This window comes from Pseudomonas sp. StFLB209 (genome assembly GCF_000829415.1).
Classification (GTDB): Bacteria; Pseudomonadota; Gammaproteobacteria; order Pseudomonadales; family Pseudomonadaceae; genus Aquipseudomonas.
On the sequence record NZ_AP014637.1, the window covers coordinates 1,757,856 to 1,814,089 of the forward strand.

54 protein-coding genes (2 of these 54 cut by a window edge) are annotated in these 56,234 nt (G+C 61.5%); 22 read left to right on the forward strand and 32 right to left on the reverse strand.

Annotation, left to right across the window (positions count from 1 at the left end):
• From PSCI_RS08165 to PSCI_RS29015, 5 genes are all read right to left on the reverse strand, one after another.
• Positions 1-339 carry the 5' end (the start) of an acetyl-CoA hydrolase/transferase C-terminal domain-containing protein gene (locus PSCI_RS08165; RefSeq protein ID WP_045485100.1) on the reverse strand. 1,590 nt of this gene lie to the left of the window's left edge, so the window shows 339 of its 1,929 coding nt (coding positions 1-339); the start codon lies at positions 337-339; the stop codon falls past the left edge of the window.
• 224 nt (positions 340-563) lie between these two features.
• On the reverse strand, positions 564-812 hold the full coding sequence (locus PSCI_RS08170) for a DUF6124 family protein (protein WP_045485101.1): 249 nt from the start codon (positions 810-812) through the stop codon (positions 564-566).
• A gap of 332 nt (positions 813-1,144) precedes the next feature.
• Positions 1,145-2,101 (reverse strand): PDR/VanB family oxidoreductase, encoded by a 957-nt coding sequence (locus PSCI_RS08175; RefSeq protein WP_045485103.1) that lies wholly within the window; start codon positions 2,099-2,101, stop codon positions 1,145-1,147.
• An 18-nt stretch (positions 2,102-2,119) separates the two neighbouring features.
• Complete coding sequence (locus PSCI_RS08180) at positions 2,120-3,178, reverse strand: aromatic ring-hydroxylating oxygenase subunit alpha (RefSeq protein WP_045485105.1); 1,059 nt, start codon at positions 3,176-3,178, stop codon at positions 2,120-2,122.
• 103 nt (positions 3,179-3,281) lie between these two features.
• Positions 3,282-3,476: a hypothetical protein gene (locus tag PSCI_RS29015; RefSeq protein ID WP_144403214.1), complete on the reverse strand. Its 195-nt coding sequence runs from the start codon at positions 3,474-3,476 to the stop codon at positions 3,282-3,284.
• 120 nt (positions 3,477-3,596) lie between these two features.
• Here PSCI_RS29015 and PSCI_RS08185 point away from each other — a divergent pair, with 120 nt between their 5' ends.
• The 5 genes from PSCI_RS08185 to PSCI_RS08205 all read left to right on the forward strand — a co-directional run bounded on the left by PSCI_RS08185 (position 3,597) and on the right by PSCI_RS08205 (position 10,534).
• On the forward strand, positions 3,597-4,904 hold the full coding sequence (locus PSCI_RS08185) for a CitMHS family transporter (protein ID WP_045485107.1): 1,308 nt from the start codon (positions 3,597-3,599) through the stop codon (positions 4,902-4,904).
• A gap of 75 nt (positions 4,905-4,979) precedes the next feature.
• Positions 4,980-5,726: a TerC family protein gene (locus PSCI_RS08190; RefSeq protein WP_045485109.1), complete on the forward strand. Its 747-nt coding sequence runs from the start codon at positions 4,980-4,982 to the stop codon at positions 5,724-5,726.
• A gap of 242 nt (positions 5,727-5,968) precedes the next feature.
• Positions 5,969-7,642, forward strand: coding sequence for a Na/Pi cotransporter family protein (locus tag PSCI_RS08195; protein ID WP_045485110.1), 1,674 nt, complete (start codon positions 5,969-5,971; stop codon positions 7,640-7,642).
• Positions 7,643-7,845: 203 nt separating this feature from the next.
• On the forward strand, positions 7,846-9,231 hold the full coding sequence (locus PSCI_RS08200; protein ID WP_045485112.1) for a M16 family metallopeptidase: 1,386 nt from the start codon (positions 7,846-7,848) through the stop codon (positions 9,229-9,231).
• Between the two features lie 61 nt (positions 9,232-9,292).
• Entirely contained in the window at positions 9,293-10,534 is a 1,242-nt protein-coding gene (locus tag PSCI_RS08205; protein WP_045485113.1) for a DUF5924 family protein, read from the forward strand.
• 3 nt (positions 10,535-10,537) lie between these two features.
• Here the strand turns inward: PSCI_RS08205 and PSCI_RS08210 are convergent, their stop codons facing one another.
• From PSCI_RS08210 to PSCI_RS08235, 6 genes are all read right to left on the reverse strand, one after another.
• Entirely contained in the window at positions 10,538-11,779 is a 1,242-nt protein-coding gene (locus PSCI_RS08210) for a nucleoside recognition domain-containing protein (protein ID WP_045494033.1), read from the reverse strand.
• Positions 11,780-11,966: 187 nt separating this feature from the next.
• Positions 11,967-13,298 carry a glutamate/aspartate:proton symporter GltP gene (gltP, locus tag PSCI_RS08215; RefSeq protein WP_045485116.1) on the reverse strand — a complete coding sequence of 444 codons (1,332 nt, stop codon included), beginning with the start codon at positions 13,296-13,298 and terminating at the stop codon, positions 11,967-11,969.
• Between the two features lie 644 nt (positions 13,299-13,942).
• The gene (locus tag PSCI_RS08220; protein ID WP_045485118.1) at positions 13,943-14,407 is read right to left on the reverse strand and encodes an inhibitor of vertebrate lysozyme family protein; all 465 of its coding nucleotides are present in this window, start codon (positions 14,405-14,407) and stop codon (positions 13,943-13,945) included.
• Position 14,408: 1 nt separating this feature from the next.
• Positions 14,409-14,573 (reverse strand): DUF1328 domain-containing protein, encoded by a 165-nt coding sequence (locus PSCI_RS28500; protein WP_025257796.1) that lies wholly within the window; start codon positions 14,571-14,573, stop codon positions 14,409-14,411.
• A 36-nt stretch (positions 14,574-14,609) separates the two neighbouring features.
• Positions 14,610-14,915: a hypothetical protein gene (locus tag PSCI_RS08230; RefSeq protein ID WP_045485125.1), complete on the reverse strand. Its 306-nt coding sequence runs from the start codon at positions 14,913-14,915 to the stop codon at positions 14,610-14,612.
• A 207-nt stretch (positions 14,916-15,122) separates the two neighbouring features.
• Positions 15,123-15,968, reverse strand: coding sequence for a BON domain-containing protein (locus PSCI_RS08235; protein WP_045485128.1), 846 nt, complete (start codon positions 15,966-15,968; stop codon positions 15,123-15,125).
• Positions 15,969-16,182: 214 nt separating this feature from the next.
• Here PSCI_RS08235 and algB point away from each other — a divergent pair, with 214 nt between their 5' ends.
• On the forward strand, positions 16,183-17,529 hold the full coding sequence (gene algB, locus PSCI_RS08240) for a sigma-54-dependent response regulator transcription factor AlgB (protein ID WP_045485131.1): 1,347 nt from the start codon (positions 16,183-16,185) through the stop codon (positions 17,527-17,529).
• A gap of 18 nt (positions 17,530-17,547) precedes the next feature.
• Positions 17,548-19,335: a KinB sensor domain-containing domain gene (locus PSCI_RS08245; RefSeq protein ID WP_045485133.1), complete on the forward strand. Its 1,788-nt coding sequence runs from the start codon at positions 17,548-17,550 to the stop codon at positions 19,333-19,335.
• A 43-nt stretch (positions 19,336-19,378) separates the two neighbouring features.
• Here the strand turns inward: PSCI_RS08245 and PSCI_RS08250 are convergent, their stop codons facing one another.
• The 5 genes from PSCI_RS08250 to PSCI_RS08270 form a co-directional block, all read right to left on the reverse strand.
• Positions 19,379-20,158: an N-acetylmuramoyl-L-alanine amidase gene (locus PSCI_RS08250; protein WP_045485135.1), complete on the reverse strand. Its 780-nt coding sequence runs from the start codon at positions 20,156-20,158 to the stop codon at positions 19,379-19,381.
• A 79-nt stretch (positions 20,159-20,237) separates the two neighbouring features.
• Positions 20,238-22,394 (reverse strand): GGDEF domain-containing protein, encoded by a 2,157-nt coding sequence (locus PSCI_RS08255; protein ID WP_045485137.1) that lies wholly within the window; start codon positions 22,392-22,394, stop codon positions 20,238-20,240.
• A 15-nt stretch (positions 22,395-22,409) separates the two neighbouring features.
• Positions 22,410-23,276: an endonuclease/exonuclease/phosphatase family protein gene (locus PSCI_RS08260; protein WP_045494036.1), complete on the reverse strand. Its 867-nt coding sequence runs from the start codon at positions 23,274-23,276 to the stop codon at positions 22,410-22,412.
• A 10-nt stretch (positions 23,277-23,286) separates the two neighbouring features.
• The gene (locus tag PSCI_RS08265; RefSeq protein ID WP_045485139.1) at positions 23,287-23,931 is read right to left on the reverse strand and encodes a thiol:disulfide interchange protein DsbA/DsbL; all 645 of its coding nucleotides are present in this window, start codon (positions 23,929-23,931) and stop codon (positions 23,287-23,289) included.
• A 354-nt stretch (positions 23,932-24,285) separates the two neighbouring features.
• Positions 24,286-24,900, reverse strand: a complete 615-nt coding sequence (locus tag PSCI_RS08270) for a c-type cytochrome (RefSeq protein ID WP_045485141.1) — start codon at positions 24,898-24,900, stop codon at positions 24,286-24,288.
• A gap of 535 nt (positions 24,901-25,435) precedes the next feature.
• Between PSCI_RS08270 and yihA the strand changes: the two genes are divergently transcribed.
• On the forward strand, positions 25,436-26,077 hold the full coding sequence (yihA, locus tag PSCI_RS08275) for a ribosome biogenesis GTP-binding protein YihA/YsxC (protein ID WP_045485143.1): 642 nt from the start codon (positions 25,436-25,438) through the stop codon (positions 26,075-26,077).
• A gap of 313 nt (positions 26,078-26,390) precedes the next feature.
• On the opposite strand, the gene polA is transcribed toward yihA, so the two are convergent.
• A complete protein-coding gene (gene polA / locus PSCI_RS08280; protein WP_045485145.1) occupies positions 26,391-29,165 on the reverse strand; it encodes a DNA polymerase I in 2,775 nt (924 codons plus the stop codon).
• A gap of 74 nt (positions 29,166-29,239) precedes the next feature.
• Here polA and PSCI_RS08285 point away from each other — a divergent pair, with 74 nt between their 5' ends.
• Both PSCI_RS08285 and PSCI_RS08290 read left to right on the forward strand, forming a co-directional pair.
• Positions 29,240-29,527, forward strand: a complete 288-nt coding sequence (locus tag PSCI_RS08285) for a DUF2782 domain-containing protein (protein WP_045485148.1) — start codon at positions 29,240-29,242, stop codon at positions 29,525-29,527.
• 42 nt (positions 29,528-29,569) lie between these two features.
• Entirely contained in the window at positions 29,570-30,520 is a 951-nt protein-coding gene (locus PSCI_RS08290) for a homoserine kinase (protein WP_045485150.1), read from the forward strand.
• Between the two features lie 125 nt (positions 30,521-30,645).
• On the opposite strand, the gene znuA is transcribed toward PSCI_RS08290, so the two are convergent.
• On the reverse strand, positions 30,646-31,650 hold the full coding sequence (gene znuA / locus PSCI_RS08295; protein ID WP_045494039.1) for a zinc ABC transporter substrate-binding protein ZnuA: 1,005 nt from the start codon (positions 31,648-31,650) through the stop codon (positions 30,646-30,648).
• 67 nt (positions 31,651-31,717) lie between these two features.
• On the opposite strand from znuA, the gene PSCI_RS08300 reads away from it, so the two are divergent.
• From PSCI_RS08300 to PSCI_RS08315, 4 genes are read left to right on the forward strand one after another with little or no spacing between them, the layout of a single operon-like run.
• On the forward strand, positions 31,718-32,200 hold the full coding sequence (locus PSCI_RS08300) for a Fur family transcriptional regulator (RefSeq protein WP_045485153.1): 483 nt from the start codon (positions 31,718-31,720) through the stop codon (positions 32,198-32,200).
• Positions 32,200-32,997, forward strand: coding sequence for a zinc ABC transporter ATP-binding protein ZnuC (gene znuC, locus PSCI_RS08305; RefSeq protein WP_045485155.1), 798 nt, complete (start codon positions 32,200-32,202; stop codon positions 32,995-32,997). The genes PSCI_RS08300 and znuC overlap by 1 nt, the downstream gene beginning before the upstream one ends.
• Positions 32,990-33,778 carry a zinc ABC transporter permease subunit ZnuB gene (gene znuB, locus PSCI_RS08310; protein WP_045485158.1) on the forward strand — a complete coding sequence of 263 codons (789 nt, stop codon included), beginning with the start codon at positions 32,990-32,992 and terminating at the stop codon, positions 33,776-33,778. The genes znuC and znuB overlap by 8 nt, the downstream gene beginning before the upstream one ends.
• A gap of 37 nt (positions 33,779-33,815) precedes the next feature.
• Positions 33,816-34,532: a PA5502 family lipoprotein gene (locus tag PSCI_RS08315; protein WP_045485161.1), complete on the forward strand. Its 717-nt coding sequence runs from the start codon at positions 33,816-33,818 to the stop codon at positions 34,530-34,532.
• Positions 34,533-34,695: 163 nt separating this feature from the next.
• Here the strand turns inward: PSCI_RS08315 and katE are convergent, their stop codons facing one another.
• On the reverse strand, positions 34,696-36,846 hold the full coding sequence (katE, locus tag PSCI_RS08320; protein WP_045485164.1) for a catalase HPII: 2,151 nt from the start codon (positions 36,844-36,846) through the stop codon (positions 34,696-34,698).
• Between the two features lie 311 nt (positions 36,847-37,157).
• On the opposite strand from katE, the gene PSCI_RS08325 reads away from it, so the two are divergent.
• From PSCI_RS08325 to PSCI_RS08335, 3 genes are read left to right on the forward strand one after another with little or no spacing between them, the layout of a single operon-like run.
• Positions 37,158-38,165 carry a methionine ABC transporter ATP-binding protein gene (locus tag PSCI_RS08325; protein WP_045485167.1) on the forward strand — a complete coding sequence of 336 codons (1,008 nt, stop codon included), beginning with the start codon at positions 37,158-37,160 and terminating at the stop codon, positions 38,163-38,165.
• The gene (locus PSCI_RS08330; protein WP_045485170.1) at positions 38,165-38,839 is read left to right on the forward strand and encodes a methionine ABC transporter permease; all 675 of its coding nucleotides are present in this window, start codon (positions 38,165-38,167) and stop codon (positions 38,837-38,839) included. The genes PSCI_RS08325 and PSCI_RS08330 overlap by 1 nt, the downstream gene beginning before the upstream one ends.
• Before the next feature lie 54 nt (positions 38,840-38,893).
• Positions 38,894-39,667, forward strand: coding sequence for a MetQ/NlpA family ABC transporter substrate-binding protein (locus tag PSCI_RS08335; RefSeq protein ID WP_045485173.1), 774 nt, complete (start codon positions 38,894-38,896; stop codon positions 39,665-39,667).
• A gap of 119 nt (positions 39,668-39,786) precedes the next feature.
• Here the strand turns inward: PSCI_RS08335 and PSCI_RS08340 are convergent, their stop codons facing one another.
• The 4 genes from PSCI_RS08340 to PSCI_RS08355 all read right to left on the reverse strand — a co-directional run bounded on the left by PSCI_RS08340 (position 39,787) and on the right by PSCI_RS08355 (position 42,749).
• Entirely contained in the window at positions 39,787-40,416 is a 630-nt protein-coding gene (locus tag PSCI_RS08340) for an SCO family protein (protein ID WP_045485176.1), read from the reverse strand.
• 102 nt (positions 40,417-40,518) lie between these two features.
• Positions 40,519-41,496, reverse strand: a complete 978-nt coding sequence (locus PSCI_RS08345) for a COX15/CtaA family protein (RefSeq protein ID WP_052483366.1) — start codon at positions 41,494-41,496, stop codon at positions 40,519-40,521.
• A gap of 12 nt (positions 41,497-41,508) precedes the next feature.
• Positions 41,509-42,042 (reverse strand): hypothetical protein, encoded by a 534-nt coding sequence (locus PSCI_RS08350; RefSeq protein WP_045485178.1) that lies wholly within the window; start codon positions 42,040-42,042, stop codon positions 41,509-41,511.
• Entirely contained in the window at positions 42,039-42,749 is a 711-nt protein-coding gene (locus PSCI_RS08355; protein WP_045485181.1) for an SURF1 family protein, read from the reverse strand. Before PSCI_RS08355 ends, PSCI_RS08350 begins: the two co-directional genes overlap by 4 nt.
• 68 nt (positions 42,750-42,817) lie before the next feature.
• Between PSCI_RS08355 and PSCI_RS08360 the strand changes: the two genes are divergently transcribed.
• The gene (locus PSCI_RS08360; protein WP_045485184.1) at positions 42,818-43,012 is read left to right on the forward strand and encodes a twin transmembrane helix small protein; all 195 of its coding nucleotides are present in this window, start codon (positions 42,818-42,820) and stop codon (positions 43,010-43,012) included.
• A gap of 70 nt (positions 43,013-43,082) precedes the next feature.
• Here the strand turns inward: PSCI_RS08360 and PSCI_RS08365 are convergent, their stop codons facing one another.
• The 4 genes from PSCI_RS08365 to coxB form a co-directional block, all read right to left on the reverse strand.
• On the reverse strand, positions 43,083-43,970 hold the full coding sequence (locus PSCI_RS08365; RefSeq protein ID WP_045485187.1) for a cytochrome c oxidase subunit 3: 888 nt from the start codon (positions 43,968-43,970) through the stop codon (positions 43,083-43,085).
• A gap of 13 nt (positions 43,971-43,983) precedes the next feature.
• Positions 43,984-44,541, reverse strand: coding sequence for a cytochrome c oxidase assembly protein (locus PSCI_RS08370; protein WP_173426681.1), 558 nt, complete (start codon positions 44,539-44,541; stop codon positions 43,984-43,986).
• Positions 44,538-46,061, reverse strand: a complete 1,524-nt coding sequence (ctaD, locus tag PSCI_RS08375; RefSeq protein WP_231906574.1) for a cytochrome c oxidase subunit I — start codon at positions 46,059-46,061, stop codon at positions 44,538-44,540. Before ctaD ends, PSCI_RS08370 begins: the two co-directional genes overlap by 4 nt.
• Positions 46,062-46,196: 135 nt before the next feature.
• The gene (gene coxB / locus PSCI_RS08380) at positions 46,197-47,321 is read right to left on the reverse strand and encodes a cytochrome c oxidase subunit II (protein ID WP_045485193.1); all 1,125 of its coding nucleotides are present in this window, start codon (positions 47,319-47,321) and stop codon (positions 46,197-46,199) included.
• Positions 47,322-47,776: 455 nt separating this feature from the next.
• Here coxB and PSCI_RS08385 point away from each other — a divergent pair, with 455 nt between their 5' ends.
• The gene (locus PSCI_RS08385) at positions 47,777-48,439 is read left to right on the forward strand and encodes a hypothetical protein (RefSeq protein WP_045485196.1); all 663 of its coding nucleotides are present in this window, start codon (positions 47,777-47,779) and stop codon (positions 48,437-48,439) included.
• 4 nt (positions 48,440-48,443) lie between these two features.
• Here the strand turns inward: PSCI_RS08385 and PSCI_RS08390 are convergent, their stop codons facing one another.
• The 3 genes from PSCI_RS08390 to PSCI_RS08400 form a co-directional block, all read right to left on the reverse strand.
• Positions 48,444-49,994, reverse strand: a complete 1,551-nt coding sequence (locus PSCI_RS08390) for a SulP family inorganic anion transporter (RefSeq protein ID WP_045485198.1) — start codon at positions 49,992-49,994, stop codon at positions 48,444-48,446.
• A gap of 194 nt (positions 49,995-50,188) precedes the next feature.
• On the reverse strand, positions 50,189-50,911 hold the full coding sequence (locus tag PSCI_RS08395; RefSeq protein ID WP_045485199.1) for a carbonic anhydrase: 723 nt from the start codon (positions 50,909-50,911) through the stop codon (positions 50,189-50,191).
• A 308-nt stretch (positions 50,912-51,219) separates the two neighbouring features.
• Complete coding sequence (locus tag PSCI_RS08400) at positions 51,220-52,278, reverse strand: PA0069 family radical SAM protein (protein ID WP_045485201.1); 1,059 nt, start codon at positions 52,276-52,278, stop codon at positions 51,220-51,222.
• Positions 52,279-52,475: 197 nt separating this feature from the next.
• Between PSCI_RS08400 and PSCI_RS08405 the strand changes: the two genes are divergently transcribed.
• Positions 52,476-52,736: a hypothetical protein gene (locus tag PSCI_RS08405; RefSeq protein WP_144403215.1), complete on the forward strand. Its 261-nt coding sequence runs from the start codon at positions 52,476-52,478 to the stop codon at positions 52,734-52,736.
• 87 nt (positions 52,737-52,823) lie between these two features.
• Here the strand turns inward: PSCI_RS08405 and PSCI_RS08410 are convergent, their stop codons facing one another.
• Both PSCI_RS08410 and prlC read right to left on the reverse strand, forming a co-directional pair.
• Positions 52,824-53,108, reverse strand: coding sequence for a YheV family putative zinc ribbon protein (locus PSCI_RS08410; RefSeq protein ID WP_045485205.1), 285 nt, complete (start codon positions 53,106-53,108; stop codon positions 52,824-52,826).
• Complete coding sequence (prlC, locus tag PSCI_RS08415; RefSeq protein ID WP_162484346.1) at positions 53,105-55,189, reverse strand: oligopeptidase A; 2,085 nt, start codon at positions 55,187-55,189, stop codon at positions 53,105-53,107. The genes PSCI_RS08410 and prlC overlap by 4 nt, the downstream gene beginning before the upstream one ends.
• Before the next feature lie 76 nt (positions 55,190-55,265).
• On the opposite strand from prlC, the gene PSCI_RS08420 reads away from it, so the two are divergent.
• Both PSCI_RS08420 and PSCI_RS08425 read left to right on the forward strand, forming a co-directional pair.
• The gene (locus tag PSCI_RS08420) at positions 55,266-55,811 is read left to right on the forward strand and encodes a gamma carbonic anhydrase family protein (protein ID WP_045485209.1); all 546 of its coding nucleotides are present in this window, start codon (positions 55,266-55,268) and stop codon (positions 55,809-55,811) included.
• A 30-nt stretch (positions 55,812-55,841) separates the two neighbouring features.
• Positions 55,842-56,234, forward strand: partial view of an HAD family hydrolase gene (locus PSCI_RS08425; RefSeq protein ID WP_045485211.1) — the 5' portion only. Its footprint extends 264 nt past the window's final position; 393 of the gene's 657 nt are visible here — the first part of the coding sequence; its start codon is at positions 55,842-55,844; the stop codon falls past the right edge of the window.

Genomic DNA, 56,234 nt, shown 5'->3' on the forward strand with positions numbered 1-56,234 from the left:
GCCGGGCTGCATGAAAAACTGCTCGACACGGATATTGGCCGGCAGCCGGTCACGGCGCAGGTCGGCCAGATAGTCCAGCTCCGGGTAATCACCGAACACCCGCTCCAGAAAGGGTTCGAGAAAGCGCGCCTGCAAGCCTTCGCCCGGCGTGGGCCGGCCCAGGCTCAGGGCGGTATAGATCGTCAGTTGCCGCTCGGGCAGGTCACGGATGCGCGCATACAGCGCATTGACGAAGCGATTGGGTTTGCCCAGGCCCAGCGGCATGCCCAGATGAATGTGCGCAGGCAAGGTGGCCAGCACATGGTCGATCGCGCTTTCGATGGAGCAGGACTGCGGCATCCGGGCTCTCCTGACAGAACGGGGGATGCAGCTTGGACTTCGCAGATCGGGTAATTGCTGCATGACCTGCGCCAAACCCCGTCTGTGGGAGCTAGCTTGCTAGCGAAGACGGCAGCACATCACAACAGATGTAGTGTTTTTACTGGCCTCTTCGCGAGCAAGCTCGCTCCCACCGGGGACATAAAGCACTTAACTGAACAGTACCGGGATATAGCCTGAACCTGTCAGGCCGGCAGTTGCTCCTCGGCCTGCACCGGCCATTGATCGAGCACCTGGTCCAGAGTCAGATGCGCCTGGGTAATCAGGTGCATCGAGGCCATGGCCAGATGGCGCGCCGGGCCTTGCAAGGCATCGGCGGTCTCGAAGGCGGTGGCGGTGGCGCAACGCAACAGCTCGACCGCATGGGCCACGCGGCATTCGAGGTGGGTCAGGGTTGAGGGGGTATCAGGTGGATCGGGAATCAATTTATCCATGGCGAACTCACTTATCTGAGCCACCGGATATCCGCTGCTAAACGAACAAGGGTGGCAGCTTTGACGCGGGTTAGCAGACCGGTGAGCTCGCAAAACCGGCGCACCCGAAGGTGCCCCACGCAAAGCCGCCATAAGCGGTACTGCGCGAGCAAGCTACAAACAGGCTGCTAAACCCGATCACTGATGTTCAGTGACGGACGCAGCCTAGTCGCGGGATTTTGCACGCGCAAGGGCTCGGGATTTTCTCGGAAATTTCCTTCAATAGAAAGAGAGGCGTCTTGCAATTACAGGTCGCCAACCGCCCGAAAATGCGCCCCGGCGCCCGCCCGCTGTTACAAATCCAGCACCAGCATCGCAGTCTTGGCACGCGAGCAGCAGGGCGTGAACTGGTTGTTCAGCGCCTGTTCTTCTTCGGTGAGGTACAGGTCGCGATGCTCCGGCACACCGTCGAGCACGCCGGTCAGGCAGGTGCCGCACACGCCTTGTTCGCACGACACCGCAATCTCGACACCATGACGCTCCAGCACCTGGACCACCGTCTGGTCCGCCGGGATCTCGAACTCCTGACCGCTGCTGGCGATCCTGACGCAAAAGCTGCCGTCGGCACTGGTGTCCACCGGTGCGGCGGCGAAGTATTCGCGGTGCAGGTTGGCCTCCTGCCAGCCCTGCTGGCGGGCGCTGTCGAGTACGTGCTGCATGAACCCACCCGGCCCGCACACGTACAGATGCACATCGGGCTGCGGCCCGGCCAGCACACTCAGGGCATCGAGCGCGGTAGCCGGCTCTTGATCGCTATGTAGAAACACCCGGTCAGCGAAACTTGAAGCGTGCAGGCGCTCGACAAACGCGGCGCGATCACGGGCGCGCACGCAGTAGTGCAGTTCAAAGTCGGCCCCGCTGCTCGCCAGTTGTTCGGCCATGCACAGAATCGGCGTGATACCGATGCCACCGGCAAACAGCAGGCTGCGCCGGGCATGTTCGGCCAGCGGGAACAGGTTGCGCGGCTCGCTGATGCGCAGCGCCATGCCGGCGCGCAGCAACTGGTGCATGGCCCTTGAGCCGCCTCGCGAGGCCGGGTCATCGAGTACACCAATAAGGTAGCGATGCTGCTCGGCGGGGTGGTTGCACAGCGAGTACTGGCGCAGCAGCCCGGATTCGCCGGGCACCTGCACCTCGATGTGCGCCCCGGCGCTGAAGGCCGGCAAGGGGCTGCGGTCGGCACGGGCCAGCTCGAAGCTGCAGATGCCCAGCGCTTCGTCGCGGCGGGAAATCACCATAACGTCGATCATGTGATTGGCTCCTGCAGCTTATTGGGCAGTGGCGATCAAGGCCGGGGCAGCGCTTTGTTCCTGAGCGATAATGCGCTCCAGAATCTTGCGCGACTGCACACCACCGGCGTCGATATTGAGCTTGAGCAGGTTGCGCGTCGGGTACTTGAGCAGGTTCTGTTGCTGGCGTTCGAGCATCTCCAGGTCTTCGCTGAAAATCTTGCCCTGGCCTTCGCGGATCGTGTCGGTCAGCGCCTGATCCTGCGGATTGAAGTTGCGTGCCATGCCCCAGAAGTACCAGATCGAGGTATCGCTCTCGGGGGTGATGAAGTCCACCACAATGCTGGATGCCTTGAACTGCGCGTCGGCGTGATAACCGCCGTTACCGGCATGGGCCACGCCCACCTCGATCAGCACATGGCTGGGCGGGGTGAAGCGGCAGATCTGCCAGCGGTCCACCGGCACATCGTCGGCCAGGTTGTTACCGCGCAGGGCCATGCGCCAGAACGGCGGGGCCATGATGTTTTCCATGTGCCGGGCGGTGATCACTTCATCACCCTGCACCTGAGTGACCGGCGCGGCTTCATCAATTTCTTTCTGGCCAATGCTGGAGGCGTGCACGTAGGTTTCGTGGGTCAGGTCCATCAGGTTGTCGATCATCAGCCGGTAATCGCAGCCGATATGAAACAACCCGCCGCCATAAGCCCACTGGTCACTGACCGCCCATTCCAGGTGAGGAATCAGCCCTGCATCGGCCTGCGTCTGATCACCGGGCCAGACCCAGATAAACCCGTAGCGCTCCACAGCCGCGAAAGTCTTGTTGCAAGGAAAGCCGCGCACCCGCTGGCCTGGCATCGCAGCCGTCTTGCCATCGGCGCCCATCACCAGGCCGTGATAGCCACAGACCAACTGGCCGTTCTCCACGTAACCCAGCGACAGCGGGGCACCGCGATGCGGACAAAAATCCTCGACCGCCACCACCTGGTTGTCCAGGCCGCGATAAAACACCATCTTCTCGCCACAGATCTGCCGACCCAGCGGCTTGTCGGCGATTTCGTCAGGGGTGCAAGCAACATACCAGGCGTTCATGGGGTACATGGTCAGGCTCTCCGGTCCGGATTTGTTTTTATTAGTGGATCCATTGAAATCCTGAGCCAGCTTTGAGTCAAGAATATATATCCGATAATCGCCCCAATTATCATCAATGGATCCATAGAGCCGATTGACGCGCAAAATCGACAAACGCCGAAGCACAGCGCAACGCTGAAAGGAAGTTGAAAGCTGGCTGAAAGCTTGGGGGATTAGGATCGCCTCCAGCACCGGCAAAAGACCGGTAAGCCAGGCCGACCGCACAGCCGTCGTCCGGACATTCAACAAGAATAACGGTGATTAACATGCTTGTTCCTACCTCCCTGTACACCTCCCTTGCGCCCCGACTCCAGACCACTGCTCGCTGAGCAGAACTGACTTTCATCTTTTCCGGTTTCCCTGACCGAAATACGTCTGGAGTATTGCCATGCTGACTTTCCTTGGCTTTGCCATGGTCATCGCCTTCATGTACCTGATCATGAGCAAGCGCATGACCGCGCTGATTGCCCTGATCATCGTCCCGATCATCTTTGCCCTGTTCGGTGGCTTCGGCCCGCAGATCGGCCCGATGATGCTCGCTGGTATCACCAAGCTGGCGCCCACCGGCGTCATGCTGATGTTCGCCATTCTCTACTTCGCCCTGATGATCGACTCGGGGCTGTTCGACCCGGCGGTGCGCAAGATCCTGAAAATGGTCAAGGGCGACCCGATGCGCATTTCCGTCGGCACCGCCGTACTGGCGCTGGTGGTTTCGCTGGACGGTGATGGCGCCACTACCTACATGATCTGCGTGGCCGCCATGCTGCCGCTTTACAGCCGTGTCGGCATGAGCCCACGGATCATGGCCGGCCTGATCATCCTCGCTGGCGGGATCATGAACATGACCCCATGGGGCGGCCCGACGGCTCGCGCAGCCAGTGCCCTGCATGTCGATGCCTCGGACATCTTCGTCCCGATGATCCCGGCCATGGCTGCCGGCGTGGTCTGCCTGCTGGCCATCTCTTACTTGTATGGCAAGCGCGAGCGGGCTCGTCTGGGCGTGCTGCAATTGCAGGGCGATGAAATCGATCACAGCGAAATCAGCGTGTCGCAATTCCCTGATGCCCGCCGTCCAAAACTGATCTGGTTCAACGGTGCCCTGACGTTCTGCCTGATGGTCACCCTGATCATGGGTCTGCTGCCGCTGCCAGTGCTGTTCATGGTGGCTTTCAGCATCGCGATGATCATCAACTACCCGAACCTGCAGGACCAGAAGGACCGCGTTTCGGCCCACGCCGGTAGCGTGTTGTCGGTAGTCGGCCTGATCTTCGCCGCCGGTATTTTCACCGGCATCCTGACCGGCACCGGCATGGTCGACGCCATGTCCAAGAGCCTGCTGGCGGTGATCCCTGAGGCCATGGGCCCTTACCTGGCGGTCATCACCGCGCTGGTGAGCATGCCGTTCACCTTCTTCATGTCCAATGACGCGTTCTACTACGGCGTCATGCCTGTGCTGGCCGAAGCCGCCTCGCACTACGGCATCAGCGCGGTAGAAATGGCCCGTGCTTCGATCGTTGGCCAGCCGGTGCACCTGCTCAGCCCACTGGTGCCTTCGACCTACCTGCTGGTTGCCCTGGCCGGTATCGATTTCGGTGACCACCAGCGCTTCACCCTCAAGTGGGCGATCCTGGTCTGCATGTGTATTCTGGTTGCCGCTGTCATGCTGGGTCTGTTCCCGCTGGTCAGCAGCGTCTGATTCAACCGCGTTTCAACCCCGAATCGCCGTCAGCTGTAGCTGGCGGCGATTTTTTATCGCCTGAGGAAACAACTGATGGAATGGCTACTCAACCCTGAAATATGGGTTGCTTTCTTGACCCTGACCGCCCTGGAAATCGTTCTGGGGATCGACAACATCATCATGATCTCGATCCTGGTCAGCCGCATGCCCAAAGCCATGCAAAAGCGCACCCGGCTGTTCGGCCTGGGCCTGGCCATGGTCACTCGCATCATGCTGCTGCTGTCGATCACCTGGATCATGCGCCTGACCACCGACCTGTTCAGCGTCTTCGGCCAGGGCATTTCCGGTCGTGACCTGATCCTGTTCTTCGGCGGCCTGTTCCTGCTGTGGAAAAGCTCCCAGGAAATCTTCCAGGGCATGGAAGGTGAAGAAGAGGCCGGCGACGAGCCCAAGGGCGCTGGCGGCATGTTCCTGGCAACCATCGTGCAGATCGCGATCATCGACATCGTGTTCTCGCTGGACTCGGTCATCACTGCGGTGGGCATGGTGTCCAACGTGCCGGTGATGGTCGCGGCGATCATCGTGGCGGTGCTGGTGATGATGCTCTGCTCCGGCGCCATCAGCGATTTCATCGACAAACATCCATCACTGAAGATGCTCGCCCTGTCGTTCCTGATGGTGGTCGGTACGGTGCTGATCGCCGAAGCCTTCGACATTCATGTGCCCAAAGGCTACGTGTACTTCGCCATGGCGTTCTCGCTGGCGGTTGAAGCGATCAACATCAAGATGCGCACCAGCCAGGCACGCAAGAAGGCCGAAGCGGCGCCAGCCGAAGCCTGAGGCTCGGCTAACCCGGCAGGAGCTGCTTCAGCCGCGAATTAGCCGCGAAGACCTTTCGCGGCTGAACCCTTCGCTGCTAAAGCAGCTCCTACCGGGCACAGGCCAGGGCGCCATTCATTACAGAATTGTTTCAATGCGTTGAGGCCTGTGCGATGCTGGCAGCACCGCACAAAGCGGTCTAAAGCTTTAGTAAAAACATTCCGCGTCGCTCGCTATTCACACCACCACAGGGGGCCTTGCATATGCTGACCCTGCTCGATCTATTGTCTGCCGTGGCCCTGCTGATCTGGGGCACGCACATTGTGCGTACCGGCATCCTGCGCGTATACGGCAGTCAGTTGCGCCGCGTGCTGGGCCATAACGTTGCACGTCGGCCGCTGGCCTTTCTCGCTGGCATCCTGGTCACCGCGCTGGTGCAGAGCAGCAACGCCACAGCCATGCTGGTGACATCCTTTGTCGGCCAGGGGCTGATGCGTCTGGCGCCGGCGCTGGCGATCATGCTGGGCGCCGATGTCGGCACCGCGCTGATGTCGCGGGTGTTGACCTTCGACCTGTCGTGGCTGTCGCCACTGCTGATCTTCCTCGGGGTGATCTTTTTTCTGTCGCGCAAGCAGACCCGCGCCGGCCAGTTGGGCAGGGTAGCCATCGGTCTGGGGCTGATCATCCTGGCGCTGCAACTGATCGTCAGCGCCGCCGCGCCGATCACCCAGGCCAGCGGAGTCAAGGTGCTGTTCGCCTCGCTGACCGGCGACTTCCTGCTCGATGCCCTGGTCGGTGCGCTGTTCGCGCTGATTTCCTATTCCAGCCTGGCGGCGGTGCTGCTGACCGCAACGCTGGCCGGTTCCGACATCATCAGCCTGCACGTGGCCATCGGTCTGGTGGTGGGGGCCAATATCGGCAGCGGTCTGCTGGCGTTCATGAGCACCAGCATGCAGAACGTACCCGGTCGCCAGGTGGCGCTGGGCAGCCTGCTATTCAAACTGCTGGGCCTGGTGCTGATCATCCCGGTGCTTGACCCGCTGGTGAACTGGCTCGACGAGCTGAGGCTCAAGCCACAGGAACTGGTGATCGGCTTTCATCTGGTCTACAACACCGCACGCTGCCTTTTGATGCTGCCCTTTGTCAGCCCCATGGCGCGCCTGTGCGCCAGCTTGCTGCAAGTGCCTGCCGAAACCGCAGGGCCGATCAAACCCAGGCATCTGGATCTGACCGCGCTGGCGACTCCCAGCCTGGCGCTGGCCAATGCGGTGCGTGAAACCCTGCGCATGGGCGACCTGCTGGAGAACATGCTGGGCGCCATGCAGGCCGTACTGCACGGCACCCAGACCGCTGTCACTCAGCAAGTGCGCAGCCTCAATGAGGATGTCGAGACCCTGTACAGCGGCATCAAGCTGTACCTGGCGCAGATGCCCCGAGAAGACCTGGGCGAACAGGACAATCGACGCTGGGCCGAAATCATTGAGCTGACCATCAACCTGGAGCTGGCCAGTGGCGTGATCGAGCGCATGCTGCGCAAGATCCAGCAGCAGAAAACCGCGCAGCAACGATCGTTTTCGGACGTCGGTCTGGAAGAGCTCACCGACCTGCACACCCAGTTGCAGGCCAATCTGCGTCTGGGCCTGTCGGTGTTTCTCAGCGGCGACCCGCATAGCGCCCGCCAGCTATTGAAGGAAAAACGCCAGTTCCGCGCTCTGGAACGGCGGCTGGCCCACGCCCATGTCAACCGTTTGCAACGCAAAGTGGTGCAAAGTATCGAGACCAGCTCGCTGCACCTGGAACTGATGGCTGACATGAAGCGCCTCAACTCGCTGTTCTGCAGCAGCGCCTACGCGGTACTGGAAACCGCCGACACGGGTGCACTGTCCAGCGACGGACCGGACGAGACGCCAGGCCAGGTAGGCGAACAATCGGTGTGAACCGAGCGGCGGCAGCGAAGTCTGTTTAGCAGGCCGTTGAAAAACGTAGGCGAGGCAGCCAGTGCAAGGCAAAAACAGGCGAAAAAGCGGAGTTTACGGGTTGTAAATGAGCATTTTGAGCCTGTTTTTAACGCAGCAATGGCAACGCAGGTAGTTTTTCAACAGCATGTCAATTCAACTGGCCCGCAAGGAAAAGCTGTCTCATGCGCTGCCTGCTGCTGATCTGGCTGTTGCTCTGTTCTCTTCCCAGCCTGGCCCTGGACCGTCTGCAAGCCCAGGGTTATCTGTTGCCCAACGGTTTGCAGGTGCTGCTCAAGCCCGGCTACGACAAGGGCCATGTGGCGATCCGGCTGATTGTCGGGGTGGGCTTTGATGACTTTGCCTGTGAGCACAAAGAACTGCCGCACCTGCTCGAACACTTGATGTTCAGCGGCATCGATGACAGCGGCGAAGGCGGTCTGGAGTCGCGCATGCAGGCGCTCGGTGGCGAGTGGAACGCCTTTACCAGCAACGCCGACACCACCTTTGTGATCGAGGCACCGGCGCGTAACCAGCGCAAGGTACTCGACCTGCTCATGCAGGTGCTGACCCACACCGAGCTGACCCAGAGCCGCCTGGACACGGTCAGGCGCATCGTTGCCCATGAAGACGGCGGCCACGCCTCGCGCCTGCAACGGCTGCTCGACCGGCGTGAGGCGGGCAGCAACGCCAGCAGCCAGGTGGCGAGCGAACTGGGCCTGAAGTGCGCCGACAGTCCGGACGTCGAGGCGGTCAGCCTGGAGCAGCTCGAAGATGCCCTGGCGACCTGGTACGCACCCAACAACATGACCCTGATCATGGTCGGTGACCTGGACAAGCTGCTGCCCGGCTACCTGGAACGGGTCTATGGCCGCCTGGCCGCCACCGAACCTGCCGAACACCCGACCCTGGACAGCGCGAAACAAGTGGCTGAACAACGCCGGGTACTGACCCGCGGGGTACTGGGCGAAAGTGCCCGGCTGCACCTGATCTTTCCCGAGCCCTTGCTGGATGAACAACACGATGAAACCTGGGAGCTGGTCCGGTCTTATCTGGAGTGGTCGCTGTACTCAGAACTGCGCCTGCAACAGGGGTTGTCCTACGGCCCTTCGGTCAGCCGCGAGGTGTTCAGCGACACCGGGCTGATGAGCCTGGACGCCGATGTCGAGCGCAGCGACCTGTTGCAAGCCGAACAGACCCTGCATGCGCTGCTTGAACGCTTGCAGCGTGACGGCCTGCAAGCTGCAACCTTCGAGCGCCTCAAACAAGCCGCCGTGTCCCGGCAGGCCTGGGCCGTGCAAGGCAACAGCGCGCTGGCCGACTATTACTGGGGCGCGCTCAACGATTACGAGAATGGCCGCTTTGCCGACCCGGCCAAGCGCATTCAGGCGGTCACCCTGGAGGGCGCCAACCGGGCCTTGCGTCAGTTACTCGAACAACCGGGCTACATCCGCATCGAGAAACCGCTGTTCAGTTACGACGATCTGTATTGGCTGGTCCTGGCTGCCGGAGTGCTGATGATCCTGCTGCTGGTCGGCGGGCTGCGTTATCGCCGTCAGCAACGGCTGTAGCGCTGCGCACTGCATTGCTATGCTTGGCGACTTTTTTCCACCCCTGCTGAAGTGAAGCCCAATGCCCCACTGGAATGTCCTCGTCACCCGCATCCTCGATCTGATGCGCCGCTATCCGGGCATCATTGCGGCGGGCGGATTCATCTCCGGGATCGTCAGCTTCATCATGGTCGACCGTCAGGCCGGGCTGGCCAGCTGGATCGCCGTGGTGATGATGCTCAGCTGGCTGTGGCTGATGGTCGAGAACAGCGTGGTGGGGTTGTTGCACCGAAAGTTCGGCAAGGAAATTCCGCAAGGATTGCTGCGTTACGGCACCCAGCTGATCCATCAGGAAAGCCTGTTCTTCGTCCTGCCGTTCTTTTTCATCACCACCACCTGGAACAGCGGCCAGGCGTTGTTCACGGCGCTGCTCGGTGCGGCCGGGCTGATCTCCATCGTCGACCCGCTGTACTACCGCTGGCTGGCACCGCGCCGCTGGCTGTTCCTGGCCTTGCATACCCTGACCCTGTTCGCCGCGATGCTCACCGCGCTGCCGATCATTCTCAACCTGACCACCACCGAGAGCTACAAACTGGCGCTCGGCACCGCGATTGTGCTGTCGATTCCCAGCCTGGCATCGAGCTTTCCGATCCGCACCTGGCGCAGTGGGGTGATGCTGGTGACCGTGATCCTGGCCGTGGGCAGCGCTGGCTGGCTGCTGCGCTCCTGGGTGCCACCGGCCACGCTGTGGCTGACCGAAGTGGCGGTGAGTACCGAGTTCGACAACAAAAGTCGCACACCGGGTGAAAGCATCCGCCAGATCAGCGCCGCTCAACTGCGCCGTGACGGCCTGTATGCCTACACCGCAATCAATGCCCCACGCGGCCTGCAAGAGCGCATTTACCATGTGTGGCGGCGCAACGGTGAAGAAGTGGACCGCATTGCCCTGAATATCAACGGCGGGCGCAAGGAGGGCTATCGCGCCTGGACCCACAAGCGCAATTTCCCGCAGGACGTGGCGGGCCGCTGGCAGGTTCGGGTGCTGACCGAGGACGGGCAGATGATCGGCGTACTGCGTTTTGAAGTGACCGACGCCGATCAACCGACCGTGACCCAGCCAAAAGGCCGGATCATCCAGCTCAAACCCGGTGGCGATGACGACGCTGCGCCTGCGGCATCCGAGCCCGGTGTTGCGGCGCCAGAACCGCAAACGGAGCCAGAGCCAGCACCGGAGCCAGCAGCAGAGCAACCGCCCGCCGCGACGCCTGAATCACAGCCGGCCCCGGAGCCGTCATCAGAGTCTGGACCTGCTGCGACGCCTTGATACTTAGCTGGCGGTGGCGCCAAAGAACCAGTAGCAGACCATGATCGCTGCCACCACGCCCGAAAACTCGGCCAGCAGCGCACAGCCCACGGCATGCCGGGCGCGCTGGATGCCGACCGCGCCGAAGTACACCGCCAGCACATAGAAGGTGGTTTCGGTGCTGCCCTGAATGGTCGCCGCCGCCAGCGCGGCAAAGCTGTCGACGCCCTGGTTCTGCATGGTTTCGATCAACAGCGCCCGCGCCGCGCTGCCGGAGAACGGTTTGACCAGCGCAGTGGGCAGCGAGTCGACAAAACGGGTATCCCAGCCCAGCCACTCGACCACGTGGCGAATGCCTTCCAGGCCGAAGTCCAGGGCACCGGAGGCGCGCAATACGCCCACCGCACAGAGCATCGCCACCAGATACGGCAGCAGGTTTTTGGCCACATCGAAACCTTCCTTGGCCCCTTCGACGAAGGTTTCATACACCTTGACCTTGCGCAGCGCGCCGATCACCAGAAACAACATGATCAGGCCGAACAGCGTGAGGTTGCCGAGAATCGATGACAGCCCGGCCAGCGCCGCAGCCGACAGCGTACCGAGAAAGGCCATGAAACCACCGAGCAGCAATGCACCTGGAATCAGGTAGGCCAGCACCACCGGGTCCCACAGCCGCAGGCGCTGCATGAACGCCACCGACAGCAGCCCGACAATGGTCGAGACACTGGTCGCCAGCAGGATCGGCAGGAACACCAGGGTCGGGTCAGGTGCGCCTTGCTGGGCGCGGTACATGAAGATGGTCACCGGCAACAGGGTCAGTGACGAGGCGTTGAGCACCAGAAACAGGATCTGCGCGTTGCTGGCGGTGGTCTGGCTGGGGTTGAGTTCTTGGAGTGCCTTCATGGCCTTGAGGCCGATCGGGGTCGCGGCATTGTCCAGCCCCAGACCGTTGGCGGCGAAGTTGAGGGTAATCAGGCCCAGCGCCGGATGGCCCGGCGGCACCTCCGGCATCAGCCGGGTGAACAGTGGGCTGAGCACCTTGCCCAGCCAGTCGACGATCCCGGCCTTCTCGGCAATGCGCAGAAAACCCAGCCACAGGGTGAGGGTGCCGAACAGCAGAACCATGACCTCCACCGACAGCTTGGCCATGGCAAAGATGCTCTCGACCATGCTGGCAAAGATCCCGGCATTGCCGCCGATCAACCATTGCGCCAGCGCGGCGACCATCGCCACGACGAAAAAACCAAGCCACAGGCCATTGAGCATCGGATACATCCCCCTTCAGACGACGGGGATGATAACGGGGGAGGTGTGCCGGAGGGAAATTGACGGGACGATCGCGATCCCCGTAGGAGCGGCCGGGCGGCGATCCGCTTTAGCCGCGAAGACCGCGAAGACCGGAAATACCGGGAAGACCGGGAAGACCGCAAAGGCTTCCCGGCTAAAGCCGGTCCTACTCAGCCGCAGGCTTGCCGACCGGCACCGGCTCGTTGCTGCGCCAGTGTGGCAGCGACTCCCAGTAGGCCTTGCCTTTGGCATCGTCGTACATGCCTTCCCAACGGGCGATGACTAGCACCGCCAGGGCGTTGCCGATCACGTTCAGGGCGGTACGTGCCATGTCCATGATGCGGTCGACACCGGCGATGAATGCCAGACCTTCCAGCGGAATACCGACACTGCCCAGGGTCGCCAACAGGACCACGAACGACACGCCCGGCACACCGGCGATACCTTTGGAGGTGACCATCAGGGTCAGGACCAGCATCAGCTGTTGGCCGAGCGACAGGTCAATACCGTACAGCTGGGCAATGAAGATCGCCGCGATGCTCTGGTACAGGGTCGAACCGTCGAGGTTGAACGAGTAACCGGTCGGGACCACGAAGCTGCAGATGGCTTTCGGCGCACCGTAGGCTTCCATCTTGCTGATTACCCGCGGCAGGGCGGTCTCGGAGCTGGCGGTGGAGTAGGCCAGGATCAGCTCATCCTTGAAGATGCGGATGATCTTCATGATCGAGAAGCCGAACATGCGGGCGATCAGGCCCAGCACCACGAAGGCAAAGAAAGCGATGGCGACGTAAACCAGGATCACCAGCTTGGCCAGCGGCAGCAGCGAGGCGAAACCGAAATTGGCTACGGTGACCGCGATCAGGGCGAACACACCGATCGGCGCGTAGGCCATGATCATGTGGGTGACCTTGAACATGGTTTCCGAGACGCCCTGGAACATCTTCACCAGCGGCTCGCGCACTTCGTTTTGCAGGCTGGCCAGGCCCATGCCGAACATCACCGAGAAGAAGATGATCGGCAGCATGTCGCCACGGGCAATGGCGGCGAAGATGTTGGACGGAATCAGGTTGAGGATGGTGGCAATGAACGCATGGTCATGCTGCACCTCGGCGGCGGTGGTCTTGTACTTGGAGATGTCCACCGTACCGAGCGAGCTCATGTCGATGCCGGCCCCAGGCTGGAACAGGTTGGCCAGCACCAGGCCCACAACGATGGCGACCGTGGTCACGATCTCGAAGTAGATAATGGTCTTCAGGCCAATGCTGCCGAGCTTCTTGGCATCGCCCACACCGGCAATCCCGACGATCAGCGAGGCCACGACGATGGGCACCACGATCATCTTGATCAGGCGAATGAAGATGTCACCTGCCGGTTGCAGGACGTTGCTGATCCACCAGGCCTTCTCGGCACTGAAATGGTTGAGCAGCGCGCCGATGGCGATACCCAGAACCAGACCGATCAGAATCTGCCATGCCAGACTCAGTTTTGCCTTCTTCATGTCATTACCTTTGTGCGAAGTGGCTTGGATCAGCTTGGGAACCGCGTGCCCGCCCTGCCTCATCCGCGGCAGACCGAAGTCGTGGAAGAAAGCCCCGCACTGTCCACAGAAAGTCACCGCGAAAGAGCATCCGGGCTCAAAGCAAGCGAAAAAAAGGCGCAACTATTCAGACGGGGCCAAGGCACGTCTAATGCCATAACCGCCTAAGTCATGCAGAATCGGCATATGATAACGGCAGAAATGCCCTGTTAAATGCTGTTAATGACGCTGGGAAAATGGCCTGGAGGTTGCTGGGCCGGTGCTTTCAGCCTGGCAATAGGAAAAAATGTCGCATGACACAACCTGAAAAGATTTGAGGACATTTTCTGCAGCAGTTTACGGATGTACGGCGGAACTCTTCAGCTTTGACGCAAGCACAAATAAAAAGCGCCATGCGGGTTTCGACGTCTGCGTATCGTCGAAAACGGCATGGCGGCTTCACCTGACCCGGCCCTCAGCGGAGGTACTCCCTGTACCCCTAGGTCGCACCGATCCGATCAATCAGTGCATCCCGGCCCCCTGGTCATGCACGTACTTCCTCCAGGAAGCCGTGCAGCGTTGATAAAGAAACGGTTTGACCGTCAGCGGCTTTACCACCCGTTCAGTCAGTACCAGTTCGGATCCTTGAGCAGTTGTTCCTCAAGCAGCGTCTTCGTTCCCTTATCGGGATTACCCAGATAGCGTTGGGTGGCGTGGCTTTTTGGCGACTTGTCGTTCGGCAAGCCAGCCGGCACCGTAACCAGCAGGGCGTAGATGTCTTTGCCGTCCAGGCTGCCAGCCACGATCAGACGCTGGCTGCGGCAGCTCTCGGCAGTCTCGCACAGCACCCCCACCCGATAGGGATCACCGTCCTGGGTGGTGGCGGTCATTGGCTCGGCAACGCCTGACAGGTTCATGACCCACTCAGGCAAGCGTTCCTCTTTTTGCACGGCCTGGGTCCAGGCCTGGCGGTAATCGGAGGAACTGCTCAGCAATTCGTTAACACGCACCTGACCATCGTTGGCGGCCAGGGTGGCGGCGCTACCGCCCATTAACAGGGCGGCGGCCAGCAGATGAGTCAGGTTACGCATGTCAGCCTCTACCGCGACGGCCGAAGAAAAACGACACCACGAACATGACCAGGAACACGATGAACAGAATCTTCGCGATACCGGTTGCCGTACCCGCAATACCACCGAAGCCCAGTACGGCTGCAACGATAGCGATGATCAAGAATGTAATAGCCCAGCTCAACATAGTGATACTCCTTACTACTGTGGGAATCCGATCAGGTCAGAAGACCCAACGCGACTGTTGAGGCAGGCGCGCCAGACTGTCCTGAGAAACAACACGATCGACCTGCACCGGAGCGCGCGCCCAACCCTGGCTGTCCACGGTCGAGACCGATGTACGCGCCTGGCTCAGCGAGAGGCTTTGGGAAATCAGCGACTGACGCAGCGCAGCCGCTTCACGATTTTGCTCATGCAGTTGCCACTGTTGGGTGGCAAGCAACACCAGCAGGAGCACCAGGCTGGCGAAAAGACCTTGCTGTACCCGCAGGGGCGAAATACGCAATTGGGCAAGACGCTGGCTGTTCATGTGCTCAATCCCTCTACCGTTCTTGTCGACCGGATGTTCCGGCCTTTGTCGATAGGGATATTGCAGACCGCATGCCAGCTTTAAATCAAAAATAAAGGCTTATAAATCAACAACTTAAAAACATACAAAATTCTCTGTGGCGCGCAAGCTGCACGATCGACGCTGTGGCATCGTGCGTTCTGCACGAATGCCACATGCGTGTTGTGGTCAGCCAGTACTGCGCGCCATGACTTTCAAGGCGTCGGCATTGACGCCCTTTACCCCACGGATATTGCGAGCGATCTCAACCGCCAGCTCCTTTTCCGCAAAGTTGGCCACCATGCCATTGAGTGTCACCACGCCCTCCCTGGTATCGACCTTGATACCCAGGCCGTCGATGTTGCGGCTGTAGATAAGGCTGGACTTGACCTTGCTGGTAACCCAGGCGTCACTCATCTGCTCGGTGGTACTGAGCGCCTGTGGCTGGGTCTTGGCGGCAATCGAGTCAGCGGCACTGATGCTGATCAGGTTATTTACACTGGCCACGCCATCGGTATTGGTCGCCAGATTGCCGGCCAGCTCTTTGGCTTCAGGGCTTTGCGCCCGGCCCTTGAGCGTGACCACCCCCTGATCACTGGTCACGTCGATTTCCAGCCCTTGGGTGACGTTGCTCCACAACAGCTTGGATTTGATCGTCGCCACCAGTGTGGCGTCTTCGAAACGCTGGGCCAGGCCATTGCGGGCATCCGCCTCGGTAGCCACCGCCGGGTCGATCTGCAACTGGTTATCGACCTTGTCGATGCCTTCGACATCCAGTGCGATCCGTTCGGCCAGCTCCCGCTCGACTTCATTCTCGACCTTGCCAGACAACCGGGCGGTGCCTTTTTCGACCGCCACCTTGATATCGAACGCACTCAAGTGCCGGTTCAAGGCAAAAGCGGTCCAGATCGAGCCCTCCTGGCGCGCCTCGATCAACGGGCCGGTTTCGCCCTGGGCAGCGCTGGCCAGCAGTGGATGGGCACCCAGCACGGCGAGTGTCGCGGTGGCCAGGACGATGTTCTTCAGCGGATGCATGACGTTCTCCTTTGCAGGTCTGTCAGGCCGCCTGGCTCGGGTTAATGCTGCTACCAGGCGGTTTTCACGACAGCAGGACAGCCAAATCCGCCAGTTAGCCAAGGCCGAAGCAGATAGCTACCATGCTTGCCGCATAATCAATCAGAATTGACCATGCAACTTGCCCGATGATTCCGAGACTAACCAAGACTATTCACTTAGGAGCGTAGGAAAAATGGAAGCAGCCACTGAGAATCAGGGCCGTATTCTGCTTGTGGACGACGAGTCCGCGATCCTTCGCACCTTCCGGTATTGCCTGGAAGACGAGGGCTACAGCGTAGCCACGGCCAACAGCGCGGCACAGGCCGATGCCCTGATGCAGCGCCAGGTCTTTGATTTGTGTTTCCTGGATTTACGGTTGGGCGAAGACAACGGGCTGGATGTATTGGCACAGATGCGCGTGCAGGCGCCATGGATGCGTGTCGTGATCGTCACCGCGCACTCTGCCGTCGACACCGCCGTGGACGCGATTCGCGCCGGCGCGGCCGATTATCTGGTCAAACCGTGCAGCCCCGACCAATTGCGCCTGGCCACCGCCAAGCAGCTTGAAGTGCGTCAACTGTCGGCTCGCCTGGAGGCACTGGAAGGCGAGATCCGCAAGCCCAAAGACGGCCTGGACTCGCACAGCCCGGTGATGATGGGCATTCTGGAAACGGCGCGGCAGGTGGCGGTCACCGATGCCAACATCCTGATCCTGGGTGAGTCGGGCACCGGTAAAGGCGAGCTGGCCCGGGCCATTCACGGCTGGAGCAAGCGCGCCAAAAAGTCCTGCGTGACCATCAACTGCCCGTCGCTGACCGCAGAACTGATGGAAAGCGAGCTGTTCGGTCATAGCCGCGGGGCGTTCACCGGCGCCAGTGAAAGCACTCTGGGGCGGGTCAACCAGGCCGACGGCGGCACCTTGTTCCTCGACGAGATCGGTGATTTCCCGCTGACCTTGCAACCCAAGCTGTTGCGCTTCATTCAAGACAAGGAATACGAGCGGGTCGGCGACCCGGTCACCCGCCGCGCCGATGTACGAATTCTGGCGGCCACCAATCTCAATCTCGAAGACATGGTGCGCAGCGGCAAATTTCGTGAAGACCTGCTGTACCGCCTGAACGTCATCACCCTGACCTTGCCGGCCCTGCGTGAGCGTGGCGAAGACATCCTGACCCTGGCCGACCGCTTTCTGGCGCGCTTCGTCAAGGAATACGCCCGCCCGGCACGGGGCTTCAGCGAAGAAGCACGCAGTGCGCTGCTCAACTACCGCTGGCCCGGCAATATCCGCGAGCTGCGCAACGTGATCGAGCGCGCCAGCATCATCTGCCCGCAGGAGCGTGTTGAAGTCACCCACCTGGGCATGGGCGAGCAGCCGGTCAGCAATGCACCACGGGTCGGCGCCGCGATGAGCCTCGATGAACTGGAAAAGGCCCACATCGGAGCGGTACTGGCGACCAGTGACACACTGGACCAGGCGGCCAAGACGCTGGGTATCGATGCCTCGACGCTGTATCGCAAACGCAAGCAGTACAACCTGTAAGTCAGTAATTGGTGTCACATGAAGTTGGCAATGAAATTGCGCACACGCCTGTTTCTGAGTATCTCGGCCCTGATCACAGTGGCCCTGCTCGGGCTGGTTCTGGGTCTGGTCAGTGTCATGCAGATGGCACGGACTCAGGAGTCGATGATCCAGCACAACTTCGTGACTCTGGATCTGGGCCTCAAGCTGCGTCAGAACCTGGGCGATCAGTTGGTCATGATGCTCGACTCCGAACCCAACCCGCAGGCACTGGCGACGCTCCAGACCCAGTTCGAAGGGTTGCTGGCCCAAGGTGTCGAGCACGAGCGGCTGAGAACCGGCACCCACGGTTTTGAACAGACCCAGCAGTTCTATCAGCAATTCATCCAGGCCTACCGCAACAACAGCGAGGGCGGCCTGAGCATCCGCAAGAACCCTGAGCTGAGTGCCAGCTTCAACAACCTGCGCAATGACTTGCTGGGCGCCTATCGCAGCGCCCTGGACAACATCAACGCGGCCGAGCGTGATTCACGCGAGCGCGCGTACTGGATCGCCGGGCTGCTCAGCCTGGTTGCTCTGGCCGTGCTGTGCATCGGGTTTGTCACTGCGCATGGCATCGCCCGCCGCTTTGGTGCACCGATCGAAGCCCTGGCCAAGGCCGCCGACAAGATCGGCCAGGGCGATTTTGACGTCACCCTGCCTATTTCACCGGCAGCGGAGATGAACCTGCTGACCCGCCGCTTCGGCCTGATGGCCGAGGCGCTGCGCAAACACCAGGCCACCAATATCGACGAACTGCTGGCTGGCCAGCAACGCCTGCAAGCGGTGCTCGACAGCATTGACGACGGCCTGTTGATGATCGACCGCCAGGGCCAGCTTGAGCACCTCAATCCGGTCGCCCAGCGCCAGCTTGGCTGGGACGAAAGCCGCCTCGGTCAACGCCCCGGCGAAGCGCTGGCACGCCCGGAGCTGGACGAAGAAATTCTCCTCAACCTGCGCGGCGGCACGCTGGAGCGCGCCCCGGAAGATCTGTGCATCGAGATCGACGGCGAATCACGGCTGCTGACCTACAGCCTGACCCCGGTCAGCCATAGCGCCGGGCACATTCTCGGCGCGGTGATGGTCCTGCATGATGTGACCGAGCAGCGCGCCTTCGAGCGGGTGCGCAGCGAGTTCGTGCTGCGCGCCTCCCACGAACTGCGCACCCCGGTCACCGGCATGCACATGGCCTTCGGTCTTTTGCAAGAACGGGTGCATTTCGCCGAAGAAAGCCGCGAGACCGACCTGTTCAATACGGTCAAGGAAGAGATGCAGCGCCTGATGCAACTGATCAACGACCTGCTGAACTTCTCCCGCTACCAAAGCGGCCTGCAGAAACTCAAGCTGGCGCCGTGCGCCATCGATGACTTGCTCGAAGAGGCGCGCCAGCGCTTTATTGATCGCGCCCAGGAACAGAGCATCATTCTCCAGCTCGACCTGCAAGAAAATATCCCGCGCCTGCACGCCGACCAGTCACAACTGGAGCGGGTACTGGACAACCTGCTGGACAACGCCTTGCGCCACACCCCGGAAAACGGCCTGATCCGCCTGCAGGCCCGGCGTCATGGTGAACGGGCGATCATCAGTGTCGAAGACAGCGGCGAAGGCATTGCGTACGGCAATCAGGCGCGGATCTTCGAGCCGTTTGTCCAGGTCGGCCGCAAGAAGGGCGGCGCGGGCCTGGGGCTGGCCCTGTGCAAGGAAATCGTCCAGTTGCATGGTGGACGCATGGGCGTGTATTCACGGCCGGGCCAAGGCACCCAGTTCTATATGGCCTTGCCATTCTGACCGCCAGCCGGGTGCCGCCCGGCCGGTCCGACGGGGCCGTGCTTCAGCGCTGGCTGTTGAGCACCTGCAACATCGCCGCACTCTGCGCATCCGGTTCGCCGTCGAAACGTTGCGGGCGAAAGCGCATCTGGAAGGCGGCCAGTACATTGCGGGTTTCGGTGTCCAGCACGCCGGTCTGCGGAGTGCTGTAGCCGACTCTGGCCAACTGCTGCTGGAACCACAGGATGTCTGGCAGGCGCACGGCAAACAGTGCCTGCTGGCTGGCGACCAGACGCTCGTCAGGCCAGATACCCAAGCCTTCCTGGGCCAGCCGCTTCCAGGGGAACAATGGTCCCGGGTCGAGCTTACGCATCGGCGCAATATCGCTGTGGCCAATGATGTGCTTTGGCTCGATTCCGTTGCGCTTGACGATATCCTTGAGCAAGACAATCAGCGACTGGATCTGCGCTTCACTGTAGGGGTACCACAGCCGCCCGTTCGGGCCTTCGGTAAAGCCGGGGTTGACGATCTCAATGCCGATCGACGAGGAGTTGAGCCAGGTGCGTCCGTCCCACTGGCTGTCGCCGGCGTGCCAGGCGCGGGCATTTTCATCGACCAGTTTGAATATGGTGGCCCGGCTATCGTCGCCAATCAGGTAATGACTGCTGACCTGGCCGCTGGTCAGCAGTTGCAGCGAGCGCTCCTGAGACGCCGAGGTGTAGTGCAGGATGACGTACTGGATACGGTTATCGAAATTCTTCGAGGGGTGGCTGGTGTCCAGCCGGGGGCCGCTAGCGCAGGCACTGAGAACCAGAAGGGATACAACAGCGAAAAACAGCTTCATGACATCCAACTATTCAAAAATCATAACGGAACGGGCGCAGATCGCCCGATGATTGAAAACCGCCCGCCAGGTGAGCCACTCACCCTTGTTCAACCCGGTTGCGGCCGCTTTCCTTGGCCCGATACAGCGCCTGGTCAGCGCGCTTGAGCGCAGTGTCGCTGCGTTCAGCAGCGCGCAGATCGGTCACCCCAATCGACACCGTGATAGTCACCGGCTCGCCCTTGAAGTGGAACGGGCAACGCTCCACCGCCGCACGCAGCTCATCGAGCATCAACAGCCCGGTTTGCAGCTCAGTGGCCGGCATCAGCAAGACAAACTCCTCACCGCCAAAGCGGGCCAGGAAATCGGTGGTGCGCAGACGCCGGTGCAGCTCCTTGGCGACGATCTTGAGCACCTTGTCGCCGGCCAGATGCCCATAGCCGTCATTGATGCGCTTGAAGTGATCCAGATCCAGAATACCGATCAGCAGGCTATCGCGGTTCTGCTGCCAACGGGCGATTTCCCGCTCCAGACGCTCGCCCCACGCCGCCCGGTTGGGCAGGCCGGTCAGCGGGTCGAGCAGCGCCTTGCGCCGCTGCTCTTCCAGATTGGCACGCACGCCCAGCGCTTCCTGCTCCATGCTCGCCACCCGGCCAGCCAGGCTTTGCAGGCTTTCGGCGACTTCACGCTCGCGCTCGTCGCGCTTGCGCTGATAGTCATCCATGGCGCCGAGCATGCCTTCGAGGCGGCTTTCCAGCACCCGCTTGAGGCTGATCAGGTCCGATGCCTCCTGCACGCTGCTTTGCAGATCGTCGACCTGTTCGCGTAACTGGCTGTCGAAATCCCGCGCCGAACAATGGCTTTCCTGATACCCCTCGTTGACCGCCTGCAAGCCACTCTGGAACGACTCAAGACGCTGATTGAGCTGCTTGAGGTAGGTTTCGAATTCGTGCTGACCACTGTCGCTGACAGCCAGCATCAAGATTGCAAGATCGTCGAGAATCGGTAGCAGTTCGTACCAGTTCAACCCATGTTCGAGGCGATGGCGCATCGACTCGGCATGTGGCCGGTGGATTTCGGGCAGGTTGAGGTCTTCAAGCAGGCCCAGCAGGGTCTCTTCGATGTGTGCGGCCACCGAGCTGTAACTGGGCTCCGGTGAGGACGGCAAGCCGTATTCGCCGTCCGCCGCTTGCTCCTCGGCAGCTTCTTCGGGCTCGTCGGCCTCACGCTCGGCTTCGAGGGCTTTTGGCGTATCCGCAGCGGCCTGCGGCAATTGCTGGAACGGCACCGTCGGTACCGGGGCCAGCAACGCATCAACCTGTCCTAGCCCGTTCAACGGCGGGGCGCTGGCCGGGGTCTGCGGCTCGGCTTTGATTTCGCCTGAAGCCAGCGCCGGCACAGGCTCTACAACCGGCGCAGCGCTCGGCGCTTCGGGCGCCGGGGCGACTTCAGCCAGGGGCGCAGGCTCAATGGTGTTCTGAGGAGCAGGTTCAACGACAGCCGGTTCGGCAGAGACCGAATGGGCGGCAGGCGCTCCTGCTGGTGCAGAACTGACCGGCTTGGTTGGCTCAGGGTGAACGGCAACAGGTTCCTGCGGCGTAGCAGGACGCGGTTGTTCCTCGACCTCGGCAGCGTCATCGTCGTCGGCAACCGGTTCACCGGGCCGGGCCGCTGCAGACGGCGCCGCAACAGCGGCGGCGGCAGGCTCGCCAGGTTGCGGGTCATGGGTTTCATCGCGCGAACCGAACAGGCGCTCAAGCAAGCCGGGCCGGTGACCCTCGTCAGGTCGCTCAATGGCGTCGAGTGCCTTGCCTTGCAAACCGCTGAGTTCGCTGAGCAGCAGCGGCAGCTCACGGGCCTGGGTGGCTCGATCATCGAGGTTTTTGGCGAAGCGCTTGAGCGGCTTGCGCACCTCGCGTGGCAGCGGCAGGCTCTGCAACTGGGCGACCAGCGCGTTCAGCGCATCACCGATCTGCCCGACCCGCACTTCACGGCGCTGCTCGGAGTCGAGCACGGCCTTTTCCAGACGCGGGATCAACCCGGCCAGCCCGGCGTCCATGTCATCCTTGCGGACGATTTCGCGCATTTCCTTCATGCATTCGTCGACCGCCCGGTCGGTACCCTCCGCCGCCAGGCTGCTGCGCACCAGACCACGGCGCAACAGGTCGAGACGGGCCTGCCAGCGCTTCTCCAGACGGTCCTGCTGCTCGATGCCCTTGAGGTACTTCTCTTTCCAACGCTCGGCGTCGTCACTCATGTACGGGATTCACTGTCAGATTCCGCTAGGAACAGGTAAGGAGTCCCCGCACAGCGACGCTGGCAGACGGATCTCTACCGCCACGGGCAGATGATCGGAAATGGGCTGGGCCAGCACCTGAACCCGTTCCAGGGTCAGGGTCGGGCTCAGCAGAATATGGTCCAGGCAGCGCTGCGGGCGCCAACTGGGAAACGTCGCTTCGATTTGCGGTGCCAACAGACCCAGATCGCGCAACGGCGAGTGCTCAAGCAGGTCGGTGGCGTGGGTGTTCATGTCGCCCATCAGCACCTGATGGCGATAATTGCCGATCAGTTCGCGGATATAGGCCAGTTGCCGGGTGCGGGTGCGGGCACCGAGTGCCAGGTGCATCATCACCACCACCAGCGCGTCGTCACCTTCGCCGAAACGCATCAGAATCGCCCCTCGCCCGGCCGGGCCGGGCAACGGATGGTCCTCGATCGAGCCAGGCTTGAGACGGCTGAGCACCCCGTTGCTGTGCTGGGCCAGGCGCCCCAGGTTGCGATTGAGCTGCTGATACCAGTAGGGAAAAGCCCCCAGTTGTGCCAGATGCTCGACCTGGTTGATGTAGCCGGAGCGCAGACTGCCGCCATCGGCTTCCTGCAACGCCACCAGGTCGAAATCACCGATCAGCGCACCGATTTTTTGCAGGTTACCGGCCCGGCCGAAGTGCGGCAGCACATGCTGCCAACTGCGGGTCAGGTAATGGTGATAGCGCTGGGTGTTGATACCCACCTGGATATTGAAGCTCAACAGCCGCAGACGACCATTGTCCGGCAAGCCGCTGGCACTCAGGTGATGTTCATTGACCTGCGGGTCTCGCAGGCCGGCGACACGCTCGTTACCCTTGCCCCAGCGGCGCATGGCGGCGGGCTTACTGGCCGGCCTTGGCAGCTGCACGCTCTTTGGCGATCAGCTGGTCGGCGACCTGCAACGTGGCTTCCGGGCCACCGGAAGTACCCAGGTCAAAGCGGTATTTGCCATTGACGACCATGGTCGGTACGCCAGTGACCTGATACTGCTTGGCCAGCTCTTTGTACTTGGCGATCTTGCCTTTGACGGCGAACGATTTGAAGGTGCTGAGGAACTTGTCTTTGTCGACGCCTTGGGTGGCCAGGAATTCAGCCATGTCTTCAGGGTCGGTCAAGCGCTGGCGCTTGTTCTGGATGGCATCGAAGATGGCCGCGTGAACCTTGTGCTCGACGCCCATTTCTTCCAGGGTGATGAACAGTTGGCCATGAGCATCCCAAGGGCCACCGAACAGTGCCGGAATGCGCACGAAATGCACGTCGGCGGGCAGCTTGTCAGCCCATGGGTTGATGGTCGGTTCGAATGCATAGCAATGCGGGCAACCGTACCAGAACAGCTCAACGACTTCGATCTTGCCAGGCTCCGACACAGCCACCGGACTGCTCAGTTCGACATATTGTTTGCCTGCCTCGATCGGCTGGGCGGCCTGTGCGGTCATGCCGAACACACTGGCGGCTACCAGAGCGGCGCTGAGAATCAGGTTACGCATGCATTACTCCTGGGGTCATGAGGGTCGCTCGCGGCGATGTCTGTTTCGACCGCTCGTCGCGGCAGCGGTTCGTCCGTTTCAGCCTGAATCATCAATACATGATGATCGAGCACGGAAAAACGGAGTCTACTGCTTGTAAATGAGCATTCCGAGTCAATTTTCAATATGGCAACCGTCCCTCGGAACAGTTCGAGGGTGCCTGCCGCCGCAGCAACGAGTGTAACGTCGGTGATAACGGGAAAGGTTAGCTCAGGATTAACAACCGATCAGTCGAACGGCGCTGATGGCCGGCCACTGTGTTGGGCGGGGCAGGAGAGGGCAGCGCTTGCCCCCTCCCGGTAAAGATCAGACGGCTTAATGCAGGCCCTGAATATACTGGGCCAGCGCCTCGATGTCTTTGTTACTGAGTTTTGCGGCGATTGAGCGCATGACCATGCTGTCGCCATCGTTGACCCGCTCTTCTTCGCGAAAGGCGGTCAGTTGTTTCTTGATGTAGTCGGCATGCTGACCGCTCAGGCGAGGGTATCCGGCCGGGGCGTTGCCGGCGCCGTCAGGAGAATGACAACCGATGCAGGCCGGCATGCCGTCTTCGAGTTTGCCGCCACGGAACAAGGCTTCACCGCGAGCGACCAACGCGGGGTTGGCGGCACCGACACTGCCTTTCTGGCTGGCGTACCAGGCGGCAAGATCGGCCAGGTCCTGATCATTGAGGGGCACCAGCAGGCCGGTCATTTCCGGCACCGTGCGCTTGCCGCCCTTGATCTCCTGCAATTGCTTGAGCAGGTAGCGCTCGCCTTGGCCGGCGAGTTTGGGAAAGTTGCCTATCGGGCTGTTGCCATCCGGGCCATGGCAGGCGCCACACACCAGCGCTTTGCCTTGTCCGGCGGCAGCGTTGCCGGCCAGGTCGGCGGCCTGCGCCCCTGCGCAGACCCCCAGGGTCAGTAGCAGACTCACGAGCAATGTGTTCATCAGGTCATCCAGATCGGGCTATAGGTGAAACGTCAGGCAGCGACCGGCTCGCCCCTCCAGCGGATGAAGGTTGGCGACACCGACAACTGCGGTGCTTGCACATTTCCACGCGACGGCAACGATTTGAATGGCCACTGAAACAACCGTTACGTCCGGTTATTCAGCAAAAACCTTTCAGGTTGAAAGCGGACTGCGTTCTAATGCGCATCGGATCCTGCAAACAGCCGGCGACGGTTAGTACGCCGACCAGATCCTTTTCTCGCTTTAAGAGGGCGTCTACAAAATGGCTGCACTCGGCAATACTGCGTTGAAATCGACCTCAAAATGCTTATGTACTTATGTACACTGCGCTTTTTAGCCCGATTTCGCTTTGTCTTGCCTTCATTCGCCTATTTTATAAACGCCCTCCAAGTGCTCATTCACCTGAGCCAGGCGAAATCCACACAAAGTTTGCGGCATTATATACTCCATGCCGCACGACTGGAAACGACACCTCTTGCCGCACCCTTGCAGCAGGGCTTTTACCGGAAATCACATGCAACTCAAGAACCCCATCCTCGGCCTCTGCCAACAGGCCAAGTTCATGCTCAGCGCCGCCAAGGTCGATCAGTGCCCTGATGATGCGGGCTTCGAAGTCGCGTTCGCCGGCCGCTCCAACGCAGGCAAGTCCAGCGCCCTGAATACCCTGACCCACGCCAACCTGGCGCGTACCTCCAAGACGCCGGGGCGCACCCAGTTGCTGAACTTCTTCCGCCTGGACGATGACCGGCGGCTGGTCGACCTGCCCGGTTACGGTTACGCCAAGGTGCCGATCCCGCTCAAGCAGCACTGGCAGCGCCACCTGGAAGCCTACCTGGGCAGCCGCGAGAGCCTCAAGGGCGTGATACTGCTGATGGACGTGCGCCATCCAATGACCGACTTCGACATCATGATGCTCGACTGGACGGTGGCCAGCGGCATGCCGATGCATATCCTGCTGACCAAAGCCGACAAGCTGACCCACGGCGCGGCAAAAGGCACCTTGCTCAAGGTTCAGGCACAGATTCGCAAGAGTTGGGGCAATGACGTAACCATCCAGCTGTTCTCGGCGCCCAAACGCCAGGGCCTGGAAGAAGCCTACCGCGTGCTGGCCGGCTGGATGGAACTGGCCGACAAAGAGCCCGCCGCGCAGGCCTGAAACGCTGCGCCAGTCGGCGCGGCCGTTTTACAGGCAAAAAAAACCCCGGACTTCATATGGGGAGGGGGAAGTTCGGGGTTCAAGGTCCGGACCCCTCAGGGTGGGTTCCGGATATCTGCCAACACTTAACACAACATAGGAGCATGACTGGCCTTGCGAGCCAATCGTGAACTCTGACCCGGTGTTGGCCGATTAAGTTCCTGGCGTGAACAAATGTTCATGTTGGCGGCGGTGAACGCCGTTCGCGGCTAAAGCCGCTCCTACAGGCATCCGAGGGCACCGTAGGAGCTGCTTTAGCAGCGAAAGGCACGAATCAGTGCGCCTCGTCCCAGTTGTTGCCCACGCCGACATCCACTACCAGCGGCACATCCAGCGTTGCGGCGGTGCCCATGTGATCGCCAATCTCGGCGCGGATCTGCTCGACCAGATCCTCACGCACTTCGAGCACCAGTTCGTCGTGGACCTGCAGGATGACCCGGGCATCCAGCCCTGATTGATCCAGCCAGTTGCTCACCGCCACCATGGCTTTCTTGATGATGTCGGCAGCAGTGCCCTGCATCGGCGCGTTGATGGCCGTGCGTTCGGCGCCAGCGCGCTGTTGCTGGTTGCTGGAAAGAATTTCCGGCAGGTACAGGCGACGACCGAACAGGGTCTCGACATAGCCTTTCTCGGCGGCCTGCTCGCGGGTACGCTCCATGTAGTCACGCACGCCGGGGTAGCGGGCAAAATAGCGGTCGATATAGGCCTTGGCCTGCTTGCCATCGACGCCGATCTGGCGTGCCAGCCCTTGGGCGCCCATGCCGTAGATCAGGCCGAAGTTGATCGCCTTGGCGCTGCGGCGCTGGTCGTTGCTGACCTCGGCCAGCTCGACACCAAATACCTCGGCAGCGGTTGCCCGGTGCACGTCCAGGCCATTTTGAAAGGCATGCAGCAGGCCTTCATCCTTGGCCAGGTGGGCCATGATGCGCAGCTCGATCTGCGAATAGTCCGCCGCCAGCAGTTTGTAGCCCTTTGAGGCCACGAACGCCTGGCGAATACGGCGGCCTTCAGCGGTGCGCACCGGGATGTTCTGCAGGTTCGGCTCGCTGGACGAGAAGCGCCCGGTGGCGGCGCCGGCCTGGTTGTAGGAGGTGTGCACGCGCCCGGTACGCGGGTTGATCTGGCCAGGCAAGGTGTCGGTGTAGGTGCTTTTGAGCTTGCTGATCGTGCGGTAGTCCTGCAGCAGCTTTGGCAGTTCATGACCTTCATCGGCCAGCTTCTCCAAGACCTCGACTGCCGTCGATGGCTTACCGGTCGGGGTTTTGCCGCGCACGGGCAGTTCCAGCTTTTCGTAGAGGATCTTGCCCAGTTGGCCAGGCGAGCCCAGATTGAACGACTCGCCGGCCAGCACGTACGCCTGCTGCTCCAGCTCAGCCATCTTGTCGCCCAACTCGATGCTCTGGACGCCCAGCAGCGCCGCATCAACCCTCGCACCGTTGCGCTCCACCTGGGCCAGCACCGGCACCAGCGGCATCTCGATATCGCTCAGGACGCTGACCAGCCCCGCCTCGGCCTTGAGCTTTTCAATCAGCACCTGATGCAGGCGCAGGGTAATGTCAGCATCCTCGGCCGCATAAGGCCCGGCCTGTTCCAGCGGGATCTGGTCAAAGGTCAGCTGCTTCTTGCCCTTGCCGGCGATGTCTTCAAAACGGATGGTCTGCACGCCCAGGTGCCGGGCAGCCAGGCTGTCCATGTCATGCGAGGTCACCGAGTTGAGCACGTAGGATTCAAGCAGGGTGTCAAACGCCACGCCGCGTACGGTAATGCCGTTGGCCGGGTCACCGCCGATGGCGCAGTTGGCGAGGATGTTGATGTCGTACTTGGCGTTTTGCCCGACCTTGGCCTTGTTCGGGTCTTCGAGCAGTGGCTTGAGCGCCAGCAGCACCGTGTCGCGGTCCAGTTGCTCGGGCACGCCCATATACGAGTGGGTCAGCGGAATATAGGCCGCTTCACCGGCCTTGACCGCGAAAGACAAGCCGACCAGTTGCGCCTTCTGCGCGTCCAGCCCGGTGGTTTCGGTGTCGAAGGCAATCAGTTCGGCACTGTTGAGCTTTTCCAGCCAGGCATCGAAACGAGCCTGCTCCAGAATGGTTTCATAGGCCGCCGGGGCGGCGGGAGCGGCGGGCGGCGGCGCAACGGCGGGTTGCGCCGCTTGCTGGCCGGCACGCCGTGCACCGCGCTCGACCTCGCCGATCCAGCTCTTGAACTCCAGCTCGGTGTACAGCTCGATCAGCTTTTCGTGGTCCGGCTCACCGATGACCAGCTCATCGAGGCTGACGTCCAGCGGCACATCGCACTTGATGGTCGCCAGCTCGTAAGACAGCAAGGCCATGGCCTTGTGCTCTGCAAGCTTGGCGCCCAGGGTCTTGGCGCCGCGAATCGGCAACGCAGCCACGGCATCGAGGTTGGCGTACAGCTCGGCCAGACCGCCACCGATACCGACCAGCAGGCCGGTGGCGGTCTTTTCGCCGACCCCCGGGACACCGGGGATGTTATCGACCTTGTCGCCCATCAGCGCCAGGTAGTCGATGATGTGTTCAGGACCGACGCCGAATTTCTCTTTTACGCCAGCGACATCCAGCACGCTACCGGTCATGGTATTGACCAGCGTAACGTGCCCATCGACCAATTGAGCCATGTCTTTGTCGCCGGTAGAGATGATCACCGGCCGCTGCGCCGCCGCACTGCTGCGCGCCAGCGTGCCGATCACGTCGTCGGCCTCGACCCCTTCCACGCACAGCAGCGGGTAGCTCAACGCCTTGACGCAGGCATGTAACAGGTCGATCTGCACCCTCAGATCATCGGGCATGCTCGGCCGGTTGGCCTTGTATTCGGCGAACAGTTCATCGCGGAAAGTACCGCCCTTGGCGTCGAAAACCACGGCAAACGGGCTATCGGGGTATTGTTTGCGCAGGCTTTTGAGCATGTTCAGCACACCCTTGACCGCACCGGTGGGCAGACCCTTGGAGGTCGTCAGCGGCGGCAGGGCGTGGAAGGCGCGGTACAGATAGGACGAACCGTCCACCAGGACGAGGGGTGCTTGGCTCATGAGCAGATTCAACCTTTTCGGCGGGGTCGGCGCTAAAATGCGTGGACCATGGACAACAAAGGGGCAAGGTTATCATGCGCAAGATAAATCGCTTGGTGTTGACCGGCCTGTTACTGGTCAGCCCGCTGCTGGCGGTGGCCGCCGAGGACGCACCGTCGGCCGACCCTGAAGTCACGATCCGCACCGAAGGCGACAAGACCATTCAGGAATACCGCCAGAATGGCTTTCTCTATGCGATCAAGATCACGCCCAAGAACGGCAAGCCGTATTTCCTGGTGCGCGCGGATGGCACCAGCCCCAATTTCATTCGATCCGACCAACCCGACATGTTGATTCCGCAGTGGGAAATCTTCAGCTGGTAAACTCCCCGTCCACTATCACTATTTGAGCTGGCAGTCCCTGATATGTCCGTCTTTACCCCCCTGGCCCGGCCCGAGCTGGAAACCTTTCTCTGCGCCTACGGGCTCGGCCGCCTGCTTGACTATCAGGGCATTGCTGCCGGTAGCGAGAACACCAACTACTTCATCAGCCTGGAGCAGGGCGAGTTCGTCCTGACCCTGGTCGAGCGCGGTCCGGTGCAGGAGATGCCGTTTTTCATCGAACTGCTCGACGTACTGCACGCCGCCAACCTGCCGGTGCCCTATGCCATGCGCACCACCGACGGCCAGGCGCTGCGTGAGCTCAAAGGCAAGCCGGCGCTGCTGCAACCGCGCCTGGCCGGCAAGCACATCAAGCAACCCAATACCCAGCATTGCGTGGCAATCGGCCAATTGCAGGCACGCGTGCACCTGGCAACCCGCGACAAGGTGCTGGAGCGCAAGACCGACCGGGGCCTGAGCTGGATGCTGGATGAAGGGCGCAACTTCCTCTCGCACCTGAGTGCCGAACAGGCCGCGTTGCTGGACAAGACCCTGCAAGAGATCGACCAGCACTTCCAGGCCATTCTCGACCTGCCGCGCGCCAACCTGCACGCTGACCTGTTCCGTGACAACGCAATGTTCGAAGGCACCCACCTGACGGGGGTGATCGACTTCTACAACGCGTGTTCCGGGCCGATGCTGTATGACCTGGCGATTGCGTTGAACGACTGGTGCTCTGAGGAAGACGGCGCTCTTGACCCGCTGCGGGCCAAGGCTTTTTTGGGTGCCTACGCCGCGCTGCGCCCGTTCACCGCTGCCGAGGCCACGTTATGGCCGGTGATGCTGCGCATTGCCTGTGTGCGCTTCTGGCTGTCGCGGTTGATCGCTGCCGAGGCGTTTGCTGGCCAGGACGTGCTGATTCATGATCCGGCGGAGTTTGAAAAGCGTCTGGCGCAGCGTCAGGAAGTAAATCTGCCGTTGCCGTTTGCGCTGTAAAAGATCACTCGGTGCCGCGCGAACGCAGAACCTCGTAGGAGCCGCTTTAGCGGCGAAGCATCGCCAGGAAGCATTCGCGGCTGAAGCCGCTCCTACGTGTACCCACGCGTGCGCAGCGGACCCGGTCAGAGACTTTCCAGGCAGCCGACCAGATCGTTGGCGATTTTTTCCAGCAGCTGTTCGTAGCCATTGGCGGTGGCCGGGGTGTAGCCGCCCAAGGCGTCGAGTTCGGCCAGCTTGACCGGCAGGCCGGCGCTCAGGGTTTCGGCCAGTTTCGGCCGCAGTGGCGGCTCGCTGAAAACGCAGGTCTTGCCCGACTCCTTCAAGCGCTCACGCATCGCGGCAACGTGTCTGGCGCCGGGCTGTACTTCACTGGCGACACTGAATACGCCGGTGTGTTTGAGGCCGTAGGCCTGTTCGAAGTAGTCGTAGGCCTCGTGGAACACGAACCAGGGCTTGTCGCCAATCGTGCTGACCCGCGTCTTGATTCGTGCATCAAGGGCGTCCAGACGCTTGCTGAACGCCTGAGCGTTGCTGGCATAACGCGCCGCGTTGGCCGGGTCGGCAGTGCTGAGGTCGGCGGCCATTTTCGCTGCGATCACCCGGGCGTTGACCGTCGACAGCCACAGGTGCGAGTCGAGGCTGCCGGGGCGGTGGTCGTGGTCATGTTCTTCGTAGCCGGGGTCTGCATCATGGTCGCCATGATCGTGTGCAGCATGATCATGGCCGTCATGCGCATCGTGGTCATGATCGTCATGCGAGGCCTGATCTTCACCGAAGTGGCGCAGGCTCATGCCCGCCAGCCCCTGCACGGCAACGGCTGGACGGCTGCGGTTTTGCAGCACGCGGGGCAGAAAGCCTTCCATATCAGGACCGATCCAGTAGAGCAGGTCGACATCGGCGACCCGCCGTACGTCGGATGGGCGCAAGGCATAGTGGTGCGGTGAAGCACCGGGCGGCAGCAGCACTTCAGGGCTGCCAACGCCATCCTGGACCGCGGCGGCAATCAATTGCAGCGGTTTGATGCTGGTCAGGACCTTGATTTCAGCCGCGGCCGGGGCCGCCTGGGCAGGGATGGCAGCGGTCAAACCGGCAGCCAGAACGACGAAAAGCGTAAAAAGTCGACGCACGAGAAACACTCATATCGGGCAGGAACGGGTAACATAATAACGTCTCCAGCCAATATCGTCGCCGCCCATGCCTATTACACCTCTGGCCAGCCGCCCTCACGATCACTCTCACTGCGTGCATTCAGCCCTCAGCGAAGCCGATGCCCTGTGTGCCAGCAAAGGCTTGCGCCTTACCGCCTTGCGCCGCCGCGTGCTTGAACTGGTCTGGCAAAGCCACAAGCCGCTGGGTGCCTACGACATCCTCGGCGTACTCAGCGAAGCCGACGGCCGCCGTGCCGCACCGCCCACCGTGTATCGCGCGCTGGATTTTCTGCTGGAAAACGGCCTGGTGCACCGCATCGCCTCGCTCAACGCCTTCACCGGCTGCAATCATCCGGCGCATGCCCACCAGGGCCAGTTTCTGATCTGCCGCAAGTGCCACGCAGCCATCGAACTGCAACACCAGACCATCAGCGATGCGGTGATCAACGCGGCCAATGAAGTCGGCTTTGCCGCCGAAGGCCAGACCATCGAAATCGTCGGCGTGTGCGCCGGCTGCAAGGCGGCCTGATGAGCACCCCGCTGATCAGCCTGGAACAGGTGGCGGTCACCCTGTCCGGGCAGAACGTTCTGGACAATATCGGCCTGAGCGTCAGCGCCGGTGAGATCGTCACCCTGATCGGCCCCAACGGCGCCGGCAAGACCACGCTGGTGCGTGCCGTGCTCGGCCTGTTGAACCCGACCTCCGGGCGGGTCTGGCGCAAGCCGAAACTGCGCGTCGGCTACATGCCGCAAAAGCTCCATGTCGACCAGACCCTGCCACTGTCGGTGCTGCGCTTTCTGCGCCTGGTGCCGGGGGTCGACCGGGCCAAGGCCATGGCCGCGCTGGAAGAGGTCGGCGCCGGCAAGGTCATCGACAGCCCGTTGCAGGGCATTTCCGGTGGCGAGATGCAGCGTGTGCTGCTGGCCCGGGCGCTGCTGCGCGAGCCCGAGCTGCTGGTGCTCGACGAACCGGTACAGGGCGTCGATGTCGCGGGCCAGGCCGAGCTGTACAGCCTGATTACCCGGCTGCGCGACCGCCACGGTTGCGGCGTGCTGATGGTCTCTCATGATCTGCATCTGGTGATGAGCACCACCGATCAGGTGGTATGCCTGAACCGCCATGTGTGTTGCTCAGGGCACCCCGAGCAGGTCAGCACCGACCCGGCCTTTGTCGAGCTGTTCGGCCAGAATGCGCCGAGCCTGGCGATCTATCACCACCACCATGACCACGCCCACGACCTGCATGGCGAAGTGGTGAACGACGCCGAACCCCAACCCCTGCGCTTCAAACCTCATGTTCACGGAGACGGCTGCAAGCATGGCTGATTTTCTGTTGTATGCCCTGCTCGCCGGTATTGCTCTGGCTCTGGTAGCAGGCCCGCTAGGCTCATTCGTGGTCTGGCGGCGCATGGCCTATTTCGGCGACACGCTGTCCCACGCTGCATTGCTGGGTGTGGCTCTGGGGTTTCTGCTGGACATCAGCCCGACCGTGGCGGTCACCGTCGGCTGCCTGTTGCTGGCGATCCTGCTGGTGACCCTGCAACAGCGCCAGCCGCTGGCCTCCGACACCCTGCTGGGCATTCTGGCGCCCAGTACCCTGTCGCTGGGCCTGGTGGTACTGAGCTTCATGCACGAAGTACGGATCGACCTGATGGCCTATCTGTTCGGTGACCTGTTGGCGATCAGCCCCACCGACCTGGCCTGGATTCTCGGCGGCAGCGCATTGGTCATGGTGTTGATCCTGGCGCTGTGGCGGCCACTGCTGGCAGTGACCGTACACGAGGAACTGGCGCGGGTCGAAGGCCTGCCGGTCACCACTCTGCGCATGACCATGATGCTGTTGATTGCCGTGGTGATTGCCGTGGCAATGAAAATCGTCGGTGTGCTGCTGATTACTTCGCTGCTGATCATCCCGGCGGCTGCGGCACAGCGTCACGCCCGCTCGCCAGAGCAGATGGCGCTGGGCGCCAGCGTGCTGGGCGTGGTGGCGGTGGGTGGTGGGCTGTCGCTGTCATGGCTCAAGGATACCCCGGCCGGCCCCTCGATCGTGGTCTGTGCCTGCGCGCTGTTTCTGCTCAGCTTTGTTCTCCCCAAGCGGGCGGTGTAGACTTGCTCGTTTTTTGCGCAAATAGAGAACCGCAGAAATGAAGCTGCCCGCCTCCCGCTATCTGCTGCTTGCCGCATTCGCCCTGTTGCTGGGGGCCTGCCAGAGCGCGCCGCCACCTCAACCTGCCGAGCCCGAAGCCCGGCCGGACGGCTTTGCGCTGCTTGAGCAGAGCATCAAAGGCAACGAACTGGCGACCGCCGAAGACCAGTTGGCCACGCTGCAGGGCGCTGACGCTGCCGACCCGCGCCTGGACCCGCTGCAACGCCAGTTGGCCGAGGCCTACCTGAGCCGCAGCCAGATCAGCCTGCAAAAAGGTGACGTCAATGGTGCTGCCACGGCACTGAGCCGTGCCCGCGCATTGATGCCCAAGGCGCCGGCATTGACCAGCGGCGTCAACGGCGCCATTGCCGAAGCGCGCAAGGCCGAACTGGACCAGGCCGAAGCTGAACTGAAGGCTGCCGAAGCCAGGCGCATCGCCAAGCTCATCGACCCGAGCGTGCCGCATACCCGTATCCAGCTCGAAACCACCGATATCGCGCAAATGCGCCGGCAGCTCGATGCCATTGCCGCCGATATAGTGAGCTTCAACTGTGACGTGTTGATTCAGGTGCCGCGGACCGACGACTACCCATGGCTGGCCGATCTGGTCAGCAAGCGGGTCAACAAGCTCAACCCGAGCTTTGAACTGGACCTGCGTCGCCAGATCGAACGCAAGCAACCGGCCCAGATTATCCTCAGCCCCGCCGGGCTCTGAGCCCAACGGGTCCCGTCGAACACTCCATACCCGCAGGACCATTGCCGATCAGTCAAGACCGACTTAGTCCTGCGGGAGGAGCCGGTCGGCTCCTCCCACGAATACCGAGCCAGAGCCACTTATCGCTTAACTGATCGGCATTAGCTCTACAGACAGGTCTCAATCAAGCCGGTACCGCCTTGGCTTTCGGCTCACGCGCCCAGACCCGGTGCTGGGCAATCGCGTCAAAGAACGCCTCGGTGGACGAGCTGTCCGACACTTCCAGCAACCCGGCATCTTCATCCAGCCGCAACTGGCTCAGCAGCGTCTTGGCCTCGCCAGCGACGGCAATGGCCTTGAGGTGCTTGTAGGCTTCGAGGATGAAGTGCAGGGCAACGCCGTCCGTGCTCAATGCCTTGACCGAGTCCGCACCGCCCGGCACGAACACCGCATCGAACGCCACTGACGGCAGACCTTCAGCCGAAGCGTCGACTTGCAGGGTCTTGCCATCGGCGGTAGTCACCGGCGCAGAGGTCGGCCCCAGCACCTTGGTATGCGCGCCGCGGGCGCTCAGCGCAGCCTTGAGCTTTTCGACATCCTTGCCATTGACGCCATCGGCCACCAGCACCGCAACCTTGCGCGAAGCGATATCACCTGACAGCAGGTTGACCTGGCTCAGCGCCGGGGACTCTTTGATGGCCTGCTGGTACTCCTGTGCAGTACGAGTCTTGGGGGCAGGCAAACCGAGGTTTTTCGCTACCCGAGCAGCCAGGGTCAGGTCGATATTGGCGAGAATTTCATTGAGCACCCGCTCCCGGATAAACACCCGCTCGACCTTGCCCAACTCAAAGCTGTAGGCCGCAATGATGTGTTCTTTCTCGTGCTCGCTCATGCTGTTGAAAAACAGCGTGGCCTGGGAGAAGTGGTCGCTGAACGACTCGCTGCGCTCACGCACCTTGTGCGCCTCGATGCGTTCCTGATAGCTCTCGAACCCGCCATTCTCTGGACCGGCCGGGGTCTCGCGTGGCCACTCACCGTCAATCGAGTTGGGCTGATAGGAGGCGCGGCCCTTGTCGAGGGTGGTGCGATGCTGGGCATCACGCTGGTTGTTGTGGTTCGGCGCAACCGGGCGGTTGATCGGGATCTCGTGGAAGTTCGGCCCGCCCAGGCGGCTGATCTGGGTATCGGTGTAGGAGAACAACCGGCCCTGCAGCAGCGGGTCATTGGAAAAGTCGATGCCCGGCACGATATGCCCAGGGCAGAAGGCGACCTGCTCGGTCTCGGCAAAGAAATTGTCCGGGTTACGGTCCAGCACCATCTTGCCCAGCGGCGTGACCGGCACCAACTCTTCGGGAATGATCTTGGTCGGGTCGAGCAGGTCGAAGTCGAAGTTGTGCTCGTCGTCTTCAGCCACGATCTGCACGCCCAACTCCCACTCCGGGTAGTCGCCCGCTTCAATCGACTCCCAGAGGTCACGGCGGTGGAAGTCGGTGTCTTTACCGGCCAGCTTCTGCGCTTCGTCCCAGACCAGCGAGCACACGCCGTACTTGGGCTTCCAGTGAAATTTGACGAAGCTGGCCTTGCCTTCGGTGTTGATCAGGCGAAAGGTGTGCACGCCAAAGCCCTGGATGGTGCGCAGGCTTTTCGGGATGGCCCGGTCGGACATCGCCCAGATCACCGCATGGCTGGTCTCCGGCACCAGAGAAACAAAGTCCCAGAACGTGTCATGGGCCGAGCCGCCGGTAGGAATCTCGTTATGCGGCTCGGGTTTGACCGCATGCACGAAGTCCGGAAACTTGATCGCATCCTGAATGAAAAACACCGGCACGTTGTTGCCGACCAGATCGAAGTTGCCTTCATCGGTATAGAACTTCACGGCAAAGCCGCGTACATCGCGCACCGTATCACCGGAACCGCGTGGCCCCTGTACGGTAGAGAAGCGCACGAACACCGGGGTCTTCTTGCCGGGATCGCGCAGAAAACCGGCCTTCGACAGCGTGGCGTGGTCATCGTAACTCTGGAAGTAACCGTGAGCAGCGGTGCCACGGGCGTGGACAATGCGCTCCGGGATACGCTCATGGTCAAAATGCGTGATCTTCTCGCGCATGATGAAATCTTCGAGCAGCGTCGGCCCGCGCTTGCCGGCCTTGAGGCTGTTCTGGTTGTCAGCGATCTTCACCCCCTGGTTGGTACGCAACGCCTGGCCGGTGGCATCCGAGCGAAAGGCCTCCAGCGCATCGAGTTTGGCATTGCTGTTGCCGCGGTCCAGGGTATCGGTGCCGGCCAGCTCGCTTTTAGCGGCCGGGGTGGCAGGCACGTCTGTCTTCTTAGCCATCAGGTACTACTCCTCGTCAGTTCCGGCCCTGCCGGGCCTGTTGAATGAACATCACGGTATTGAAGGAGTGACCGAGGCTATAAAGCGACGTTCAGAGAATTTCACCGGCAATATCCCCGCCGGTCGCGTTATAGCCATTGCGCAGCCTGGCCGACAAATAAATGCTAAGCAGCTCGGCATAGACAGGCTAAAATGCGCGCCCGGCTTATCCAGCCCGGCTCGCCAGGCCAGTGTGCGCCCTGCCACTGCGCTGACTTTCAACGCGCTCCCACAAGGTTCGCCATAAAGGTTCGCCCCAAAAGGTTCGGTTAGTGATCGAGTTTCTTGACGTCCAGAAAACCTACCGCGTCGCCGGCAAGGACATCCCCGCCCTGCACCCCACCAGCCTGCGCATCGAAGCAGGCCAGGTCTACGGCCTGATCGGCCATTCCGGTGCAGGCAAAAGCACCTTGCTGCGCCTGATCAATCGCCTGGAAAATCCCACCGGCGGCCGTATTCTGGTCGACGGTGAAGACGTGACTGCACTGGACACCCACGATCTGCGGCGCTTTCGCCAGCAGGTCGGGATGATCTTCCAGCACTTCAACCTGCTGTCGTCCAAGACCGTGGCCGACAACGTCGGCATGCCGCTGAGCCTGGCCGGCACTATGTCCCGCGAGCAGATCGACCAGCGCGTTGCCGAGCTGCTGGAGCGGGTCGGCCTGAGCGCCCATGCGCAGAAATACCCGTCGCAGTTATCCGGTGGCCAGAAGCAGCGCGTTGGTATCGCCCGCGCCCTGGCAACCCGGCCCAAAATCCTGCTGTGTGACGAAGCCACCAGTGCCCTCGACCCACAGACCACCGCTCAGGTTCTGCAACTGCTGGCCGAGATCAATCGCGAGCTGAAACTGACCATCGTGCTGATCACCCACGAGATGGATGTGATCCGCCGGGTCTGTGACCAGGTCGCGGTGATGGACGCCGGGGTGATTGTCGAGCAGGGCAGGGTCGCCGACGTGTTCCTGCACCCGCAACATCCGACCACCCGGCGCTTCGTCCAGGAAGACGAGCAACTCGACGAGAACGAGCAGCGCGAAGACTTCGCCCATGTCCAGGGCCGCATCGTGCGCCTGACGTTTCAGGGTGAAGCCACCTACGCGCCACTGCTGGGCACCGTCGCCCGCGAAACCGGGGTCGACTACAGCATCCTGGCCGGGCGTATCGACCGCATCAAGGATATCCCTTACGGCCAGTTGACCCTGGCCATCACCGGCGGCGACGTGGACGCCGCCTTCGCCCGCTTCAGCGCCGCTGATGTCCATATGGAGGTCCTGCGCTGATGGACGCTTTCCTTGAACTGTTTTCCAACGTCGACTGGTACGAGATCTGGGTCGCCAGCGGCGATACCCTGATCATGCTCGGCGTGTCCCTGGCCTTTACTGTGCTGTTCGGCCTGCCGCTGGGCGTGCTGATGTTTCTCACCTCGCCGCGCCAGTTGCTGGAGAACAAGCCGCTGTACGCCACGGTCGGGCTGATCGTGAACATGCTGCGCGCCTTGCCGTTCATCATCCTGCTGATCGTGATGATGCCGCTGACCCAGATCATCACCGGCACCTCGCTGGGGATCCTCGGCACCCTGCCGCCGCTGATCGCCGGGGCCACACCGTTCTTTGCCCGGCTGGTGGAAACCGCGCTGCGCGAGGTCGACAAAGGCATCATCGAAGCCACCCAGGCGATGGGCGCCACCACCCGCCAGATCATCCTCAACGCGCTGCTGCCCGAGGCCCGTCCCGGCATCATCGCGGCGATCACCGTCACCGCCATTGCCTTGGTGTCGTTCACCGCCATGGCCGGTGCAGTGGGCGCCGGCGGCCTCGGCGACCTGGCGATCCGCTATGGTTACCAGCGCTTCCAGAATGATGTGATGTTTGTCACGGTGGTCTTGCTGCTGGTGCTGGTGCAGATCCTGCAAACCGTCGGCGACAGGCTGGTCGCGTTTTTTTCACACCGTTAATTGCATCCGTTGGCTGTGGCCCGCCGGACGCGGGCCGTTAAAAGGAGTTGTTGCATGAAAAAACTAGTCGTCGCATTCGCCGCCATGACCGCACTGTCGGCCCAGGCTGCCGAAACCCTGAGCATCGCCGCCACGGCCGTTCCGCAAGCCGAGTTGCTGGAGTTCGTCAAACCGACGCTGGCCAAAGAAGGCGTGGACCTGAAGATCAAGGTGTTCACCGACTATATCCAGCCGAACGTGCAAGTCGCCGAGAAGCGTCTGGACGCCAACTTCTTCCAGCACCAGCCGTATCTGGATGAGTTCAACAAGGGCAAGGGCACCAACCTGGTCAGCGTAGCCAAGATCCACGTTGAGCCGTTCGGTGCCTACTCCGAGAAGTTCAAGAAGCTTGAAGACCTGCCCAACGGCGCCACGGTAGCCCTGCCGAACGATGCCACCAACGAAGGTCGTGCCTTCCTGCTGCTGGCCAAGGCCGGTCTGATCACCCTGAAAGACCCGAGCAGCATCCTGGCGACTCCGAAAGACGTGGCCACTAACCCGAAAAACCTGAAGTTCCGTGAGCTGGAAGCAGCAACCCTGCCTCGCGTGCTGACCCAGGTCGATCTGGCGCTGATCAACACCAACTACGCGCTGGGCGCCAAACTGGACCCGACCAAGGATGCGCTGGTGATCGAAGGCGCTGAATCGCCTTACGCCAACCTGCTGGTGGCACGTCCGGACAACAAGGACTCCCAGGCACTGCAGAAGCTGGCCGCTGCCCTGACCAGCCCTGAAGTGAAGGCATTCATCGCCGAGAAGTACAAAGGCGCTGTGGTTCCAGCGTTCTGATAAACGCCTCATACCCCGGTAGGAGCTGCTTTAGCAGCGAAAGCTTCGCCGCTAAAGCGGCTCCTACGATGTCGGTGTTTGCTGCACGACAGCACGGTGCCAAAGCGGCGGGCTATCTCCTACGGTTTGAGCAGCACCGGCAGTTGCTCACTCAGCTTCTTGACATTCAGCGGGGCACGGATAAAGCCGCGCTGGCGGCCATCCGGGCCGAGCAGGGCGAGGTTGCCGCTGTGGTCGACGGTGTAGCCCGGTTTACTGGTGTCAGCCGGGATGAACGGAATACTCATGGCGCTGGACAGGGTCTTGAGGTCCGCCACCGAGGCGCGCAGGCCGATAAAGCTCTTGTCGAAATACTCCAGGTACTGCCTGAGTTGCTCAGGGGTATCACGCTCGGGGTCGACACTGACCAACACTACGCGCAGGCGGCCAGCCTGCTCTTCGGTCAAGCCGGCCTTGATCTGGCGCAGTTGCGCCAGCGTGGCGGGGCAGATATCCGGGCAATAGGTGTAGCCAAAAAACACCAGGGTCCACTTGTCTTTAAGCTGGTCGATCGACACCGGCTCGCCGTGCTGGTCAGTCATTTTCAGCGCCGGCACCGGGCGGCTTTGCGGCAACATGATGATCCCGGCGTCAACCAGTGCCGCCTGATCGGCACCCCCATGACCGGACAGCACGCGCTGTACGATCAGGCCGAGAATCACGGCCACGATGGCAACAGAGATGAAGACGGTTTTCTGGGTTCGGGTCATGGTCGATGGTCCATTGATTGCACTGTCCGGCCTGCCCGAAGCATGCACAGCAGGACGAAAACGCCAAGCCTAGACCCATGCGCCGCTCAGGCACAACCTTCATCAGTCACCAGCGGCCTGCCACAGACGGTAGTTGACCAGCGTCAGCCACAGCATCAGTAATGCGCCGCCGGCGCTGTGGGCCAGGGCCAGCCACACCGGAAATTGCAGCAGCACATTGCCCATACCGAGTCCCAGTTGCGCCAGCAACAGCAGCAGCAACACCGCCCCCAGCCCGCTCAACCCCGCCCGCACAAGCCGCCAGGCCAGGCCCAGCACTACCAGGCCAAGCAACAGCGCGCCCAATCGATGAGCGAGATGAATCGCAGTACGAGCCTCACCGTCCAGCATACCGCCCAGATAGTTCGGCCCCACTGGCAGGCTGAGGTCAAAGCCTGCGGCAAAGTCGTTTGGCGGCCACCATTGGCCCTGACAGGTCGGCAGGTCGGGGCAGACGTGGGCGGCATAATGAGTGCTGACCCAGCCGCCAAGACCTATCTGCAGCACCGCCAGCATCAGCGCCAACAGTGCCAGGCCGCGCAGTAAAACGCTGCTCCGGATAACCGGCGCAGCGACGCCGCTCAACCGCAGGGTCAGCACCAACAGCAGGCCCAGAATCGCCACGGCGCCGAGCAAATGCAGGGTCACCACTGGCGGCCACAGCCTGAGGGTGACGGTCCACATACCCAGCAACGCCTGGGCAATCACCAGCCCCAGCAATAGCAGCGGCAAACGCAAGCCTTGCCCACGCGCCCACGCCTGGAGCATCAGCAGGCCGATGCTCAGGCCGAGCAGGGCGGCGCCGTAGCGATGGATCATTTCGTACCAGCCTTTATCGGCCTCCAGTACGGCCTGAGGGAAACGGCTTTGCGCCAGTGCCTGCTGCAGCGCCCCGGACGGCACCGTGGCAAATCCATAACAACCCGGCCAGTCCGGGCAGCCAAGCCCGGCATGAGTCAAGCGGGTCCAGGCGCCCAGCAACAACACCAGCAGGGCCAGTAACGTCGCAAACAGCGCCAGGTGAAATCCGCGGTCAGCCATGACAGCCTCCAGTCAGCCGATATTCGACAGTTTCAGCAGGTGCCGCAGGTCGCGCAGAACATCCTGGCCACGCACCCCGGCGTCGTAGCGCAGCACCAGATTGCCGTGGGGGTCGACAATCCAGAGGCGAGGCCGCCCGTCAGACGGAGCCAGCGCGCGATACCGCTGTAGGTTCAAGGGCAAAAGACGTAGCTGCGGGTAATCCTCAAACCCCTCTGCGGGTCCGGCGCCCATGGCCAGCGCATGGCTGGCGCGTCCGGCCTCGCGGCCCAGCCCGGTATGGATCTGCCGGGCCAGGTAAACCAGTTGCCGACAATCCTCTGCACATGCGCCAGGAGTGGTGACCAGCAGTTGCCAGCGCGTCTCAGAGGCCTGCACGCCCAGATCGGCACGCAACTGGCCAGTGCCGAGCAATTGCCCGTGGTAGGTACGACTGTCCGGCAGCCAGAACTGCCAACGATACATGCCAGCGGCAAGCAGCATCGGCAGCAGGAAGCCAGCCAGCAGCAACAGCAACTGCCAGCGTCCCGACTGACGGGCGTTCATGATCGCCTCCGGGCGGCAACCGTGCAGCACAGGTACAGGTACAAACCGACCAGCGCAGCGGCCAGGCTGAACCACTGCACGGCATAGCCGCGGTGGCTGGCCGGCGCCTGATTGACCACAGGCCAGTCGGCCCGATACGCCGCCATGCCCGGCAGCAGGCGCAGCTCATGGGGGTAGCCGGCGCGGCCCAGTTCATTCCATAGCCGCTGCCCGTCGACCTGCGTCACCAGCCGTGGCCAGTCTGCGTTCAGCGCATCGGCCTGCAATTGAAAGCCCCGCCCCAGCGGCACATAGACCCAGGCCTGCAGACTCAGTGGCATTGGCGGGGTGCTGTAGGCCGGTGCGATGCGTCGATCCGGCCAGGGCAGCCAGCCACGATTGAGCAATACCCACAGGCCACTGCCCTCGTCCAGAAATGGCTGAAGCAACTCCACGCCGGCCCGGCCATCGCGACTGCTGTTGTCCAGCAACAGGCTGTGCCCGGCATCGAACCGACCGTGCAGCGCTACCCGGCGCCAGGCGGGGTCGGTTGCCTGCATCACCGCCTGCAACGGCGCGGGTGGCATGCCTTGGTGGCGTTGGTGAGCCGCCAGCAAGCCAGTCTTTTGCTCGGCACGCTGCAGTTGCCAAAGCCCCAGGCCAATCAGCAACGGCAGCAGCAGCATCAACGCCAGGGTGGGCAGTGGCTGCGCAACGAAGCGCCTCATCCGCTACCCCCATGGAGCCGCGGACCGGCTCCTATACTCCATTGCATGTGATTGCTCCTGGAGTGGTGATGCTCAAAGTTGCGATTGTCGTGTCACTGGCCGCGATGCTGGTCAGCCTGTTCAGCGGCCTGGTGTTTCTGACCCGCGACCAACAACCCTCGACCCGCCTGCTCAGCGCCCTGACCCTGCGGGTAATACTCGCGGTACTGAGCGTGGCGCTGATCACCTGGGGCTTTTATAGCGGCCAGATCGGCACCGGCTAACGACTGACCGTGCAGGAACAGCAGGCGGCGCTCGGCGTTGGCCGCCAAGGCTTCGCCGCTAAAGCTGCTCCTACAGGACGTAGACGAAGACAAACAGACCGATCCACACCACATCCACAAAATGCCAGTACCAACTGGCCGCCTCGAAGCCGAACTGGCGCTGGCTGTCGAAGTGCCCGCGCACAATGCGCAGCAGCATCACCAGCAGAATCAGGGTGCCAATGGTCACGTGGGCACCATGAAAGCCGGTAAGCAGAAAGAACGTCGCGCCGTAGATACCCGAGCCTAGGGTCAGGCCCAGCTCATGGTAGGCATGCAGGTACTCCAGCGCCTGGAACAACAGAAAAGCGCCGCCCAGCATCAGGGTTGCCGCCAGCCAGAGCTTCAGAGGCCGCCGGGCATCGCGTTTAAGGGCGTGATGCGCCAGGGTCAGGGTCACGCTGGAACTGACCAGCAGCACGGTATTGAGCAGCGGCAATTGCCACGGGTTAATGACCCCCGCAGGCGCCGGGTAGCGTTTCGGGTCGGGGGTGTCGAGCATCGGCCACTGGTAATGGAAATTGGGCCAGAGCATGTTGGAAATGCCATTGGTCCCTTCGCCCCCCAGCCATGGGCCGGACCAGTAGCGGATATAAAACAGCATGCCGAAGAAGGCGGCGAAGAACATCACCTCGGAAAAGATGAACCAGCCCATACCCCAGCGAAACGACCGGTCCAGCTGAGCGCTATACAGGCCGGCGCGGCTTTCGCGCACGACCGCGCCGAACCAGCCGTACATCATCCAGCCGATCAGCAGTGCGCCAACCAGCAAGATCCACGGCCCAGGGCTGTCGGGCTGGCCGGCCTTGTGGTCGTTGATCCAGCTACCCAGGCCGTACATGCTGATCAGCAGCGCCAGCGTGGCAATGATCGGCCACTTGCTCTGGGGCGGGACGTAGTAATGCTGTGGGTCGCTCATCAGTGTCTCCCGTTCAGCCGCCATCCTTGCCGACATGCGCCACCGGCGGCTGGCGGGCGGTGATGTCGAACAGCGTGTAGGCCAGGGTCAACTGCTGCACCTCGCCGGGCAGGTCACGGTCGATGATGAAGCGCACCGGCATTTCGATGCGCTCACCCGGCTGCAACACCTGCTGGGTAAAACAAAAGCACTCGGTCTTGTGAAACCAGGCCGCCGCCCGCCCCGGTGCCACGCTGGGCACTGCCTGGGCGGTCATGGGCCTGCTGTCGGGGTTGCTGGCGACGAAGATCATTTCGTTGACCGCGCCCGGATGAACGCGCAACTCACTGGCTTTGGGATAAAACGCCCAGTTCATCCCCGCCGCATTGCTGGAAACGAACAGCACCCGTACCAGACGCTGGTCATCGACCACTTGCTCGCCACGATACGGGCCGCCGGTCTTGCCATTGAGGCCGAAGGCCTGGCACATCAATTCGTAAAACGGCACCAGGGCAAAACCAAAGCCGAACATGACCACCACCAGCACCAGCAGGCGGCGCACCAGACGACGCGAAGAGCGGACAGTGTTCACTTGATCACCGGCGGGCTGCTGAAGGTGTGATAGGGCGCCGGGGACGGCACGCTCCATTCCAGGCCTTCTGCACCATCCCAGGGTTTGGCCGGGGCAGGGGCGCCGCCACGGATGGTCTTGATGACGATGAACAGAAACAGCAACTGGGTCACCCCGAAGGTAAAGGCCCCTATCGAAGAGATCATGTTGAAGTTGGCAAATTGCAGGTTGTAGTCCGGCACCCGGCGCGGCATACCGGCCAGGCCGACGAAATGCATGGGGAAGAACGCCAGGTTCATGCCCACGAAAGACATCCAGAAATGCAGCTTGCCCAGGGTTTCGTCGTACATATGCCCGGTCCACTTGGGCAGCCAGTAATAAGCCGAGGCAAAGATGCCAAAAATCGCCCCCGGCACCAGCACGTAATGAAAGTGCGCGACCACGAAATAGGTGTCCTGATACTGAAAATCCGCCGGGGCGATAGCCAGCATCAGGCCTGAAAAGCCGCCGATGGTGAACAGAATCACAAAGGCCACGGCAAACAGCATGGGCGTCTCGAAAGTCAGTGAGCCCTGCCACATGGTGCTGACCCAATTGAACACCTTCACCCCGGTTGGCACGGCTATCAGCATGGTGGCGTACATGAAGAACAATTCCCCCATCAGCGGCATCCCCACAACAAACATGTGATGCGCCCAGACCAGAAACGACAGCAGCGCGATTGAGGCTGTGGCGTAGACCATGGAGGTATAGCCGAACAACGGCTTGCGCGAAAACGCCGGGATGATCGAGCTGATCGCGCCGAAGGCCGGCAGGATCATGATGTACACCTCCGGATGACCGAAAAACCAGAACACATGCTGGAACAGCACCGGGTCGCCACCGCCAGCGGCATCGAAGAAGCTGGTGCCGAAGTGAATGTCCAGCAGCATCATGGTCACGCAACCGGCCAGCACCGGCATGACGGCGATCAGCAGAAAGGCCGTGATCAGCCAGGTCCAGACGAACAGCGGCATCTTCATCAGGGTCATGCCCGGCGCGCGCAGGTTGAGGATGGTGGCGATGACGTTGATCGCGCCCATGATCGAACTGATGCCCATCAGGTGGATGGCAAAAATGAAGAACGTCACGCTGGGCGGCGCGTAGGTGGTCGACAGCGGCGCGTAGAAGGTCCAGCCGAAATTGGGACCGCCACCGGGGCTGAACAGGGTCGAGACCAACAGCAGAAACGCAGCCGGCAACAGCCAGAAGCTGAAGTTGTTGAGCCGTGGCAAGGCCATGTCCGGCGCACCGATCATCAGCGGGATCATCCAGTTGGCCAGCCCGACAAAAGCCGGCATCACTGCGCCAAAGACCATCACCAGACCGTGCATGGTGGTCATCTGGTTGAAAAACTCCGGCTGGACGATCTGCAGGCCCGGCTGGAACAGCTCGGCGCGGATGACCATGGCAAAGGTGCCACCAAGCAGGAACATGCTGAAACTGAACCACAGGTACAGGGTGCCGATGTCCTTGTGGTTGGTGGTCAGCAGCCAGCGCATCAAGCCCTTGGCCGGGCCGTGGCTGTAGCCGTCAAGTACAGTGCTCAAAGCTTCTCTCCTGTAGGAGCAGCTTTAGCTGCGAAGCGTTCGCCGCTAAAGCGGATCGCCGCCCGGCGGCTCCTACGGTGCGTGGCATCATTGGCTGGCCTGCTTGAAGGCCAGCACCTCTTTAGGGGTCAGCATGTCGCCCTGGGCATTGCCCCAGGCATTGCGCTCGTACGTCACTACTGCGGCAATATCCACTTCCGACAGTTGCTTGCCGAACGCGGCCATGGCGGTGCCCGGTTTGCCGTTGAAGACAATATTCAGGTGCTCAGCCATCGGCCCAGTGGCAATTTTCGAGCCCTTGAGGGCCGGGAACGCCGGCGGCAATCCCTGGCCCTCAGCCTGATGACAGGCTACGCAGACCTTGTGATAGACCTCATCGCCTTTCTGGATCAGCTCCTCACGGGTCCACTGTTTGTCGGTCAGCGCCTTGACCCGCAGGCTTTCCTGCTTGCGCTCGGCAAGCCAACTCTGGAACTCGGCCTGGGGCCGGGCGTCGACCACCACGGGCATGAAGCCGTGGTCCTTGCCGCACAGCTCGGTGCATTGGCCGCGATAGATGCCGGGCTTGTCGATGCGCGTCCAGGCTTCGTGAATGAAGCCGGGAATGGCATCACGCTTGACGGCAAAGGCCGGCACCCACCAGGAGTGAATGACATCGGCGCCGGTAACCAGAAAGCGCACCTTCTGCCCCACCGGCAAGACCAGCGGCTGATCGACTTCCAGCAGGTAATGCGGGTTCTTGGCGTCGCGGTTGTTGATCTGCTCAGCGGAGGTGTTCAGGTTGCTGAAGAACTCGACGTCCTGGCCCAGGTATTTGTAATGCCACTTCCACTGATAACCGGTGATCTGGATATCGACCTGCGACTCGCTGGCGTCATACATGTCGATCAGCGTGCGGGTCGCCGGAATCGCCATCACCACCAGAATCAGCAGCGGCACTACGGTCCAGAGGACCTCGACCCGGGTGTTCTCATGAAAGTCTGCGGCCTGGCGGCCACGTGAGCGGCGATAGGCGAACACACTCCAGCCGATGGCGCCGAATACCACGACGCCGATCACCACGCAGATCCAGAAGATGGTCATGTGCAGCTGGTAGACCGCCTGGCTGACGCCCGTGACACCGGGCGCCATATTGGTGGTCCATGCCGCAAAAACCTGACCGCTGGTCGCCCACCACAAAAGGGCCATCCACATCCGGGGATGACACGTCATTGGGGTTTCCCTCATGGCACATACAACTGCGCAGACAGATACCTGCGGCCGGGGAGCGGCTAGCGGACTACGGACTCGGGTCGCTCAGGGCTTGTAAACCAAGCGTTACAGCCGCTTTATGCAGCCGTCGGCAAAGCACCTGGGACCATCAACCTGCTTCCTGAACAGCAGTATAGACACGCCGTTGCAGCCACGATGCGGGTGGTCAGAAAGGTCTGGATGACTGGCCGGTCTTTTTTTTGACCGTTCAGCCATATAAAAAACCATTTCTTATGCGAAAACGATCTTGGATCCCAATTTAATCGCGCTAATGTATGTCATCCCTGACGCGTAGGAAAATTCGTCAAACTTCGTTCAATCCAGCATTTGCAGGCAGCGAAGATCAATGCGGAAACGTTTTTTCTTTACTCGTTTTATAAACAGTAAATTAGTGTCCCAGGCCTTCAGGAGAATGAATGAACACTGCTGCATTGCGTGAGCAGATTAAGCGTGCCCAACAACACGAAGCCGATACAGGCCATCTGCTGCATCAACTTGAACAACAACTGCCGAGCCTTCACCCCGCCATCGCTCTGGACAAGGGCGATGCCCACACGGTATTGAAAAATTTCATCTCGGCGTACATAGAACATGTGCCGGACTTGCTGGATGCCGCCCACAGCGTGGCGCAGGAAGCCGGAATAGAAGAGCAGATCAAACCGGTGTTGCGTATTGCATCGCAGTTCTTTACCAGCCCGCCGGCCATCATGAACGGCCATGAAGGCCTGGACAGCCTGCTGGACGAGGCCTACCTGGCGCACCGGCTGGTCGAGGAAGTCAACGATCTGTATATCCGCTACCTGGGCCGACCGTTGATCCCGTCCGACTCGACAGTGGCCAATGTCATCGCCCACCAACTGATTGGCGAGAACTTCGCCAACCAGCTGGATGAAGCGGTGCACCATGCGGTGCGTGAAATGCTTAATGAGGAAAGCTTTGCCCAGAAGTCGGTACAGGCCTATCGCGAGCGGCTCGCCAGTCCGGGCACCGAAGCGGCCTGGCAACGCTGGCCGTGCCTGTCACTGCAACTGGGCGTTGTCCTGGAGCTGGAAGGCTTGCAGACCAACGCCCTGCACTGATCAGTCAGGCGGTACTGGCACCGACCCCTGTATTGGTGCGCACTCGCCCTTCCAGGCGACGCTTCAAACCACGCGGCTCGATGATCAACCGCGTCCCTTGGGCAGCATTGGCCCGGCCCCACTCTTCGAGCAGCTCCAGGCAGGAGTGATCGATGTAGTTCAGATTTCCCAGCGGCACATGGACCGTGCTGCCCTGCGGGATACTTCCCAACACTTGAGTCAGCGCAGGCACCTTGAGAAAGGTTGCCGCACCCACCAGACGCAACTCCAGTTCCTGCTCGCCATCGAGCGGCACCAGGCTGATTTTCAGACGCGCGGCCTTGAAGGCCAGTTTGACCAGGGTCAGGGCGAAACCGACCAGCACACCGGTCAACAGGTCAGTGAAGATAATGGCCGCAGCCGTGGCTGCATAGGTGAACATCGGCATCCGCCCATAACGACCCAGACCACGGAACGCCTTCATGTCTACCAGCTTCAGGCCGGTATATACCAACACGCCTGCCAGGCTCGCCACCGGAATGCTCTGCAGCACACTCGACAACAGCAAGACAAACGCCAGCAGCCAAAGGCCATGGAAGATCGTCGACATCCGGGTGGTGGCACCGGCCTGCACGTTGGCCGAACTGCGCACGATCACTCCGGTCATCGGCAAGGCTCCGACCAGGCCGCAGAGCATATTGCCCACCCCCTGAGCGCTGAGCTCCTTGTCGAAGTCCGAACGCACACCGTTATGCATGCGGTCCACCGCCGCAGCGGACAGCAGGGTTTCGGCACTGGCAATAAAGGCGACGGCAAAGGCGGCAATCAGCACTGACGGGTTAGCCAGATTGACCAGGTCTTCGACCCGCAGCCAGTCGATGGCTTCAGTCAGATCCGCTGGCACTTGAACCCGCTTGACCTCAAGCGCCAGGTACAGGCTGACCGCCGTGGCAATACCGACCCCGAGCAGCGCGCCGGGTACGAAGCGCAGCGATTGCGGACGCAGTTTTTCCCAGCCGTACATCACCGCAATGGTGCCCAGCCCGAGCAGGCCGGCCTGCATGCCGCTGCCAGGACCAATGGCCTGCATCAGGGTGGTCGGGAAGCCGATCAGGTTATCCAGCCCGGAAGGCTTGGGCCCGCTGTCGAACATCACGTGAATCTGCGATAGCACGATCAACACACCAATACCGGCCAGCATGCCGTACACCACTGCCGGTGCCGTGACGCGGAACCAGCAACCGAGCTTGAAGCGCCCGGCCAGTAGTTGCAGCAGACCGGCCAGCAGCAGGATCGGACCGAGCATGGCCATGCCATGCGTGCGCACCAGCTCGAACACCAGCACCGCAAGCCCGGCCGCCGGGCCACTGACCTGCAGCGGTGAGCCGGCCAGAAAGCCGACCACCAGACCACCGATGATACCGGTGATCAGGCCTTTGGCCGGGGGCATGCCCGAGGCGATGGCAATACCCATGCACAGCGGCAAGGCAACGAGAAACACCACCACGGAAGCCAATAGCTCCCGTGGCAAGACAGACTGGATCGATGAAGTACCTTTAGCGGCTGTGGCATCCATGACAACTCTCCGATTTTCTACAGACGTGATTGTTCCACCGCGACCGATTCATTCAGACACGGCAATGCCTGACGGCGCGTTCACAACGCAGCCGCCACCATGGGCAGGAAAGGTAAGTCCGCCGCGCCGTGGCGCGGTGGCAAGTCAGGCCTTGAGCGGTCGGCCGTCAGACGACGGCCAATCGCAAGCCTCTCTTAGAAGCGCGCCTTGGGCGTCGCTGTCGGCACCGGAGCTTCGCCGTCAAGCGGGCGGAAGCGGTCCAGCACAGAGTCATAGGCGAGAATTTCGCTGGTTTCGATGCTGTACACCCAGCCGTGAATCGACAACTGACCACTGGCCAGTTTGGACGCAACCGAAGGGTGGGTACGCAGGTGCTGCAACTGGGCGATGACGTTTTCCTGGGTCAGCACGCCCATGCTCTCGTGCTCGGCGCCGCACGAGCAGTTGTCTTCAACCACCGTGCGGGCCACCTCGGCATGACGCAGCCAGGCTTTGACCGTCGGCATCTTGTCGAGCGTGTGCGGGTTGAGTACTGCACGCATGGCGCCGCAGTCGGAGTGACCACAGATGATGATGTGTTGTACGCCCAGGGCCATGACCGCGTATTCGATGGCAGTCGATACGCCACCGTTCATCTGACCGTAGGGCGGCACCACGTTGCCGACGTTACGGGTCACGAACAGGTCGCCTGGCGAGCTCTGGGTAATCAGTTCAGGCACGATGCGCGAGTCGGCGCAGGTAATGAACATGGCGCGTGGCCGTTGGGCATTGGCCAGTTTCTTGAACAACTCTTCCTGCTGGGGGAAGACCTCATGACGAAATTGCACGAAGCCATCCACGATGTGTTGCAAGGCCTGTTCGGCAGTTTCCACATCCGGTTGGGAAGGGGCCGACGGTTGTTTGTCCTTGTCACTCATGTCTCATCCTCTCTGGCGGATTGAAGGACATCTCTAAAAACTACCTGCTGGCTGGGCGCCTACGGCGCTACGCGCGCCATCGCTGCGTTGCCTGCCTCGCCTACGTTTTTAGAGGCACCCTGAAGTGGATTTCATGCTTCATTCGGATAGCGCAGTAGTCCCCCGGCTCGATTCATGCGCGCAGCTCCGTTGCACGCTGCCAAAGGGACACTCCGGGCTGCAGACTAACCATCAAAGCTTAAATGAAACTTAAAGCAACATTAATGAAACACAATTTGTCAATAGCCTTGTGCCATCCTTTTATTGACCTATAGCAATGACATCTGACCACCGGGTGGGCAGAAAGAGTCACAGTCCAGCGCAAAACTTTCCCGCCCGTTGAGCCCCAGACGCCGGGCAGCGAGGGCGTAGCGCTTTGAAAGCAGCTCGGCAAACTGGCCTTCGCCGCGCATCCGCGAACCGAACCGGCTGTCATTGTTGGCACCGTTACGGCTCTGGCGGATCAGGCTCATGACATGCGCTGCGCGTTGCGGGTAATGGCTGGCCAGCCACTCTTCGAACAGTGGCGCCACCTCCAGCGGCAGACGCAGCATGATGTAGCTGGCACTCAGCGCGCCGGCGTCCCTGGCTTGCTGCATCAGGGTTTCCAGCTCGCTGTCGTTGATCATCGGGATCATCGGCGCGCACAACACGCCCACTGGTACGCCGGCCTCACGCAACACCCGGATCGCCCGCAAACGCGCCGCCGGTGCCGCCGCGCGCGGCTCGAGAATGCGCTTGAGTTCATCATCCTGAGTGGTAAGGCTGATCATCACTGATACCAGACGCTGACGGGCCAGCTCACTGAGCAGGTCGAGGTCGCGCAAGATCAGCGAACCCTTGGTGACGATGGTCACCGGGTGCCGATAGCGCAGCAGCACTTCCAGCGTAGCGCGGGTCAGTTTGTACTCGCGCTCGATAGGCTGATAAGGGTCGGTGTTGGCCCCCAGGTTGATCGGTGCACAGCGATAACCGGGTTTGGACAACTGCTGCTCCAGCAGCGCCGCAGCATTGGTCTTGGCGATCAGCTTCGTTTCAAAATCCAGCCCCGGCGACATGTCCCAATAGGCATGGCTGGGCCGGGCGAAACAATAGATGCAGCCATGCTCGCAACCGCGATAAGGATTGATCGAGCGGTCGAAAGGGATATCCGGCGAGGTATTGCGGGTAATGATGCTCTTGGCGGTTTCATGGATCACCTCAGTGCCTTGGGTCAGCGGCACCTCCTGATACCAGCCGTCGTCTTCGGCCACCGAACGCTGCGGCGCGAAACGGTTGTGCGGATTGCTGGCCGTGCCGCGGCCACGGATTGCCGGTGTCAGAGTCATGCGGGCTGCCCAAATACTGTTTTTATATACAGTACAACAATATCGGCCTGCTGCCACGACCGTCGATAAGAACACCGGCTGCCAGATTCGCTGTCATTTCTGTCAGTAGACCCGGCCTGAAACGAGGGCTACCGTGCTCCGGCAGCTATTGCTCGGTTCCCGAGTCATCGCAATCCTTTATTGATGCGAGGTGGATGATGGCCAATGACTACGAAATACACCTGACTGCCTACACCGTCCGAAGGGGCAGCGCCATTGAAATTCAGATCGAGTTTTTCGAAGACGCCGAGGCAGAACCGGTCAGCGTGGCGCGTGTTTTATCGCCGGACGGCGAGGACGAATTTGAAAAGCCTGCCTGGGATGAAGACTTGAATGGCTCCCAGGATGATTACGACATGCCGCCAGACGAGGTTCTTTACGACCTGGCCAGAGCCTTTCTGAAGTGCAGGGGCTGCTGAGGGCCGGACCCGCCCGCCGTGCTGAAGCCCCATTTTTGACAACGGTGCCGGAGCCTGCTTTGCAGACTCCGGAGCCGTTCGGCGATATCAGCCCGGATCAACCGGCTTCTTGAGCTTCGGATTAGGGAAGAACTGCACGCCCTGCACCTTGGGGTTGGCCGGTTTGACTTCGACCCGGTTGACCCGGGTGCCCAGCTCTTTGGGCACCGACAGGCCCTGCTCGTTGAGGGTGTCGCTGTAGCCGCAGTTCACGCACTCACGGTGCGGAACCCCGTCTTCGCTCCACATCTTGAGCTTGTCGGGCTCGCTGCACGCCGGGCACACCGCCCCGGCGATAAAGCGTTTTGGAGTGACCACGGGGCCATCGCTCATGCCGCTTCCTCACTCAGGCCGCAATGGCGCAAGAGTGCGTCAATCGATGGCTCGCGTCCGCGGAAATCGACGAACAGCACCATCGGTGCCTGGGAGCCGCCACGGGCCAGAATCGCCTCGCGGAAAGCCCGGCCGGTCTCGGCATTGAGCACGCCGTCTTCTTCGAATTTCGAGAACGCATCGGCCGACAGCACTTCAGCCCATTTGTAGCTGTAGTAACCAGCCGCGTAGCCGCCGGCAAAGATATGCGCAAAGCCGTTGGCAAAGCGGTTGTAGGCGGGCGGACGCATCACCGAGACTTCGTCACGCACCCCTTCAATAACCTGCAGCACGCTACGGCCGTCGCCATGGGTGGCGTGCAGCTCGAAGTCGAACAACGAGAACTCCAGCTGACGGACCATCATCAGCCCGGACTGGAAATTCTTCGCCGCGAGCATTTTTTCCAGCAGGTCCTGCGGCAGCGGCTCGCCGGTTTCATAGTGGCCGGAGATCAGCGCCAGCCCTTCAGGCTCCCAGCACCAGTTCTCCATGAACTGGCTCGGCAGCTCCACCGCGTCCCAGGCCACACCGTTGATGCCCGACACACCGGCATGCTCGATGCGGGTCAGCAGGTGATGCAGGCCGTGACCGAACTCGTGGAACAGCGTGGTGACTTCATCGTGGGTCAGCAGCGCCGGCTTGCCGGGCGAGGCCGGGGTGAAGTTGCACACCAGGTTGGCCACCGGGCTCTGCAACTGGCCGCCAGCGGTGCGCCGACGGTCACGGGCGCCATCCATCCAGGCACCGCCGCGCTTGTTGGCACGGGCGTAGAGGTCGAAGAAGAAGCGCCCGACGTGCTGGCCGTTTTCCTTGATTTCGAACAGGCGCACATCCGGATGCCAAGTGTCGAAGCCGCTCAGCTCGTTGATTTCGATGCCGTACAAGCGCTGCACGATGCTGAACAGGCCGCCCAGCACCTTGTCGATCGGGAACCAGGCGCGCACGGTTTCCTGCGACACGCTGTAGCGCTGCTCACGGAGTTTTTCACCGTAGTAACCGGTGTCCCAGCTTTGCAGGTCCGGGCAACCCTGCTCGGCAGCGAAGGCCTTGAGCTGTTGCAGGTCCTGGGCGGCGAACGGCTTGCTGCGCACCGCCAGGTCACGCAGGAAGCTCAGCACCTGGTCGCTGGACTCGGCCATCTTGGTCGCCAGGCTCAGTTCGGCAAAGTTGGCAAAACCCAGCAGGGCGGCCAGTTCCTGGCGCAGATCGAGGATCTGCTCCATCACCGGGCCGTTGTCATTCTGCCCGGCGTTCGGGCCTTGATCCGAGGCGCGAGTGCAGTAGGCGGTGTACAGCTCCTGGCGCAGCGCACGGTCGTTGGCGTAGGTCATCACCGCGTAATAGCTAGGGAACTCCAGGGTAATCAGCCAGCCCTGCAGATCCTTGGCCTGCGCGGCGGCAGCCATCTGCTGCTTGGCCGATTCGGTCAGGCCATCGAGCGCTGCCTCGTCAGTGACCAGTTTGGTCCAGGCCTGGGTCGCGTCGAGCAACTGATTGGAGAACTGGCTGCCCAGCTCCGACAGCTTGCTCTGCACTTCGGCGTAGCGCTTCTGCTGCTCGGGCGGCAGATCGATGCCCGACAAACGGAAGTCGCGCAACGCATGCTCAACAATGGTCTTCTGGGCAACATCGAAACCGGCCGCCGCCGGGCTGGCCGCCAGGGCCTCATAGGCCTGGAACAGCGTACGGTTCTGGCCCATCTCGGTGGAATAGGCGCTCAGCGCGGGCAGGCACGACTCATAGGCTTCACGCAGCTCGGCGCTGTTGCACACTGCATTGAGGTGGCTGACCGGGCTCCAGGCCGCGCCCAGCCGATCATTGACTTCATCCAGCGCCAGGATCAGCCCGGCCCAGTCCGGCTGCTCGCCCTGTTGGGCAAGAATGCTCGCAATGGCCGCGCGGTTGTCGGCCAGAATCTGGTCAATGGCCGGTTTTACGTGCTCGGCACGGATCGCCGAGAAAGGAGGCAGGTCGTACGGTTGCAGAAGAGGGTTGTTCGCGCTCACGGTTTTGCACCTTGGCTGGAAGAAACACTCGGCCATCTTAATTACAATCGACGCCATAAGCAGCCCTGAAACCTTGATTCCCGCTCTATCACGAATAAAGAAGGAGGCTATCGTGGCCATTCGCAAGTTCCAGCAGCACACCCCGGCCCTCGGCGAGCGGGCCTTCGTCGACAGTTCGGCAGTGGTGATCGGCGATGTGCAGATCGGTGCCGACAGTTCGGTGTGGCCTCTGACCGTGGTGCGCGGCGACATGCACCGGATCCGTATCGGCAGCCGCACCAGCGTGCAAGACGGCAGCGTGCTGCACATCACTCACGCCGGCCCCTTCAACCCCGACGGTTTCCCGCTGTTGATCGGTGATGAGGTCACCATCGGCCATAAATGCATGTTGCATGGCTGCCGGATCGGTAATCGAATCCTGATCGGCATGGGCAGCACCCTCATGGATGGCGCGGTGGTCGAGGACCAAGTGATCATCGGCGCCGGCAGCCTGGTGCCGCCAGGCAAGGTGCTGGAAAGCGGTTTTCTGTATGTCGGCAGACCCGTGAAACAGGTACGCCCCTTGACCGAGAAAGAGATCGCGTTCTTTCCCTACAGCGCCAGCAATTATGTGAAGCTCAAGGACCAGCATCTGGCTGAAGGCTTCGATCAGCTTTGAATTTCAGGCCCCATTGACCCGCGAGCATCCATGTACCAACAAAACATCCTGTTCGACCTCGACGGCACCCTGACCGACCCGCGTCTGGGCATCACCCGCTCAATCCAGTTTGCCCTGGGCAAGCTGGGCATCGACGAACCCGACATCACCCGGCTGGAACACTTCATCGGCCCACCGCTGTTGCAGCAGTTCATGCAGTCCTATGCCATGGACGAGGCCAAGGCCTGGGAGGCGGTGAATTTCTACCGTGAGCGCTTCAAGGTCACCGGGCTGTACGAGAACCTGGTGTTCGACGGTATCCCGCAGTTGCTGGAAACCTTGAGCGGTCAGGGTCGCACCTTGTATGTCGCCACCTCCAAACCGTCGGTATTCGCCCGGGAGATCGCCCGGCATTTCGACTTTGCCCGGCACTTCAAGGTGATC

Excerpts from the sequence above, each read along its gene's own strand:
- PSCI_RS08270 (WP_045485141.1), bottom strand. The coding sequence starts at position 24,900 with ATGAACACATTGCTCGTGAGTCTGCTACTGACCCTGGGGGTCTGCGCA.
- PSCI_RS08350 (WP_045485178.1), bottom strand. The coding sequence starts at position 42,042 with ATGAACGCCCGTCAGTCGGGACGCTGGCAGTTGCTGTTGCTGCTGGCT.
- PSCI_RS08335 (WP_045485173.1), top strand. The coding sequence starts at position 38,894 with ATGAAAAAACTAGTCGTCGCATTCGCCGCCATGACCGCACTGTCGGCC.
- PSCI_RS08195 (WP_045485110.1), top strand. The coding sequence starts at position 5,969 with ATGCTGACCCTGCTCGATCTATTGTCTGCCGTGGCCCTGCTGATCTGG.
- katE (WP_045485164.1), bottom strand. The coding sequence starts at position 36,846 with ATGGCTAAGAAGACAGACGTGCCTGCCACCCCGGCCGCTAAAAGCGAG.
- PSCI_RS08400 (WP_045485201.1), bottom strand. The coding sequence starts at position 52,278 with ATGACTCTGACACCGGCAATCCGTGGCCGCGGCACGGCCAGCAATCCG.
- PSCI_RS08205 (WP_045485113.1), top strand. The coding sequence starts at position 9,293 with ATGCCCCACTGGAATGTCCTCGTCACCCGCATCCTCGATCTGATGCGC.
- PSCI_RS08360 (WP_045485184.1), top strand. The coding sequence starts at position 42,818 with ATGCTCAAAGTTGCGATTGTCGTGTCACTGGCCGCGATGCTGGTCAGC.
- PSCI_RS08175 (WP_045485103.1), bottom strand. The coding sequence starts at position 2,101 with ATGATCGACGTTATGGTGATTTCCCGCCGCGACGAAGCGCTGGGCATC.
- PSCI_RS08250 (WP_045485135.1), bottom strand. The coding sequence starts at position 20,158 with ATGAAGCTGTTTTTCGCTGTTGTATCCCTTCTGGTTCTCAGTGCCTGC.
- PSCI_RS08290 (WP_045485150.1), top strand. The coding sequence starts at position 29,570 with ATGTCCGTCTTTACCCCCCTGGCCCGGCCCGAGCTGGAAACCTTTCTC.
- ctaD (WP_231906574.1), bottom strand. The coding sequence starts at position 46,061 with ATGCGCTGGCTGCTGACCACCAACCACAAGGACATCGGCACCCTGTAC.
- PSCI_RS08260 (WP_045494036.1), bottom strand. The coding sequence starts at position 23,276 with ATGCGCCGCTGGGGCAAGGGTAACGAGCGTGTCGCCGGCCTGCGAGAC.
- PSCI_RS08180 (WP_045485105.1), bottom strand. The coding sequence starts at position 3,178 with ATGTACCCCATGAACGCCTGGTATGTTGCTTGCACCCCTGACGAAATC.
- PSCI_RS08345 (WP_052483366.1), bottom strand. The coding sequence starts at position 41,496 with ATGGCTGACCGCGGATTTCACCTGGCGCTGTTTGCGACGTTACTGGCC.
- coxB (WP_045485193.1), bottom strand. The coding sequence starts at position 47,321 with ATGACGTGTCATCCCCGGATGTGGATGGCCCTTTTGTGGTGGGCGACC.
- PSCI_RS28500 (WP_025257796.1), bottom strand. The coding sequence starts at position 14,573 with ATGTTGAGCTGGGCTATTACATTCTTGATCATCGCTATCGTTGCAGCC.
- algB (WP_045485131.1), top strand. The coding sequence starts at position 16,183 with ATGGAAGCAGCCACTGAGAATCAGGGCCGTATTCTGCTTGTGGACGAC.
- PSCI_RS08265 (WP_045485139.1), bottom strand. The coding sequence starts at position 23,931 with ATGCGTAACCTGATTCTCAGCGCCGCTCTGGTAGCCGCCAGTGTGTTC.
- PSCI_RS08255 (WP_045485137.1), bottom strand. The coding sequence starts at position 22,394 with ATGAGTGACGACGCCGAGCGTTGGAAAGAGAAGTACCTCAAGGGCATC.
- PSCI_RS08340 (WP_045485176.1), bottom strand. The coding sequence starts at position 40,416 with ATGACCCGAACCCAGAAAACCGTCTTCATCTCTGTTGCCATCGTGGCC.
- PSCI_RS08200 (WP_045485112.1), top strand. The coding sequence starts at position 7,846 with ATGCGCTGCCTGCTGCTGATCTGGCTGTTGCTCTGTTCTCTTCCCAGC.
- PSCI_RS29015 (WP_144403214.1), bottom strand. The coding sequence starts at position 3,476 with ATGTTAATCACCGTTATTCTTGTTGAATGTCCGGACGACGGCTGTGCG.
- prlC (WP_162484346.1), bottom strand. The coding sequence starts at position 55,189 with ATGGCCGAGTGTTTCTTCCAGCCAAGGTGCAAAACCGTGAGCGCGAAC.
- PSCI_RS08300 (WP_045485153.1), top strand. The coding sequence starts at position 31,718 with ATGCCTATTACACCTCTGGCCAGCCGCCCTCACGATCACTCTCACTGC.
- PSCI_RS08410 (WP_045485205.1), bottom strand. The coding sequence starts at position 53,108 with ATGAGCGATGGCCCCGTGGTCACTCCAAAACGCTTTATCGCCGGGGCG.
- PSCI_RS08190 (WP_045485109.1), top strand. The coding sequence starts at position 4,980 with ATGGAATGGCTACTCAACCCTGAAATATGGGTTGCTTTCTTGACCCTG.
- PSCI_RS08390 (WP_045485198.1), bottom strand. The coding sequence starts at position 49,994 with ATGGATGCCACAGCCGCTAAAGGTACTTCATCGATCCAGTCTGTCTTG.
- PSCI_RS08385 (WP_045485196.1), top strand. The coding sequence starts at position 47,777 with ATGAACACTGCTGCATTGCGTGAGCAGATTAAGCGTGCCCAACAACAC.
- PSCI_RS08330 (WP_045485170.1), top strand. The coding sequence starts at position 38,165 with ATGGACGCTTTCCTTGAACTGTTTTCCAACGTCGACTGGTACGAGATC.
- PSCI_RS08245 (WP_045485133.1), top strand. The coding sequence starts at position 17,548 with ATGAAGTTGGCAATGAAATTGCGCACACGCCTGTTTCTGAGTATCTCG.
- PSCI_RS08355 (WP_045485181.1), bottom strand. The coding sequence starts at position 42,749 with ATGAGGCGCTTCGTTGCGCAGCCACTGCCCACCCTGGCGTTGATGCTG.
- PSCI_RS08365 (WP_045485187.1), bottom strand. The coding sequence starts at position 43,970 with ATGAGCGACCCACAGCATTACTACGTCCCGCCCCAGAGCAAGTGGCCG.
- yihA (WP_045485143.1), top strand. The coding sequence starts at position 25,436 with ATGCAACTCAAGAACCCCATCCTCGGCCTCTGCCAACAGGCCAAGTTC.
- PSCI_RS08185 (WP_045485107.1), top strand. The coding sequence starts at position 3,597 with ATGCTGACTTTCCTTGGCTTTGCCATGGTCATCGCCTTCATGTACCTG.
- PSCI_RS08230 (WP_045485125.1), bottom strand. The coding sequence starts at position 14,915 with ATGAACAGCCAGCGTCTTGCCCAATTGCGTATTTCGCCCCTGCGGGTA.
- PSCI_RS08405 (WP_144403215.1), top strand. The coding sequence starts at position 52,476 with ATGGCCAATGACTACGAAATACACCTGACTGCCTACACCGTCCGAAGG.
- znuB (WP_045485158.1), top strand. The coding sequence starts at position 32,990 with ATGGCTGATTTTCTGTTGTATGCCCTGCTCGCCGGTATTGCTCTGGCT.
- PSCI_RS08395 (WP_045485199.1), bottom strand. The coding sequence starts at position 50,911 with ATGAGTGACAAGGACAAACAACCGTCGGCCCCTTCCCAACCGGATGTG.
- PSCI_RS08210 (WP_045494033.1), bottom strand. The coding sequence starts at position 11,779 with ATGCTCAATGGCCTGTGGCTTGGTTTTTTCGTCGTGGCGATGGTCGCC.
- PSCI_RS08220 (WP_045485118.1), bottom strand. The coding sequence starts at position 14,407 with ATGCGTAACCTGACTCATCTGCTGGCCGCCGCCCTGTTAATGGGCGGT.
- znuC (WP_045485155.1), top strand. The coding sequence starts at position 32,200 with ATGAGCACCCCGCTGATCAGCCTGGAACAGGTGGCGGTCACCCTGTCC.
- gltP (WP_045485116.1), bottom strand. The coding sequence starts at position 13,298 with ATGAAGAAGGCAAAACTGAGTCTGGCATGGCAGATTCTGATCGGTCTG.
- PSCI_RS08170 (WP_045485101.1), bottom strand. The coding sequence starts at position 812 with ATGGATAAATTGATTCCCGATCCACCTGATACCCCCTCAACCCTGACC.
- PSCI_RS08235 (WP_045485128.1), bottom strand. The coding sequence starts at position 15,968 with ATGCATCCGCTGAAGAACATCGTCCTGGCCACCGCGACACTCGCCGTG.
- polA (WP_045485145.1), bottom strand. The coding sequence starts at position 29,165 with ATGAGCCAAGCACCCCTCGTCCTGGTGGACGGTTCGTCCTATCTGTAC.
- PSCI_RS08285 (WP_045485148.1), top strand. The coding sequence starts at position 29,240 with ATGCGCAAGATAAATCGCTTGGTGTTGACCGGCCTGTTACTGGTCAGC.
- PSCI_RS08315 (WP_045485161.1), top strand. The coding sequence starts at position 33,816 with ATGAAGCTGCCCGCCTCCCGCTATCTGCTGCTTGCCGCATTCGCCCTG.